58 protein-coding genes and 1 tRNA gene (2 of these 59 running past the window's edge) are annotated in these 57,290 nt (G+C 48.6%); 44 read left to right on the forward strand and 15 right to left on the reverse strand.

Translation table 11 applies throughout. The features are described 5' to 3' along the window. Positions 1–1,193, reverse strand: partial view of a putative bifunctional diguanylate cyclase/phosphodiesterase gene (locus tag HXZ99_RS10300; protein ID WP_194757218.1) — the 5' portion only. 1,075 nt of this gene lie to the left of the window's left edge; the window shows 1,193 of its 2,268 coding nt (coding positions 1–1,193); its start codon is at positions 1,191–1,193; its stop codon lies beyond the left edge, outside the window. Positions 1,194–1,292: 99 nt separating this feature from the next. On the opposite strand from HXZ99_RS10300, the gene HXZ99_RS10305 reads away from it, so the two are divergent. Next, positions 1,293–1,745: a YaiI/YqxD family protein gene (locus HXZ99_RS10305; protein WP_194757219.1), complete on the forward strand. Its 453-nt coding sequence runs from the start codon at positions 1,293–1,295 to the stop codon at positions 1,743–1,745. On the opposite strand, the gene rlmD is transcribed toward HXZ99_RS10305, so the two are convergent. Then, complete coding sequence (rlmD, locus tag HXZ99_RS10310; RefSeq protein WP_194757220.1) at positions 1,705–3,147, reverse strand: 23S rRNA (uracil(1939)-C(5))-methyltransferase RlmD; 1,443 nt, start codon at positions 3,145–3,147, stop codon at positions 1,705–1,707. The two genes, HXZ99_RS10305 and rlmD, sit on opposite strands and share 41 nt — an antisense overlap. Before the next feature lie 196 nt (positions 3,148–3,343). Here rlmD and HXZ99_RS10315 point away from each other — a divergent pair, with 196 nt between their 5' ends. Beyond that, a complete protein-coding gene (locus tag HXZ99_RS10315; protein WP_194757221.1) occupies positions 3,344–3,511 on the forward strand; it encodes a PLDc N-terminal domain-containing protein in 168 nt (55 codons plus the stop codon). Between the two features lie 65 nt (positions 3,512–3,576). Here HXZ99_RS10315 and putA read toward each other — a convergent pair whose 3' ends face one another. Then, positions 3,577–6,741 carry a bifunctional proline dehydrogenase/L-glutamate gamma-semialdehyde dehydrogenase PutA gene (gene putA, locus HXZ99_RS10320; RefSeq protein ID WP_194757222.1) on the reverse strand — a complete coding sequence of 1,055 codons (3,165 nt, stop codon included), beginning with the start codon at positions 6,739–6,741 and terminating at the stop codon, positions 3,577–3,579. Positions 6,742–6,977: 236 nt separating this feature from the next. Here putA and HXZ99_RS10325 point away from each other — a divergent pair, with 236 nt between their 5' ends. Then, entirely contained in the window at positions 6,978–7,607 is a 630-nt protein-coding gene (locus HXZ99_RS10325) for a CYTH domain-containing protein (RefSeq protein WP_194757223.1), read from the forward strand. Then, positions 7,601–10,483 (forward strand): bifunctional [glutamate--ammonia ligase]-adenylyl-L-tyrosine phosphorylase/[glutamate--ammonia-ligase] adenylyltransferase, encoded by a 2,883-nt coding sequence (glnE, locus tag HXZ99_RS10330; RefSeq protein ID WP_194757224.1) that lies wholly within the window; start codon positions 7,601–7,603, stop codon positions 10,481–10,483. Before HXZ99_RS10325 ends, glnE begins: the two co-directional genes overlap by 7 nt. Here the strand turns inward: glnE and lpxL are convergent. Together lpxL and tolC are read right to left on the reverse strand one after the other, a co-directional pair. Beyond that, complete coding sequence (gene lpxL, locus HXZ99_RS10335; protein WP_331458493.1) at positions 10,480–11,454, reverse strand: LpxL/LpxP family Kdo(2)-lipid IV(A) lauroyl/palmitoleoyl acyltransferase; 975 nt, start codon at positions 11,452–11,454, stop codon at positions 10,480–10,482. The two genes, glnE and lpxL, sit on opposite strands and share 4 nt — an antisense overlap. Positions 11,455–11,560: 106 nt before the next feature. Next, positions 11,561–12,913 carry an outer membrane channel protein TolC gene (tolC, locus tag HXZ99_RS10340; protein ID WP_194757225.1) on the reverse strand — a complete coding sequence of 451 codons (1,353 nt, stop codon included), beginning with the start codon at positions 12,911–12,913 and terminating at the stop codon, positions 11,561–11,563. A gap of 287 nt (positions 12,914–13,200) precedes the next feature. On the opposite strand from tolC, the gene nudF reads away from it, so the two are divergent. The 6 genes from nudF (at position 13,201) to rraB (ending at position 19,827) form a co-directional block, all read left to right on the forward strand. Further along, a complete protein-coding gene (nudF, locus tag HXZ99_RS10345) occupies positions 13,201–13,827 on the forward strand; it encodes an ADP-ribose diphosphatase (protein WP_194757226.1) in 627 nt (208 codons plus the stop codon). Continuing rightward, positions 13,820–14,257, forward strand: a complete 438-nt coding sequence (locus HXZ99_RS10350) for a DUF1249 domain-containing protein (RefSeq protein ID WP_194757227.1) — start codon at positions 13,820–13,822, stop codon at positions 14,255–14,257. Before nudF ends, HXZ99_RS10350 begins: the two co-directional genes overlap by 8 nt. A 113-nt stretch (positions 14,258–14,370) precedes the next feature. Then, complete coding sequence (parE, locus tag HXZ99_RS10355) at positions 14,371–16,269, forward strand: DNA topoisomerase IV subunit B (RefSeq protein ID WP_194757228.1); 1,899 nt, start codon at positions 14,371–14,373, stop codon at positions 16,267–16,269. A gap of 39 nt (positions 16,270–16,308) precedes the next feature. After that, positions 16,309–18,594, forward strand: coding sequence for a DNA topoisomerase IV subunit A (gene parC / locus HXZ99_RS10360; protein ID WP_194757229.1), 2,286 nt, complete (start codon positions 16,309–16,311; stop codon positions 18,592–18,594). Positions 18,595–18,715: 121 nt separating this feature from the next. Further along, positions 18,716–19,474, forward strand: a complete 759-nt coding sequence (locus HXZ99_RS10365) for a 1-acylglycerol-3-phosphate O-acyltransferase (RefSeq protein ID WP_194757230.1) — start codon at positions 18,716–18,718, stop codon at positions 19,472–19,474. Continuing rightward, on the forward strand, positions 19,468–19,827 hold the full coding sequence (gene rraB, locus HXZ99_RS10370; protein WP_194757278.1) for a ribonuclease E inhibitor RraB: 360 nt from the start codon (positions 19,468–19,470) through the stop codon (positions 19,825–19,827). Before HXZ99_RS10365 ends, rraB begins: the two co-directional genes overlap by 7 nt. Positions 19,828–19,895: 68 nt before the next feature. On the opposite strand, the gene HXZ99_RS10375 is transcribed toward rraB, so the two are convergent. From HXZ99_RS10375 to pepA, 3 genes are read right to left on the reverse strand one after another with little or no spacing between them, the layout of a single operon-like run. Continuing rightward, a complete protein-coding gene (locus HXZ99_RS10375; protein ID WP_194757231.1) occupies positions 19,896–22,739 on the reverse strand; it encodes a valine--tRNA ligase in 2,844 nt (947 codons plus the stop codon). Between the two features lie 27 nt (positions 22,740–22,766). Continuing rightward, the gene (locus tag HXZ99_RS10380; RefSeq protein ID WP_194757232.1) at positions 22,767–23,207 is read right to left on the reverse strand and encodes a DNA polymerase III subunit chi; all 441 of its coding nucleotides are present in this window, start codon (positions 23,205–23,207) and stop codon (positions 22,767–22,769) included. Positions 23,208–23,209: 2 nt separating this feature from the next. Then, on the reverse strand, positions 23,210–24,715 hold the full coding sequence (pepA, locus tag HXZ99_RS10385; RefSeq protein ID WP_194757233.1) for a leucyl aminopeptidase: 1,506 nt from the start codon (positions 24,713–24,715) through the stop codon (positions 23,210–23,212). A gap of 284 nt (positions 24,716–24,999) precedes the next feature. Between pepA and lptF the strand changes: the two genes are divergently transcribed. Both lptF and lptG read left to right on the forward strand, forming a co-directional pair. Next, positions 25,000–26,112 (forward strand): LPS export ABC transporter permease LptF, encoded by a 1,113-nt coding sequence (lptF, locus tag HXZ99_RS10390; protein WP_194757234.1) that lies wholly within the window; start codon positions 25,000–25,002, stop codon positions 26,110–26,112. Continuing rightward, positions 26,109–27,176, forward strand: coding sequence for an LPS export ABC transporter permease LptG (gene lptG, locus HXZ99_RS10395; protein WP_194757235.1), 1,068 nt, complete (start codon positions 26,109–26,111; stop codon positions 27,174–27,176). The genes lptF and lptG overlap by 4 nt, the downstream gene beginning before the upstream one ends. 11 nt (positions 27,177–27,187) lie before the next feature. Here the strand turns inward: lptG and HXZ99_RS10400 are convergent, their stop codons facing one another. Next, a complete protein-coding gene (locus tag HXZ99_RS10400) occupies positions 27,188–27,709 on the reverse strand; it encodes an RDD family protein (RefSeq protein ID WP_194757236.1) in 522 nt (173 codons plus the stop codon). Positions 27,710–27,845: 136 nt separating this feature from the next. On the opposite strand from HXZ99_RS10400, the gene HXZ99_RS10405 reads away from it, so the two are divergent. From HXZ99_RS10405 to HXZ99_RS10425, 5 genes are all read left to right on the forward strand, one after another. After that, positions 27,846–27,932 (forward strand) — tRNA-Leu (locus HXZ99_RS10405). Between the two features lie 366 nt (positions 27,933–28,298). Then, entirely contained in the window at positions 28,299–28,781 is a 483-nt protein-coding gene (locus tag HXZ99_RS10410) for a pyridoxamine 5'-phosphate oxidase family protein (RefSeq protein ID WP_194757237.1), read from the forward strand. 68 nt (positions 28,782–28,849) lie between these two features. Then, positions 28,850–29,242, forward strand: coding sequence for a hypothetical protein (locus HXZ99_RS10415; protein WP_194757238.1), 393 nt, complete (start codon positions 28,850–28,852; stop codon positions 29,240–29,242). Between the two features lie 69 nt (positions 29,243–29,311). After that, positions 29,312–29,428: a carboxymuconolactone decarboxylase family protein gene (locus HXZ99_RS10420; protein WP_228517924.1), complete on the forward strand. Its 117-nt coding sequence runs from the start codon at positions 29,312–29,314 to the stop codon at positions 29,426–29,428. 565 nt (positions 29,429–29,993) lie between these two features. Next, positions 29,994–32,069 (forward strand): hypothetical protein, encoded by a 2,076-nt coding sequence (locus HXZ99_RS10425; protein WP_194757239.1) that lies wholly within the window; start codon positions 29,994–29,996, stop codon positions 32,067–32,069. Between the two features lie 58 nt (positions 32,070–32,127). On the opposite strand, the gene HXZ99_RS10430 is transcribed toward HXZ99_RS10425, so the two are convergent. The 4 genes from HXZ99_RS10430 to HXZ99_RS10450 form a co-directional block, all read right to left on the reverse strand. Next, positions 32,128–32,322, reverse strand: coding sequence for a hypothetical protein (locus tag HXZ99_RS10430; protein WP_228517926.1), 195 nt, complete (start codon positions 32,320–32,322; stop codon positions 32,128–32,130). Between the two features lie 498 nt (positions 32,323–32,820). Beyond that, the gene (locus HXZ99_RS10440; RefSeq protein WP_194757241.1) at positions 32,821–33,774 is read right to left on the reverse strand and encodes a PRC-barrel domain-containing protein; all 954 of its coding nucleotides are present in this window, start codon (positions 33,772–33,774) and stop codon (positions 32,821–32,823) included. Positions 33,775–33,983: 209 nt separating this feature from the next. Further along, positions 33,984–34,742: a Crp/Fnr family transcriptional regulator gene (locus HXZ99_RS12380; RefSeq protein ID WP_194757242.1), complete on the reverse strand. Its 759-nt coding sequence runs from the start codon at positions 34,740–34,742 to the stop codon at positions 33,984–33,986. Between the two features lie 142 nt (positions 34,743–34,884). Further along, positions 34,885–35,637: a Crp/Fnr family transcriptional regulator gene (locus tag HXZ99_RS10450; protein ID WP_194757243.1), complete on the reverse strand. Its 753-nt coding sequence runs from the start codon at positions 35,635–35,637 to the stop codon at positions 34,885–34,887. 317 nt (positions 35,638–35,954) lie between these two features. On the opposite strand from HXZ99_RS10450, the gene HXZ99_RS10455 reads away from it, so the two are divergent. Further along, positions 35,955–36,374: a PRC-barrel domain-containing protein gene (locus HXZ99_RS10455; RefSeq protein WP_194757244.1), complete on the forward strand. Its 420-nt coding sequence runs from the start codon at positions 35,955–35,957 to the stop codon at positions 36,372–36,374. Positions 36,375–36,505: 131 nt separating this feature from the next. Continuing rightward, on the forward strand, positions 36,506–36,652 hold the full coding sequence (locus HXZ99_RS10460; RefSeq protein WP_194757245.1) for a lmo0937 family membrane protein: 147 nt from the start codon (positions 36,506–36,508) through the stop codon (positions 36,650–36,652). A gap of 339 nt (positions 36,653–36,991) precedes the next feature. On the opposite strand, the gene HXZ99_RS10465 is transcribed toward HXZ99_RS10460, so the two are convergent. Then, entirely contained in the window at positions 36,992–38,863 is a 1,872-nt protein-coding gene (locus tag HXZ99_RS10465) for a DUF885 domain-containing protein (protein ID WP_194757246.1), read from the reverse strand. 233 nt (positions 38,864–39,096) lie between these two features. Here HXZ99_RS10465 and rnr point away from each other — a divergent pair, with 233 nt between their 5' ends. The 9 genes from rnr to alr all read left to right on the forward strand — a co-directional run bounded on the left by rnr (position 39,097) and on the right by alr (position 46,925). Beyond that, a complete protein-coding gene (rnr, locus tag HXZ99_RS10470) occupies positions 39,097–41,487 on the forward strand; it encodes a ribonuclease R (RefSeq protein ID WP_194757247.1) in 2,391 nt (796 codons plus the stop codon). Further along, positions 41,487–42,236, forward strand: a complete 750-nt coding sequence (gene rlmB, locus HXZ99_RS10475) for a 23S rRNA (guanosine(2251)-2'-O)-methyltransferase RlmB (protein WP_194757248.1) — start codon at positions 41,487–41,489, stop codon at positions 42,234–42,236. The genes rnr and rlmB overlap by 1 nt, the downstream gene beginning before the upstream one ends. A 2-nt stretch (positions 42,237–42,238) precedes the next feature. Continuing rightward, positions 42,239–42,688, forward strand: a complete 450-nt coding sequence (locus HXZ99_RS10480; RefSeq protein WP_194757249.1) for a hypothetical protein — start codon at positions 42,239–42,241, stop codon at positions 42,686–42,688. A gap of 161 nt (positions 42,689–42,849) precedes the next feature. Then, complete coding sequence (gene rpsF / locus HXZ99_RS10485; RefSeq protein WP_194757250.1) at positions 42,850–43,218, forward strand: 30S ribosomal protein S6; 369 nt, start codon at positions 42,850–42,852, stop codon at positions 43,216–43,218. Positions 43,219–43,244: 26 nt separating this feature from the next. Next, on the forward strand, positions 43,245–43,544 hold the full coding sequence (priB, locus tag HXZ99_RS10490; protein WP_228517928.1) for a primosomal replication protein N: 300 nt from the start codon (positions 43,245–43,247) through the stop codon (positions 43,542–43,544). A gap of 12 nt (positions 43,545–43,556) precedes the next feature. Beyond that, positions 43,557–43,784: a 30S ribosomal protein S18 gene (rpsR, locus tag HXZ99_RS10495; protein WP_007419241.1), complete on the forward strand. Its 228-nt coding sequence runs from the start codon at positions 43,557–43,559 to the stop codon at positions 43,782–43,784. Between the two features lie 14 nt (positions 43,785–43,798). Next, positions 43,799–44,251 carry a 50S ribosomal protein L9 gene (gene rplI / locus HXZ99_RS10500; protein ID WP_194757252.1) on the forward strand — a complete coding sequence of 151 codons (453 nt, stop codon included), beginning with the start codon at positions 43,799–43,801 and terminating at the stop codon, positions 44,249–44,251. Between the two features lie 160 nt (positions 44,252–44,411). After that, positions 44,412–45,806, forward strand: coding sequence for a replicative DNA helicase (gene dnaB / locus HXZ99_RS10505; RefSeq protein WP_194757253.1), 1,395 nt, complete (start codon positions 44,412–44,414; stop codon positions 45,804–45,806). 3 nt (positions 45,807–45,809) lie between these two features. After that, positions 45,810–46,925 (forward strand): alanine racemase, encoded by a 1,116-nt coding sequence (gene alr, locus HXZ99_RS10510; RefSeq protein WP_331458494.1) that lies wholly within the window; start codon positions 45,810–45,812, stop codon positions 46,923–46,925. 42 nt (positions 46,926–46,967) lie between these two features. Here alr and zur read toward each other — a convergent pair whose 3' ends face one another. Continuing rightward, complete coding sequence (zur, locus tag HXZ99_RS10515) at positions 46,968–47,489, reverse strand: zinc uptake transcriptional repressor Zur (RefSeq protein ID WP_228517929.1); 522 nt, start codon at positions 47,487–47,489, stop codon at positions 46,968–46,970. Positions 47,490–47,590: 101 nt separating this feature from the next. On the opposite strand from zur, the gene dusA reads away from it, so the two are divergent. The 16 genes from dusA to HXZ99_RS10595 all read left to right on the forward strand — a co-directional run. Then, positions 47,591–48,577, forward strand: coding sequence for a tRNA dihydrouridine(20/20a) synthase DusA (gene dusA / locus HXZ99_RS10520; protein ID WP_194757254.1), 987 nt, complete (start codon positions 47,591–47,593; stop codon positions 48,575–48,577). 215 nt (positions 48,578–48,792) lie between these two features. After that, entirely contained in the window at positions 48,793–49,098 is a 306-nt protein-coding gene (locus tag HXZ99_RS10525; RefSeq protein ID WP_194757255.1) for a hypothetical protein, read from the forward strand. A gap of 59 nt (positions 49,099–49,157) precedes the next feature. Continuing rightward, positions 49,158–50,360 carry a dipeptidase gene (locus tag HXZ99_RS10530; RefSeq protein ID WP_194757256.1) on the forward strand — a complete coding sequence of 401 codons (1,203 nt, stop codon included), beginning with the start codon at positions 49,158–49,160 and terminating at the stop codon, positions 50,358–50,360. Positions 50,361–50,451: 91 nt separating this feature from the next. Further along, positions 50,452–51,063 (forward strand): DUF6445 family protein, encoded by a 612-nt coding sequence (locus tag HXZ99_RS10535; protein ID WP_194757257.1) that lies wholly within the window; start codon positions 50,452–50,454, stop codon positions 51,061–51,063. A gap of 366 nt (positions 51,064–51,429) precedes the next feature. Next, positions 51,430–51,741 carry a 30S ribosomal protein S10 gene (gene rpsJ, locus HXZ99_RS10540; protein WP_007419233.1) on the forward strand — a complete coding sequence of 104 codons (312 nt, stop codon included), beginning with the start codon at positions 51,430–51,432 and terminating at the stop codon, positions 51,739–51,741. A gap of 35 nt (positions 51,742–51,776) precedes the next feature. After that, positions 51,777–52,415 carry a 50S ribosomal protein L3 gene (gene rplC, locus HXZ99_RS10545; protein WP_194757258.1) on the forward strand — a complete coding sequence of 213 codons (639 nt, stop codon included), beginning with the start codon at positions 51,777–51,779 and terminating at the stop codon, positions 52,413–52,415. 18 nt (positions 52,416–52,433) lie between these two features. Beyond that, entirely contained in the window at positions 52,434–53,039 is a 606-nt protein-coding gene (gene rplD / locus HXZ99_RS10550; protein WP_143236541.1) for a 50S ribosomal protein L4, read from the forward strand. After that, positions 53,036–53,338 carry a 50S ribosomal protein L23 gene (gene rplW / locus HXZ99_RS10555; protein WP_126777746.1) on the forward strand — a complete coding sequence of 101 codons (303 nt, stop codon included), beginning with the start codon at positions 53,036–53,038 and terminating at the stop codon, positions 53,336–53,338. The genes rplD and rplW overlap by 4 nt, the downstream gene beginning before the upstream one ends. A 17-nt stretch (positions 53,339–53,355) precedes the next feature. Then, the gene (rplB, locus tag HXZ99_RS10560) at positions 53,356–54,180 is read left to right on the forward strand and encodes a 50S ribosomal protein L2 (protein WP_194757259.1); all 825 of its coding nucleotides are present in this window, start codon (positions 53,356–53,358) and stop codon (positions 54,178–54,180) included. Positions 54,181–54,197: 17 nt separating this feature from the next. Beyond that, on the forward strand, positions 54,198–54,476 hold the full coding sequence (gene rpsS, locus HXZ99_RS10565; protein WP_143236539.1) for a 30S ribosomal protein S19: 279 nt from the start codon (positions 54,198–54,200) through the stop codon (positions 54,474–54,476). A gap of 12 nt (positions 54,477–54,488) precedes the next feature. Then, positions 54,489–54,821: a 50S ribosomal protein L22 gene (gene rplV / locus HXZ99_RS10570; RefSeq protein ID WP_194757260.1), complete on the forward strand. Its 333-nt coding sequence runs from the start codon at positions 54,489–54,491 to the stop codon at positions 54,819–54,821. Between the two features lie 10 nt (positions 54,822–54,831). After that, positions 54,832–55,518: a 30S ribosomal protein S3 gene (gene rpsC, locus HXZ99_RS10575; RefSeq protein ID WP_194757261.1), complete on the forward strand. Its 687-nt coding sequence runs from the start codon at positions 54,832–54,834 to the stop codon at positions 55,516–55,518. 11 nt (positions 55,519–55,529) lie between these two features. Beyond that, a complete protein-coding gene (gene rplP, locus HXZ99_RS10580; RefSeq protein WP_143236537.1) occupies positions 55,530–55,943 on the forward strand; it encodes a 50S ribosomal protein L16 in 414 nt (137 codons plus the stop codon). Further along, positions 55,943–56,134 (forward strand): 50S ribosomal protein L29, encoded by a 192-nt coding sequence (gene rpmC / locus HXZ99_RS10585; RefSeq protein WP_194757262.1) that lies wholly within the window; start codon positions 55,943–55,945, stop codon positions 56,132–56,134. The genes rplP and rpmC overlap by 1 nt, the downstream gene beginning before the upstream one ends. Further along, positions 56,134–56,397, forward strand: coding sequence for a 30S ribosomal protein S17 (gene rpsQ / locus HXZ99_RS10590; RefSeq protein WP_194757263.1), 264 nt, complete (start codon positions 56,134–56,136; stop codon positions 56,395–56,397). Before rpmC ends, rpsQ begins: the two co-directional genes overlap by 1 nt. A 124-nt stretch (positions 56,398–56,521) precedes the next feature. Beyond that, a protein-coding gene (locus HXZ99_RS10595) for a carbohydrate porin (RefSeq protein ID WP_194757264.1) crosses the window boundary here: on the forward strand, positions 56,522–57,290 show its 5' portion. Its footprint extends 551 nt past the window's final position; only the first 769 of its 1,320 coding nucleotides appear in the window; its start codon is at positions 56,522–56,524; the stop codon falls past the right edge of the window.

The raw sequence follows: 57,290 nt of genomic DNA on the forward strand, positions 1-57,290 counted from the left end.
GTATCCTCCTCGCTAACGGCAGCCAGCAATCGACCGGTCACTTGTTGCAATAGTTCGTCGCCCGCTTCACGGCCTCGGCTATCGTTTATTCGTTTAAAGTTATCAAGATCAACAAAAAGTAGGGCGCACGCGTGAGTGTATCCGCGGTGAATACTTAGGGAATGCTCCAAACGATTGGTGATCAGACGTCGATTCGGTAAAGCCGTTAATTCATCATAATAGGCAAGGTATTCGACCTTTTGCTCTGTAGCTTTACGGGCGAGTGTTCCGGCGACCAAATCAGCAATGAGTTGCAGAGACTCGACCGTTTCTGAATGCTCAAGAACGCGGCGCGAGGTTTGAGTGGCAATGAGGGTGCCTAATTCATTCTCGCCATGGCGCAATAGAACGCCAAGCGCGGGCAGTTCATGCGGCAAATCTAAGCCTAACTCGGAAGAGTCGGTAAGCACTGGCTGCTTCTGTAATTTCTTCAGCAAGGCCCGTTTTGTTGAATGAAATTCAGGTGCCAATGGTTTTTCAATGTGAATATTACTGAGGTCGAGAAAACTTTGAATACGTGCCAACGCCTTTGTCACGGTTATGTCGACTTTTTTGGTCGGCAAATTAATAAATTCAACGGCAATGCGAGAGATGAGCTGGCGCAGACGAAATGACTGGTCGGCCCGTTTTCGTTGCAGAGCGCTCGACATAATTTCGCCAACGATTTGGAGTAGGGTGATTTGTTCTTCCTGCCAATCGTAAGGCTCGTGCATTAAATCGATACCAAAGATACCTTGTATCCCATCATCACTTGGCAATGGCACCATAAGTAAGGCGCGCATACCCTGAGGCTCCAAAAGAAGCCGTTCTGGACTATTAGGATCAAGGCTTTGAATATCAGCGATGGGAATGGAGCGGCCCGCTTGCCAATCACCAATCCAATCCTGATACATATCCATGGGTAAATCTTTGAGGTTGTCTATTTCCGCAGGAACACCATCGGCGCACCACTCGTAGGTGTTATCAGCGAACTCCAAATAATCGCTAAACTCAAAGATGTAACTGCGATCAGCTCGAAAAAATGAGCCAATATCGGCGAGGGCTTGCTGAATGGAACTGTCAATGTCATCAACTTTGGCTGCAACAAAACGAGCCGAGACCTTTGCGACCATCTGATAGAACGCTAAGCGTGTATGCTCGTTAATAGCTTGCAAGTAATCTCCAAAGACAGGATCATAGTGTACCTGTTAGTTTAGTTTAAGTGTTCAAGATATCTACTTATTTTTCAAGCGATTTCATAAGGTAATTTGACTGTGCCACAAATATGGATTGATGCTGACGCTTGCCCGGTGGTGATACGTGATATTTTGTATCGGGCGGCCAATAGAACTCAGACAAAACTGACGCTGGTGGCCAATCAGCGTCTGAAGGTGCCGCCATCGCGATTTATTGAAGTAGTACAAGTTGCGGCAGGTTTTGATGTGGCTGACGATGCCATTGCGGCACGCTGTGGTGCCGAGGATCTGGTGATTACTAGCGATATTCCACTGGCCGCGGACGTGATTAAAAAAGGCGCTTACGCATTAAGCCCACGAGGCGAGTTGTATACCACAGAGTCCATTGGTGAGCGGCTAAATATGCGCGATTTTATGGATACGATGCGTGCCAGTGGCGTACAAACCGGTGGACCACCGCCATTAACTCAAGCTGATCGGCAAAAATTTGCTAACCATTTAGATCACTGGCTGGTACGAAAAGCGCCATAGTTTCCATGTGGGCGGTTTGCGGAAACATATCTAACATTCCCCATCGTTGCAGCCGATAGCCGTGACTGAGCAAAATCTCTGAGTCGCGAGCCAGTGTCGCAGGATCGCAAGACACATACAGTATCCGCTTCGGTTTCAGCTTGGATACGTGCTGACAAACGTACTCAGCGCCTGCTCTGGGTGGATCTAATACAACCACATCAAATGAATTCGCCGCCCAGCTAAATTTATGCAGGGGTTGATTCAGATCTGCGGAAGTAAAGCGCACGTTAGCAACCGAGTTTAACGCCAGATTGCGATTAGCTTGCTCTACTTGGCTTCTGCTTCCTTCGACGCCGAGAACGCTATGGCAGCGCGCCGCCATAGGCAAGGTGAAATTGCCAAAGCCGCAGAATAAATCCAATACGTTCTCATCTTGCTTGAGCCCGAGCCACGCCAAGGCTTGCGCGACCATGGCCTGATTGACCTGCGCATTTACCTGTAAAAAATCGCCGGGCTGAAATTGCAGTAAGGTGTCTTTCTTATTTACAGCAAGGGTGTAGCTCATCGGTAAGATATCGCCTTGCTGTAATGGTTCGTACAGCAATCCGGCGTCACTGTCTTTACCGGAGATAGCAAACATAATTTGGACGTGATGTTGCTGCGCAAATTGACGCCAAAGTTCTCTATCATGGGTGGATAATGGCTTCATGATCCGAATGATCACCTGCGCGGTGGTCTCCGTATCGATGAACTCGATGTGTCCGAGATCAGCACTGCCGTCTAATTGCGGTACAAAACCTTGTAGCGCCGGCACGAGAGGCTGAAGGCGCTCCGTGAGAATTGGACATTCTTGAATGGAAATAATCTGTTTCGAGCCCCGCGCGCGAAAGCCAACAACTAAGCCTTGCGACTTGGTTTTAGTGACGCTTAACCGAGCCTTTCGACGATAGGAAAATGGCGTGGCAACTAAGGCAGGTGCCTGCAGTGAGTCCATATCCAGTGCGTGCTTTGTACTCAGTGGATAAAAATGCTCTTTAATGACCTGCTGCTTGTGGGCGATTTGTGCCGAATGGCTGGCATGCTGCATTGAACAGCCACCGCACTCGTGCGCATGTTGGCAGCGAGGTTCGACGCGCTCAGTTGCAGGTTTAAGTACTTGTATGACATGGGCTTCGTTGTAGCGGCTGCGACTTTGGGTGATTTGCGCGGTCACAGTTTCCCCGGGGAGAGCACCTTCAACAAATATCGTTTTACCTTGTTGGTCGTGAGCGATACCCCGACCCTCATGACTCATTCGTTCAATCACTAAGCCGTTGCCAGCGTTACTTTTAGTCGGAGCACTTACACGTGGACTGGGGTGTTTATTGCTCGCTTTCTTTTGACGTTTTTCTTTCTGATAACGGTCGAATAATGATGCCATGGAAGAGCCTGAATTTGTAAGGACGTTACAAGTACGATGAAATCGTGATTGTAAAGGTTGTTCAATGATGCGGTTATTTTAGCATGGGAGCGGTGCGTTTCTGCCAATTTCTGCTAGCTTTAAAGTGAAATGTTCACACGCTTGCCTTTAATGATTCCGTGAAAAGGCCTTTTGAACATAAAAAAGGAGTTAGGAAATGGGTACAGGTTTACTCGGTATTATCCATCTCATTTTGATTATTTGGGCATTGGTGAAAATCATGCAAAGCGGGGTAAGTTCAGGCAATAAAGCGCTGTGGATTGTACTCGTTGTATTGTTACCAATTATTGGCTTTATCATTTGGTTGATCGCGGGACCAAAATGACCGCGAAGGTTAGATGCAAAAACGGCCATCTCTGATGGCCGTTTTGCTATTCAACAACGCTCGGTTTAATCACCAAGGGAGAGCAAGGTTGCATTCCCGCCCACTGCAGTGATGTTGTCGCTGAAGGTTTTTTCAGTCATAAACGCATACAAGTAGTGAGGACCACCGGCTTTTGGACCAGTACCGGACAACCCACGCCCACCGAATGGCTGTACACCAACAACGGCACCAACCTGATTGCGGTTAATATATACATTGCCCACATTAATGCGCTTGGCAACATCGTAGGCAAAGGTTTCGTTACGGCTATGAATACCAAAGGTTAAGCCGAAGCCAGTATTGTTAATATCGTCGATGACTTGATCCAATTGATCGCGTTTAAAGCGAATCACATGCAAGATCGGACCAAAGTTTTCCCGATGCAACTGGCTAATACTATCGATTTCAATCGCCGTTGGCGTCACGAAGGTACCGCCTTGGGTGTAATCCGGCATAGGCGCTTCAGCGATGAGCTTTGCGACATGTTGAATATCGATAATATGTTGTTCCAAGTTGGTTTTCGCAATGCCGTCAATGACAGGGCCAACATCTGTTTTGTGTTCAATAGGATCCCCTACCAAGAGTTCCTGCATTGCGCCTTTGAGAAGGTCGATAATGCGGTCGGCAACGTCGTCTTGAACGTAAAGTACACGCAGTGCAGAACACCGCTGGCCGGCACTTTTGAAGGCACTGCCAACAATGTCGGTAACCGCCTGTTCTGGCAATGCTGTTGAATCAATCAACATTGCATTTTGTCCACCGGTTTCCGCAATCAAGGGAACCAGAGCGCCGGTACGTGCGGCTAATGCACGATTAATTGCTTGTGCGGTATTGGTGGAGCCGGTAAAGCAGACGCCTGCAATATTTTCTTGGCTCACTAAGAACGCACCCACTTCGGCACCTTTGCCCGGTAGGAATTGCAGTACATCGCCAGGAATTCCAGCCTCAAGCGCCAATTGAACGGCACGATAAGCGACTAACCCGGTTTGCTCAGCCGGTTTGGCGATTACGCAGTTACCCGTGGCTAATGCCGCGCTTACTTGACCTAAGAAGATGGCGAGTGGAAAGTTCCACGGGCTAATGCAAATAAAGGTGCCGCGGCCTTGCACGAAGAGTTCGTTGGTTTCTCCGGTTGGGCCAGGCAACTTGTCACCTTTGCCCATAAGCGTGCGCGCTTGGCTTGCATAATAGCGACAAAAATCGACCGCTTCACGGACTTCATCGATGCCATCTTGCAGGGTCTTGCCCGCTTCAAGGGTACATAAAGCGATAAGTTCATGCAGATGCTCTTCGAGCAAATCGGCGAGCTTTTCGAGGGCTTCTGCGCGTACATTAACGTCGGTATTGGTCCAACGCGGATACGCTTTATTGGCTAACTCAAGCGCCTTTTCTGCCAGTTCGGCATCGGCCCAGCCAATGGTTCCAATTTGAAGCGTGCTTTGTTGTGGTGACGTGACCCCGACGCGCTGGCCAGTTTCTACGAGTTTGCCATTAACGACCGGGCCACCTTGCCACTGATTGTTTTGGAAGCTGCGAACCTTCTCAAAGAAAGGCGCGCCTTGAGATTCGATATTCATATTTAACCCCAGTGAATTCTTGCGTTGCCCGAAAATCTGTGACGGGAGTGGAATTTTGTCATTGGCCAAAGAAGGCTTTTTCCGCAAATTAACAAGCGGATGCTCGACTAAGTCTTCAATAGGTACTTTCGGGTCGAGTAATTTATGCACAAACGAGCTGTTTGCCCCATTTTCCAGCAAACGCCGCACCAAATAGGGCAGTAACTCTTTGTGGGCCCCCACAGGGGCATAAATACGTACTGTTTTGCCCGGGTTTTTAGCCAAGAACGCATCGTAGAGATCTTTACCCATGCCGTGCAGGCGTTGGAACTCATATTTACGGTCACCGGCTAGATGCTGAACGGTGACAATGGTCTGGGCATTGTGTGTGGCAAATTGTGGATAAATATTCCCACGAGTGGCATCCGTCAATAGATAACGAGCACACGCCATGTACGACACGTCAGTACTTGCTTTGCGGGTAAATACTGGATATCCAGGCAGGCCAAGTTGCTGGCAGTGCTTAATTTCCGTATCCCAATACGCGCCTTTTACTAAGCGCACAGGAATCTCGTCGCCGCACTCTTGCGCAAGGGTATTAATCCACATCAGCACCGGAAGCGCGCGCTTGGAGTAGGCCTGAACGACCAAGCCAAAATAAGGCCAGTCTTTACATACGCCGCTGCGATACACTTTCTCAAATAAATCGAGCGACAGTTCTAAGCGGTCCATTTCTTCGGCATCAATACTCACCCCAACGTTGGCGTCTTTTGCCAGCTTAATTAAATCGGTAAGGGTGGATGCTAGCTCAGTGAGCACGCGCTCTTTGTTGGCAAGCTCGTAACGCGGATGTAGAGCCGAAAGCTTTATCGAAATCGTGGGCCGAGGTACGTCGGGATTATTAAACTCTTCTGCCGCGACACGTTGGATGGAATTCACGTACGCTTGTTTATAGCGTGCAGCGTCCTTACTAGTAAGCGCGGCTTCGCCCAGCATATCGTAACTATGGGTATACCCAATTTCACGATTCTTGCGGCTATTTTTTAAGGCTTCTTCAATTGTACGGCCTAAAACAAACTGTTTTCCCATCAGCTTCATTGCTTGATAGGTTGCAGTGCGCACAACCGGCTCACCTAAGCGTTTTATTAAACGACGAAAACGATTCACTGGTTCGTCTTTCTTCCGCCCGTGAGGATTAACCACCTTAGTGGCAAGGTTCAGCCCCCAGGTTCCGGTATTGACCAGAATGGACTCGCTCTTCTTCATGTAGTCATTCCAGGCACCTTTGCCTAGCTTGTCTTGAATCAGGGCGTCTGCGGTAAAACTATCTGGAATACGCAACAACGCTTCCGCCAGACACATAAGAATAATGCCTTCTTCGGTGTCTAAGCTATATTGCTGTAAAAATGCATCGACGCCGTCACCGCCTTGGGTTTCTTCGCGTACATCATGCACCAGATCGTGTGCTGCCTGAGTGAGCGATTGCACGGTCTGATCATCGTCCTGGACCAGCGCGATTAGCTCTTCCAAGTATGCATTTTCATCCACCGAGTAATTGTCGGTGATCGCCTGTCTCAGCGCTTTTAGCTGCTGAGGTTGGTTGTGTTGAGACAACACTTGACTGGCTTTAAACATTACGTCTCCTGTAAGCAAAAACCGATAGAAATCGGTACCACAGATCCGCACGGGAACATGGTCGCCATTGTATGGTTATTTTGCGCTGGGTAAAGCTTTGTCGATAGGATTTTTTGACTTGCCCGATGAGTTCCGTGAATCTTGCGATAACGAACGGTTTATCCGAGGTTGACCCTGATTGGGTTACAGCCGCAGAATAGGGCACAATGGAATCAATTAAGCAAAGGGGCGCTATCGTGACTAGAGACCAAGAAGTTGAACTTAAGTTTTTGATTGATAGTAAAGAAATACAAGCCCTCCAAGAGTATTTAGACGTGCGAGCGAAACGTCTGGAGCCTCTTCATCTGCAAAATATTTATTTTGATACACCCGATGAAATACTCAGTGAAGAGCGAATTGGATTACGCATTCGACGCTGGAATGACCAGTGTGAACAAACCATTAAATTGGCGGGTATCCAACAAGGCGCCATGAGTCAACGACCAGAGTATAACCAACCATGCGATTCTGATCGACCCGACCTAACCAAGTTCCCCGCAGAGATCTTTGATGAACATCTGGATCCAAAGGCGCTCACTGAACGCCTTGAGCCGATGTTTCACGTTAACTTTTTGCGTCACCGCTGGCTGTGTGAGTCAGAAGGAACCGCGATCGAGGTGGCTCTTGATAAAGGCCATATTCTCTCCGGTGACTTGCAGGAAGAAATATTAGAATTAGAACTTGAGTTAGTTTCCGGCGATGTGAGTGAAATCGAGCGTATGGTGTCTGATTTAGAACAGTCGGTGGTACTTTCGCCAGGAACTCACAGCAAAGCCCAGCGCGGGTTTGCATTGCGAGCTAAAGCGCAGCGTGGTCGCGGATGTTAAGCTTACCCCAGCTAAACCTAGAGCCCATAGATTTTGCGCTACCTAAGGCGTTGGCGAAAGAGCAAAGCGCAACATGGGATCGCATGGAAGATATTGTTGCGGGTGCCAGCTTGGACGCTTCTAAGGTAGAGCAGATACACTGGTTAAGCGTGGTCAGTCCGTTTTTCGTGCGGACAGTGGAGCGTTACTCTGAAGCCGTATTCACTCGCCTATTTAGTCCTTTACCTGCATCTGTAGAGCAGTTGCAAGAGACCCTTGCCAAAGGTACGGGTGAGCGTGACTTGCTGGCAGCGATTCGACGTTTTCGCCATATCGAAATGGCCCGGATCGCAGGCCGCGATCTTTTGGGTTGGATGCCCCTAGAGCGCGTGTTACAAGAAACTAGCGCCATTGCCGATATGCTGATTGAACAGGCTTTAGATCTGTCCAAGGAGCTGTTGGCAGATCGGTATGGGCGTGCCTTAAAAGACGAGGCTGAAGTTCCCTTGATTGCACTGGCTATGGGCAAGCTTGGCGGTGAAGAACTTAACTTTTCTTCCGACATTGATTTGATTTTTTGCTTTCCAGAACGAGGTGAAACCACCGGAGGCAGACAAAACGTAGATTTTGAGCTCTATTTTGGCAAGCTGGCGCAGCAGTTTATGCGCTTATTAGGCGAGAACACTGCCGAGGGTCAGCCATTTCGAATTGATTTGCGGTTACGCCCATTTGGCCAATCAGGACCGATTGTATCGAGTCTCGCTGCCCTGATGGACTATTATCACGAACAAGGCCGAATGTGGGAACGCTATGCCATGGTAAAGGCGCGGGTATTAGGCGCTGATGAGGCATTGCAGGCAGAAGTGCAGGACGTGTTGCGGCCTTTTGTTTATCGTCGCTATCTTGATTACAGCGCCATTGATGCCTTGCGCAAAATGAAATTGATGATCAATCAAGAGGCGCGCCGTAAAGGCGTATCTCAGAATATTAAATTGGGTTTGGGGGGCATTCGCGAAGTTGAGTTTATTGCCCAAGTATTCCAACTCATCCGCGGCGGACGCGAACCGGAATTACAAACGCGCTCGTTAGTATCGGCACTCAGCATTTGTGAGCAGCATCGGTTACTCGACGCTCATGCAGTAGATGAATTGCTTCATGGTTATGCGTACTTGCGCAAGGTTGAACACGTTCTGCAAGAAATTGATGATCAGCAAACCCAAACCTTACCTGAAGATAAACTAAATCGAGCGCGTGTCCTACTGGCCACAGGCTTTGCGGCAACCGATGCCGGTTGGCAAGAATTTCATGACCAATTGCATGGCGTCATGCAAAGCATTCATCGGCATTTCCTTGATGCAATTGGTGGTGAAGCCGATATGTTGAGCGCGGAAGATAGCGAATACTCGGTGTTATGGCAGGACCTACTTGAAGATGACACGGCCCTTGATGTACTCACAGAAGGCGGCGCAAAAGATGCCGAGGCTTGTTGGCAGCACATCCAGGAATTTCGTCAGTTAACCAAGAAGCGCCCCTCAGGGCCCCGTGGCCGTGAACTTCTCGCTCAACTGGTTCCAGTGACCATAGAAAACGCCTTGGCGCAGAAAGATCCGGCCCTCGTGCTTAAACGGGTTTTTGAAGTTCTAGCGCAAATTATGTCGCGCTCCACCTATTTAGAACTTTTGGCGGAGAATGAAGAAGCCAGAACTCAGTTAATCTTTTTATGTGGCTCCAGCCCTTGGATTGCCCATCTACTGGCCAAGTTTCCTTGGCTGCTTGATGAGCTCATTGATCCTGTGCAGCTCTATCATTTGCCGAACGTGTCGAGTTATCGCAATCAAGTATCCGAATATATGATGCGACTTCCGCAAAATGATGTAGAAGCGCAAATGGATACGCTGCGACACGTAAAGCAAATATTTCAATTAAAGGTGGCGGCTGCCGATTTGAACGATGGCGTTCATCTTATGCGGGTAAGTGATCATCTCACGTATTTGGCCGAGGCCATTATTGAGCAAGTTGTATTGATGGCTTGGCGGCAACTTGCCGAGAAACATGGAACGCCTCCGGGTCGCGATGAGAGCGATACGGGCTTTGCTGTTATCGCTTATGGCAAACTTGGCGGATATGAACTCGGTTACGGCTCAGATCTGGATTTAGTATTTGTTTGTGACGATGACATTAGCGGACAAACGGATGGAGAGCGCCCGATTGATGTGCAGCAGTTCTATTTAAGGCTCGCCCAGCGAATCCTGCATTTATGCACCACACGCACTATGGGTGGTGTGTTATATGAGGTGGACTTGAGGCTGCGTCCCTCTGGGCAATCAGGACTTTTAGTGGTGCGCATGGGCACCTATAAAGAGTATCTTCTCACGGACGCATGGACCTGGGAACTGCAAGCGCTGGTGCGGGCTCGATATGTGTTTGGTGCGGTGACCTTGCTGGAAAAATTCAATGCAATTCGACGGAATGTGTTGCGGCTTAAACGAGATAGTGAAAGTTTGCAGGAAGATGTGTTGAATATGCGTTGGAAGATGCGTGAGCATTTATGGCAGCGTAAAACCGATTTAAGTGATGTAAAGCAAATGCCCGGAGGCATGGCTGACATCGAATTTATCACACAATATTTGGTGTTGCGCTGGAGTAATGAATTTCCTGATTTGTGCGTGTGGACCGACAATATACGCATACTTGAGAATGCGAGCGCTCATAAACTATTACCCGCGAAGCAAGCGAATCAGCTAATTTCTGCCTATCAAGCCTTTCGTTTTGAAGCTCATCGTTTAGCCCTTGCCGAGCAGGGCAGTTTGAGTGAGCGCACCTTTACTGAGCATACGCAACATGTCAGTGAAGCCTGGCATGACTTGTTCAATGAATGGCCGCAAACAGAAGATTAACTATTTTTGCGCCGTTGGTGCTTCGGGTAATAACTATCTAAATCGTCGCTTGGACGGGTTTTAAAGCGACGATGTACCCACATATACATGGCGGGCATGGCGCGAATCGCACGCTCCACTTCCAGATTCACGTGCTCCGCATCCTTGGTTTCATTGCCACTAGGTATCGGATGTTTCGGTGGATACACTTTCAATCGGTAGCCTTGATTGCCCGGAAGGCGTTCACATGTACTGATTAAGGTTTCGCAGTTTGCGCCTGCGGCAAATATGGTGGTACCGGTTGTTGTGCAAGCGTCTGGCACATGGAACAAAGGCACATAGACGGCGCGATTGCGGCCGTAATCCTGATCTGGCAGATAGCCCGCCACTTCGCCTTGATCTAAAGACGCAAGCATACTGCGCACGTCTTTGCGTTGAATCATAAATTTATTGCTGCGACTGCGACCGCGTGTTTGTAGATACTCCATGAGATCATTATTGTGCGGCCGATATAAGCCCACGGAAGGCTTCATTAGACCAAAGACACGGGCATGAACTTCAAGGCACAAGAAATGAAAAAGTAATAAGAAGACACCTTTTCCAGCAGCTTCAGCATGCTCTATGTGCTCCCAGCCCTCAACTTGCAACTTGCGGCGCATCCGCCAATCCGGCCACCACCACGCCATTCCCGTTTCGAACAGGGCCACCCCATTGTTGGCAAAGTTTTCTCTTAACAGTGCCTCACGTTCGGATTCAGACATTTCAGGGAAGCATAATTCAAGGTTACGACGGGCCACGGCCACACGCTTTGGCATGATTTTATAGAGCAGCCAACCTAATCCTTTACCTAAGGCAATTTGTAACCGAAAGGGTAACCAAGAAAGGAGATAGAGGAAGCCAACCATAACCCAAGTTGGCCAAAACTTCGGATGCAAAAAATAAATGCGAAAGCGCGGTAACTCTACGGATTTAATAGATGACTGGTTGGCCACGTGAGCAGATCCTTCATATTATTCTTTGCGCATTGTAACGAAGTCATGACAAAAGAAAAACAAAGCCGACCTGAGGTCGGCTTTGTTAGCGAGTAGCGCGTAGAGGTTACTCTGGGGCAGTTAAACCATCGTTAATCGATAGCATGTCTGCTTCCGAAATAATACCAGCCGCTTGATAGAGAGCTAGAATCCGGTTGACGTACGTATATCTGGCCTCCGATAAGTTGCGGCGCGCATTAAACAGATTACGTGTACTGTCGAGTACATCAACAATGGTGCGAGTTCCTACTTCAAAACCTACCTGCGTTGCATTCAGTGCACTCTCAGCAGAAACAACCGCTTGTTCAAACGCTCGAATACTTGAAATGCTAGCAACTACATCGAAGTAGGCACTGCGAACTGCGCGTTCGACTGTTCGACGATTCTCTTCAAGAGTTTGGCTCACAGCGACGTAATCATTGCGTGCTTGTTCAGTGCTGGCGATAGTACGACCACCTGAATAGAGTGGTAATGACATTTCTAAGCCAATATTGCGTGTGTTCAAGCCGCTTAAACTACGCGAGTTGCCCATCGTCGACGTGTCTTGATCGCGATTTTGATAGCTCGCCGTTAAGTTGACGCGTGGGTAATGCCCGGCGCGTGCTAACTCAATGCGTTGCTCGGCAATTTCTAGACCCGTACGGCTGACCAGCAACTGCAGGTTACGCTCGTGGGCCAAGCGAATCCAACGGTCGACGCCTTGTGGATCTGGACGCACCGGTTCAAAGCGCTCGGTATTTAAGCGATGAATATCGTAATGCTGACGACCCGTGATCTCACGCAAGCCCTCAAGTGAAATTTCGACGGCGTTTTCTGCCTGAATTTCTCGAGCGACGACATTATCGAATTGCGCTTGCGCTTCATGCACGTCGGTAATCGCGGTGAGGCCTACCGAAAAACGGTGTTTGGTTTGCTCTAGCTGACGCTCAATCGCGCGCTTTTCTGCTTGAACAAATTCCAAGTTATCTTGCGCTTGCAGAACTGCGAAATAGGCATCAGTAACCCGCAACAACAACTGCTGGCGCGTTAATAGATAATTAACTTCCGCCTGATACGCTTGCTTTTCAACAATACCGGTACCGCGCCAGGTTGCGAGGTTAAACACAGACTGGCTTAAGCGCACGGTTTGGCTAAATGTTTGCGTACTTGTAGTCGCGGTGAAAAAGCCATCTTCTTGTGGCTGAATGGTATCTGACCGAGTATCTGAGTAGCCGACATCAAGGCTGATTTGCGGGTACCAGTCGGCACGCGATACATCAACACCTGATTTGGCCGCATCCCGCTCAGCGGCAGCGCGCAACAAGCGAGGATCGTTTTCTAGTGCCAAACGATAAACGTCAGCAAGGTTTGTCGCATTTGCCTGGAACGCAGCAAGTCCCAGCCCCATTGTCAGCGCGACAGACAAGATTTTGATCTTCATGGGTACTTATTTCCTTTTTGCAAAAAGGTACAGCGAAAATTTTGCAGCAAAAAACTGGAGCTATTCTAGCCGTTGTTGTGCGCCAAAGTAAGCCCGTAGGTCAAGTAATTACGGCAAAAAGTGTAACAGATTATTGAAAATAGCCTACGTAAAGGCGCTCACCTGCGTAAATCTTGCGACCTAAACTGTTCGTATACAGCCCAACAGTTGCGTTTTACTTGATTAGAGGCTTATGGTGCATGAACATTGTGCAGAATGTATGAAATTTACAATGAAAAGGAGTACAGGTGCCAACTTTTACCAAAACGGATGTCGAAATAGAAACGGAAGAGCCTATTTACAAGGGGTTTTTCAAAATCAGCCGATACCACTTACGTCACCGTCTATTCAATGGTGGCTGGAGCGACCTGATGCAACGGGAGGTAATGGATAGAGGTCATGCTGTCGTGGTGATCCCCTATGATCCAATCCGTGATCGCATCGTTATGTTGGAGCAGTTTCGGGTGGGGGCCATCGCAACGAGTGAGAGTCCTTGGCTGATGGAGTTGGTCGCGGGCATGGTGGATGAAGGCGAAACCAAAGAGCAGGTGGCGCAGCGGGAATTAGAAGAAGAAGCAGGTTTAACTGCAGATTCATTGCATTACGCGTTGAGTTACCTGTCAAGCCCAGGCGGAATGACAGAACGTATCTATATCTACTTGGCACGGGTAGATAGCGAACGTGCCGCAGACTACGGTGGTCTTGCGGAGGAACACGAGGATATTCGGGTGCAGCCTATGGCAAGAGCTGAAGTGATGTCGATGCTTGAAAATGGTAAAGTGGATAACGCTGCAACTGTGATAGGGCTACAATGGCTGAGTCTACATGTGAATAAATACCGTCGTGAATGGGGGTTTTCAGAACTCGATGAATAAACGTTATGTGCCGAACTTAAAAGACTTACACAGTCTCGCTGAGCGCAATTATTCTGCGTTAGCGCGTTTGCTGCCGCGTGGGGATTCGGAGCGGACCATTCATGTGGGTGATCTATTACAGTTCGAGCTGCGCTGCACCTCGGAATCACGATACACCACGGATTTGCAAGTGACACAAGTGGCACCTGACGTAGCCGATTATCTACAAGCCCGATTTTTGGTGCGTTTATATCATGATGCGCGAATGGCGGAGATCATTGATTGCCAAGGTCAAGATCGGCTCACAGCGTTACAGGGCAAGAAGTTACACGCAGTTGCCCATCAAAAAGATGAAAAGCTGCAGTTGAGTCAGCATCTCTCGGAATGGCTAAAATTGTGTTTCCGCCAAGGACGCGCCGCAAGCGCTTGGCAGTTCGCCCCTGTCGGATAAACAAGTGCGGTTACATCAACAAACTGGACGCGAAGCCTATTTTCGGGCTTGCGTTTTTGCTCTGAACATTTCAGGATAGCTCGAATACAAGAATAATCAGGTACGTTGCTTCCATGACAACTCAAAACAAAGATTATCGCGCGGACTCGATTGAAGTCCTCAACGGCCTCGAACCTGTCAAACGTCGTCCCGGTATGTATACCGACACCACCCGTCCGAATCATTTGGGCCAAGAGGTGATCGATAACTCTGTGGATGAAGCGCTGGCAGGGCACGCCCGAACCATCGAAGTTATTTTGCACGCTGATCAATCCCTCGAAGTGATTGATGATGGTCGAGGGATGCCGGTAGATATTCATCCGGAGGAAGGTATTCCCGGCGTTGAGCTGATTATGACCAAGCTTCACGCGGGCGGTAAATTCTCTAATAAAAACTATCAATTTTCAGGGGGCTTACACGGCGTAGGTATCAGTGTGGTTAATGCGCTGTCTACCCGTGTAAATGTCACCGTACGTCGCGATGGGCAAGTGTTTGAAATGGCATTTGAGCATGGCGATAAAGTATCTGATCTCACGGTAACCGGCACTGTAGGTAAACGAAACAGTGGAACCCGAGTTCGCTTCTGGCCAGATCCTCAATATTTCGACTCTGCAAAATTCTCAGTGACTCGGCTACGTTATCAACTGCGCGCCAAGGCCGTTTTGTGTCCGGGCTTAACGATCACGTTCAAAGACCATGTGAATAGTGAAAGTATTACCTGGTGTTACCAAGATGGTTTGCGTGATTACCTCACAGAAGCGCTAGGCGATTTGCCGCGTATGCCGGAAGAACCTTTTGTCGGTGTGTTTCATGCCACAGAAGAAGGGGCAGAGTGGGCCGTTACATGGTTACCAGAAGGGGGAGAAGGCCTAGGTGAATCCTACGTTAACCTAATTCCTACGCCCCAAGGCGGAACGCATGTTAATGGGCTACGGCAAGGTATGCTCGAGGCGCTTCGGGAATTCTGTGAGTTTAGAAACTTGTTGCCCCGTGGTGTGCGGCTCACGCCCGAAGATATATGGGATCGCTGCAGTTATATTCTCTCGGTGAAAATGCAAGATCCACAGTTCTCAGGGCAAACCAAAGAGCGCTTAAGTTCACGACAAATGTCTGCATTTGTATCCGGTGTGGTGAAGGACGCGTTCAGCCTGTGGTTGAATGAGCATACCGATCTAGCAGAACAGATTGCTGAACTATGTATTTCCAGTGCGCAGCGGCGCATGAAAGCGGCTAAGAAAGTCGTGCGCAAACGTGTCACGCAAGGCCCTGCCTTGCCCGGCAAGTTGGCCGACTGTGCTTCCCAAGATCCCGACCGCAGCGAATTATTCTTGGTTGAGGGTGACTCTGCGGGTGGCTCAGCCAAGCAAGCACGGGATCGTCAATTTCAGGCGGTTATGCCTTTGCGTGGAAAAATTCTCAATACCTGGGAAGTTGATCCGGACCAAATTCTAGCCTCTCAGGAAATTCATGATATTTCAGTTGCTCTCGGCGTTGATCCTGGGGCCCTTGATTTAACGCAACTGCGTTATGGAAAAATTTGTATTCTTGCCGACGCCGACTCGGATGGTTTGCACATCGCCACATTACTGTGTGCGCTGTTTGTAAAGCATTTCCGTCCTTTGGTTGCGGCGGGGCACGTATTTGTCGCCATGCCTCCGCTCTACCGAGTTGATGTGGGTAAAGAAGTGTTTTACGCCCTCGACGAGAGCGAAAAACAGGGTATTCTCGACCGCATTGAAGCTGAAAAGCGCCGCGGAAAAGTGAATGTCCAACGCTTTAAAGGGTTGGGGGAAATGAATCCACTGCAATTGCGGGAAACAACCATGGATCCGAACACCCGGCGTTTGGTTCAGCTCACGGTGGATGAAACGACCCAGACCGACATGCTTATGGACATGTTGCTTGCCAAAAAACGTTCTTCCGACCGCAAAGAATGGCTGGAAACTAAAGGAAATCTGGTCGAGCTTATTTAAAAAGCTTGATAAGCAGAACAACAACGATTGGGAATCTGCATGAGTACAGCGTTAGAAAACATCGAACAATTACCGCTGCATAAGTTTACCGAAGATGCGTACTTGAATTACTCCATGTACGTCATTATGGATCGCGCACTACCACATATTGGTGATGGTCTTAAGCCAGTGCAGCGACGCATCATCTATGCCATGTCGGAGTTGGGTCTTTCGGCTTTGGCAAAATACAAAAAGTCCGCACGTACCGTGGGTGACGTATTAGGTAAATTCCACCCGCACGGCGATTCTGCATGTTATGAAGCCATGGTGCTCATGGCACAGCCATTTTCCTATCGCTATCCGTTAGTGGATGGTCAAGGAAACTGGGGTTCGGCCGACGATCCAAAGTCATTTGCAGCCATGCGTTATACCGAGGCACGTTTATCGCGCTTCTCTGAGCTCCTACTTAGTGAATTGGGTCAAGGGACATCCGATTGGGTACCGAATTTTGACGGCACTATGGACGAGCCGAAGATTCTGCCTGCACGCTTGCCCCATATTTTATTAAACGGTGTTACCGGTATTGCGGTGGGGATGGCGACTGATATTCCTCCCCATAATGTGCGCGAGGTTACTGCAGCATGTACGTTGTTGCTCGACACCCCGAGCGCATCGTTGCAGGATGTGATGGCGCACATCAAAGGTCCTGATTACCCAACTGACGCTGAGATTATTACCCCATCAGAAGATATCGAAAAGATTTATGAGTCGGGTAAAGGCAGCATCAAAATGCGGGCACGTTACACGCTTGATGACGGTGAGATTGTTATTGATGCTATTCCGCATCACGCCTCAGGCGCGCGTATCCTCGAGCAAATTGCCGCGCAAATGCAGGCGAAGAAATTGCCGATGGTCTCGGATTTGCGAGATGAGTCAGACCATGAAAACCCAACTCGTTTAGTGGTTGTGCCACGCTCGAATCGCGTGGATACAGAGCAGCTTATGGCGCATCTGTTTGCCACCACCGACCTTGAGAAGAGCTATCGGGTTAACTTGAATATGCTTGGCCTAGATGGGCGCCCAAAAGTAAAACCATTGGTCACTATCTTAAAAGAGTGGATTCAGTATCGGTTGCAAACGGTGACGCGCCGGCTGCAATTCCGCTTGGACAAAGTTGAGCGACGCCTACATATCCTTGATGGATTGTTAATTGCGTTCTTAAACATTGACGAAGTTATTGAAATCATTCGTCGCGAGGATGCCCCTAAGCCGGTACTGATGGAAAGGTTTGGGCTAACGGATACGCAAGCTGAATCGATTCTTGAACTAAAATTACGGCACTTAGCGAAGTTAGAAGAAATAAAGCTTCGCACAGAACAAGATGAGCTGAGTAAGGAGCGAGATGCGCTGCAACTGCTGCTCAGTTCAGAGCGTCGTTTACGCACGTTAGTGAAGAAAGAGCTTCAGGCAGATGCCGAAAAATACGGCGACGATCGTCGCTCGCCCCTTATCGAACGAAAAGAAGCGCGCGCCCTAAGTGAGCGCGAACTAACCCCGTCCGAGCCAGTCACTGTGGTGTTATCGCAAAAAGGCTGGGTTCGTTGTGCAAAAGGCGCTGATGTTGATGGTGCCAGCTTGAGCTACAAAGCAGGGGATAGCTTCCTTGGGCAGGCATCGGGCCGTTCCAATCAGCCTGTGGTCTTTATCGATACCTCCGGACGCAGTTTTAGCTGTGAGGCGCATAGTTTGCCATCGGCGCGGACGCAAGGCGAGCCACTTACTGGCCGCTTCAGTTTGGTGGCCGGAGAAAGTATTGCCAAGGTTCTCATGGGTAAAGATGAGAGTTTATGGTTGATGGGCTCGGATGCGGGCTATGGCTTTGTCACCAAATTTGCAGAGATGCAGAGTCGGGTGAAAAACGGGAAGGCCTTGCTGAGCTTGCCGAGTTCAGCACGGGTACTGCCACCACAACCTATTGATGATCTCGAACGTGATCTTATCGCCACGGTTTCAAATGAAGGCCGCTTGCTTGTTTTCCCGGTAAAAGATTTGCCCCAGTTAGCAAAAGGCAAGGGGAACAAAATGATGAGTATTCCTTCGAGTCGGGCAAAACTGCGCGAGGAGTATGTACAGGCGGTTGCCGTATTTGCGCCAGAGGCCACATTAACAATCGTCGCTGGCCGCCGTAAATTGTCGTTAAAACCTTCTGATTTAGAACACTATCGAGGCGAGCGCGGACGTCGTGGTAATAAGCTTCCGCGTGGTCTGCAACGAGTAGACGCGTTGCAAGTTGAGCTTGCCGCAGCCCCCTCGACAGATGTGGATACGTCCGTAGAAGAATCGTAATTAAGTACAAGTGTACGCAATAGGAGGCCCTCTGGTTTGACCAAGAGGGCCTTTCTTTTTGGAAGCAATTTCTACTGTAAACGGGTATACTGAGGGTTCGTTTTTAAATTTAAGTGAACACATGTTAGCTGTAATTCGATTGCTGATTATCGGCATTTTTATTGTTTTAGCAGGCGTGCTTGGCTCGCTGTTCTGCTTGTTGCGCCCATTTCACCGTAACAATACGGCGCTTTTCGCGCACTTATTTGGGCGTATGCATAGAATTTTAGGTATCAAGTTAGAAATCCGTGTGCCCGAGGAAGTTAAGCGTGGTGGCCCTTTTGTTTATGTGGCGAATCACCAGAATAGTTACGACATTTTCACCATGAGTCGAAGCTTATTGCCCGGTACGGTCACTATTGGCAAGAAAAGCCTGAAGTGGATTCCGTTTTTTGGTCAATTGTATTGGCTATCGGGAAATATTTTGATTGATCGTAAGAACAGTTCTAGAGCACATGGAACCATTGCAAGCGCGGTGTCTGCCATTAAAGGCAAGGATCTTTCCATTTGGATGTTCCCCGAAGGAACGCGCAGCTATGGTAAAGGTTTATTGCCCTTCAAAACGGGTGCCTTTCATACGGCGGTGCAAGCGAAAGTTCCTATGGTGCCAGTGTGCATGTCAACGACCACGAAAAAAGTTAAACTCAACCGTTGGAACAATGGTAAAGTGATTATCGAAATGTTGCCGCCGGTAGCCGTCGAAGGTTATTCGCGCGACAATGTTCGCACGCTCATGGCTGATGTGTATCAGCAGATGTTACACAAAATCACCGAGCTTGATCGTGAAGTCAGTGCTTATGCACAACAGCAGACAGAGGGTGAAGGAGCCCGGTCATCATGAACGATTTAGAAGCCTTGTTAGCACAAAGCGATGAAACCGTTGAAGCCATTCTTGAAGCGGGTTTTGACGCGGATTTAGAGCTGGAAATTGAACACCATTTGGTGAGTACCGATTTCAGCAAACTGGAGAAAGCTGCGGTTGAGTTGGTGAAACTTGGCTATCACGTAGAAGACGCTGAGGAATTCCAGCTCGACGACGGCAAGCCATGTTTTTACTTTGCTGCCATCACCGAGTGTTTACCGGACCAGCAGACGCTTGCTGAGCAAACACGCGAGATCTGTAAAGTGGCCGATGCCTGCCAAGTTGAATACGACGGCTGGGGCACCTTCCTCGGAGACGAAGAAGAAGAGTAATCGCGAGAATTAAATAAAAAACCCGGTAAGTTGCAGTAGCACTTACCGGGTTTTTTTATGAGGTTTGATTAGAGTTCGAGAATCCTTGCGTGTTGCTCTTGCAGCTGTGCTAATGTTTCTTCCGCGTCGCGCAACTTCTCTCGCTCCTTCTCAATAACATCGGCGGGCGCCTTACTGACAAAGTTCTCATTGTTCAGCTTGCCTGCCATCCGTTGTAGTTCTTTTTGCGCTTTTTCAATCGCTTTTCCTAAGCGCGCCAATTCAGCATCTTTGTCGATAAGCCCTGCCATGGGGATATGAATCTCCATACGGCCTACCAAGGCAGTCGCACTGGCCGGTATCTCATCTGCGTCGCTGAGGAATGAAACGTTCTCCAGCTTCGCTAGCGCCGCCAAGAACGAACCGTTGTCAGTGAGTCGACGTTTTGCAGTCTCGTCCGCTTTGGCTATAAGCACCGGTAAAGGTTTATTGGGTGATAAATCCATTTCGCCACGGATGTTGCGAATACCGACAATCACCTGTTTCAGCCATTCCATATCGTCTTGGGCTTGCGCAAACCGAATGCTCTGAACTTGCGGATAAGGCTGATTCATAATGGTATCTGCGTGGGTGCCCGCAAGTTTGGATACACGCTGCCAAATTTCTTCCGTAATAAAGGGCAGCAATGGATGCAACAGACGCAATAGCTGCTCAAGGATATGTACCAAGGTGTGGCGCGTACCACGCTGCTGTGCAGCATTACCTTGCGTCATAACCGGCTTGGTTAATTCAAGATACCAATCACAGAACTGATTCCAAGTGAATTCATACGCAATGGCAGCGGCTTGATCAAAGCGATATTGATCAAGTGCACTACGGAATTGTTTCACGGTTCCGTTAAAGCGTTCGATGATCCATTGGTCAGCGAGCGATAACTCAAGTTCGCCGCCTGCAAGGCCACAATCTTGATCCTCAGTATTCATTAATACATAACGACTCGCATTCCATAGCTTATTACAGAAGTTACGATAGCCCTCCAGACGTTTCATATCCCAGTTGATATCGCGTCCGGTTGAAGCTAAAGCAGCCAAGGTAAAGCGCAATGCGTCAGTTCCGTGGGCTGAGATCCCTTCAGGAAACTCGGCTTTGGTTCGTTTGCTAATCTGCTGCGCTAGCTTGTCTTGCATAAGATTACTGGTACGTTTCTCGAGTAAGGTGTCGAGGCTAATACCATCAATCATATCGAGAGGGTCGATAACATTCCCTTTCGATTTTGACATTTTATTGCCTTGTTCATCACGGATAAGGCCGGTGACATACACGGTTTTAAAAGGCACCTGCGGTTTACCCTGCTCATCTTTTAAGAAGTGCATCGTCATCATGATCATGCGTGCAACCCAAAAGAAGATGATATCAAAACCAGTTACCAGTACGTCGGTTGGATGAAAGGTCTTTAATGCCTCGGTGTCGTCAGGCCAACCGAGCGTAGAGAACGTCCACAAAGCCGAAGAAAACCAGGTGTCTAATACGTCGTTATCTTGATGCAGGGCTACATCCGCCGCAAGCGAATGTTTCTCACGCACTTCTTGTTCACTTCGTCCGACATATACTTTACCGGAGTCATCGTACCAAGCGGGAATGCGGTGGCCCCACCAAAGCTGGCGCGAAATACACCAGTCTTGAATGTCACGCATCCAACTGAAATACATATTCTCGTACTGTTTGGGCACGAACTGAATATCGCCATTTTCAACCGCTTGGGTGGCGGTCTCTGCCAATGGAGCGACGCGCACATACCATTGGTCGGTTAGGAATGGTTCAATGACGACGCCCGAACGGTCACCGTAGGGTACTTTATTGGTATGGGCTTCAATTTTATCGAGCAGATCCTCTGCTTCTAACGCCGCGACAATGGCTTTGCGTGCAGCAAAGCGCTCAAGCCCGGCAAACGCTTCAGGCAGGGCAGTTGCCACATCGGTGCGTGGCAAACCCTTAACATCGAATACCTCAGCAGCGGACAAGATATGGGCATCATCGCTAAGGATATTAATGAGGGGTAGGTCATGGCGCTTGCCAATATCATAGTCGTTAAAATCATGTGCAGGGGTGATTTTAACGCAGCCGGAACCAAATTCTTGGTCGACGTAATCGTCGACGATAATTGGAATACGACGGCCCGTAAGCGGAAGCTCAATGTACGCGCCGTGCAACGAGCTATAACGCGCATCGTCGGGGTGCACAGCCACTGCCGCATCGCCTAACATTGTTTCTGGTCGGGTGGTTGCCACAATGAGATAACGTTTACCGTCGGCAGTCGTAGCGCCATCCGCAAGGGGATATCGCAAATGCCACAAACTACCCTGACTTTCTTTGTTTTCGACCTCAAGATCTGAAATGGCCGTTTTTAACTTGGGATCCCAGTTAACTAAACGTTTTCCTCGGTAAATGAGGTTGTCTTCATAAAGACGAACAAACACTTCTTGCACTGCTTTGGAAAGGCCATCGTCCATGGTAAAACGCTCGCGTTCCCAATCGACGGAATCGCCTAAGCGACGCATTTGCTGGGTAATGGTGCCACCAGATTCTGCCTTCCAGTCCCAGATTTTCTCAATAAACTTCTCGCGTCCGAGGCTATGACGATTGACCCCCTGAGCGGCTAGTTTTCTTTCTACGACCATTTGTGTGGCGATACCCGCGTGGTCCGTTCCTACTTGCCAGAGGGTGTTGAATCCATCCATGCGCTTGTAGCGGATCAATGTATCCATCAGGGTATGCTGAAATGCATGGCCCATGTGTAATGATCCAGTCACATTCGGTGGTGGAATCATAATGCAGTAAGAATCGCCCTGATTGGAGGGACGGAAATAACCTGCTTTTTCCCAGCGTTCGTACAACGGTTGCTCGATATTCTGGGGCGAGTACGTCTTATCCATAGTGTCCTTCAATACAATATCTGGTGTTTATTCGGTTTTTGTAAATTCTTGGGTGCTCAGTTCAAAGCCTAAACGTCGATACTGGCGATAACGCTCACGCGCGCGTGTTTTACCGTCTTCATCGGTGGGCACAAAATCGACGATTTGCCGAAATTTATGCGCATCTTCTGAAACCTTGTCGCTTAAGTTAAGCAAGCAATGCTTGCTGTAACCATAGGCGCTGATTGGCTGATCCCAACCAATCACCACTGGAGCACCGCCCGCAGGACCTTCCCCTAAAAGATTATGGGGGATGAAACGCTCTGCGGGTCGCTGCCACAAAAGCTCGTCAAACGCTTCAGCTGCTTCTCGGTTCCCGGTTACCACAGCAATGCGTTGCCGTTGCTGTAGACGAGCAAGAAGCAGCTCACAGGCTGCTTCGGGTGGCTGTTGCTCGCCGTTTAACACATAAAAAGTGACATGAGCCACAATTATTCGCTCTGAGCGGCATTTGCGCGAGTAAGCAGAAACTGTGTCAGCATGGGGACAGGTCGGCCTGTGCTGCCTTTATCCTTACCCCCTTTCCAAGCCGTGCCAGCAATATCCATATGCGCCCAATGATACTTTTTGGTAAAGCGCGACAGGAAACATGCTGCCGTAATTGTGCCTGCAGGACGTCCGCCGAGGTTGGTCATGTCGGCAAATGGACTATCAAGCATTTCCTGATACTCATCCCACAAAGGTAATTGCCATGCGCGATCACCGCTTAACTTACCCACATTTAATAACTCGTGTGCGAGCGGATTGTGATTACTCAATAACCCAGTGGCGTGGGCGCCCAAGGCAATTACGCAAGCGCCGGTGAGGGTGGCTATATCAATTACCGATTCTGGGTTATAGCGCTCTACATAGGTAAGGGCATCACACAGTACCAGACGACCTTCCGCATCGGTATTAAGCACTTCAACGGTTTGACCCGACATTGTTTTAATGACATCGCCAGGGCGGTAGGCGCGACCATCAGGCATATTTTCGCAGCCGGCTAAAACGCCGATCACATTAATAGGTAATTGAAGCTCAGCAAGCGCCTGCATTGTACCAAGGACGCCTGCGGCTCCGCCCATGTCGTACTTCATTTCATCCATCGCCTCAGAAGGCTTAATGGAAATACCGCCGGAATCGAAGGTCAGCCCTTTACCGACTAACACGATAGGCGCACGATCATCGTTGGCGCCGCGATAATGCATGAGTGTCATGACCGCGGGATTGGCAGAGCCTTGGCTTACGGCAAGGTATGCGTTCATCCCTAATTCAGCCATATCAGACTCATTAATCCGTTCAACCGTAAGTGGTTCATACTGCTCTGCAACGAGCTCTGCCTGCTCAGCTAACCACACCGGCGTGCAAATATTAGGAGGCATGTTGGCAGCGTCGCGACACAACTTAACACCTTTAGCGACGGCTAAACCATGCGTGACCGCACGCTCACCAATCGGCAATTCGCGGCGGGTTGGGACATTAAATACCAACTTGCGAAGTGGCCGGCGTGGCTCTTCCTTATGTGTTTTTAGTTGGTCAAACACATATAAACTCGCTTGCGCTGCTTCAACGGCATGGCGAACTTTCCAATAGGTATCACGCCCTTTCACATGCAATTCACTTAGAAAGCATACAGCTTCCATGGCACCGGTATCATTCAAAGTGGCGATGGTCTTGCTAATAATTTGCCGATACTGGCGCTCATCTAACTCACGCTCTTTACCGCAGCCGACGAGCAGAATACGCTCGCTCAATACGTTTGGAACATTATGTAGCAGCAGAACTTGACCAGCTTTGCCTTCAATGTCGCCGCGGCGGAGCAGGTTACTTAAGTATCCGTCGCTAATTTTATCCAGTTGCTCAGCCGCGGGTGACAATCTACGCGGTTCGAACACACCGACAACGATACAGGCTGAGCGTTGCTTTTCTGGGCTACCGCTCTTTACATTGAATTCCATAATGACTCCCATTTCTGGTTTATTGATGCCAAGCATGGCATCATTGTGGCGCGCCTGAAGTATTCTTGTACGGTACAGTTGCTAAGTGCACTGTCGGCTTATTTATCCTTGGGAAAATAAGCCAAGTAGGCAATATCAAGGCCGTAACACAGAGGTTAATGTTAAAAATCTCTGTAAGAAGAACCCGTAAATACTCAGTTTTCGCACATTAAACTTGCCAAAATACAGAGTTTACTGAAAAATTCAGTGAATTCCAGTGAAAAACGAAGTTAAGGACTGGGCACGTGCTCATATTTCGTTACGTTTTACGAGAAACATTCAAAGCACAAATCGCGGTTTTTCTGGTGCTGCTGACTATATTTGTTAGCCAACAGTTCGTGCAAATACTGACGCAAGCCTCAGATGGACAGCTTCCCGCGCAATTGATTCTCATGGTGCTTGGCCTGCAATTGCCTGGGTTAGCTTCGCTGATCCTACCGATCAGTCTATTTCTCGGTATTTTAATGGCGCATGGCCGCATGTACACCGATCATGAAATGTCGGTGCTACATGCTTGCGGCGTCAGTGAATGGTACATCGCGCGAGTGACTTTGGTGTTTGCGGTTATTGTTGCCCTGATAACATCGGTGCTGACCTTGTGGCTGAGTCCTTGGGCGTTAGCACAAGAACACACCATTGCCGAGCGTGCGCGTGCTGAGGCAGGGGTATCCGTGATCCAACCCGGCCGCTTTCAGCAAGCAGTGCAGCAACGTGCTGTTATTTTTGTTGAGCGGCAAGGGCGTGATGGCGAACTTGAAGAAATCTTTGTTGCGCAGTTGCCTCCTCGTGGCGAATATGCCGACGATCAACGCGCCAGTGTGGCCATGTCAGCACGTGGTCGAGTAGAGACTCTCGCCAATGGCGCGCAGCTTCTGGTCCTCGATGATGGGCGTCGCTATTCCCAATCCTTGGTGAACCTTGATCATCATGTTATGCGTTTTGATGAGTATCAGCTACAGATTCGCGAACAAGAATATGGTGAAGAGCGACGCCGTTTGGAGGCTGTTACTACCGCTGAACTCATGAACACGCCGGGCAGTGAGGCCCATGCGGAAATGCAGTGGCGTATAGCGATTCCGCTCGCCATCCCGTTACTTGCGTTGATAGCAGTACCCTTAAGTCGGGTGAACCCAAGGCAGGGAAAATTCGCCAAAATGGGGCCGGCGATTCTCATTTATATGGCGTATTTTATGGTACTAATGGCGGCCAAACGAGCCTTAGCTGACGGCTCGTTGCCGGAAGGGTTGGGACTGTGGTGGATCCACGCGGGGCTATTCATTGTGGGTATCTCACTTCTGATCCGAGAACGTCCAACGGGATACCGTTTCCGAGCCGTGGTGCGAGGACTTCGCTCATGATAAGTATTCTTGATCGCTATATTGGTAAAACGGTTCTGGTGACATCGTTGTTAAGCCTCGTGGTGCTCACCGGACTAAGTGCGTTAATCCGATTTGTCGAGCAAATTCGAGCCATTGGTCGTGGCACCTACGACATGACCGATGTATTAGCCTTTGTTGTATTGAGTTTCCCCCGCGACGTTGAAATGTTTTTCCCTATTGCCGCGCTTCTCGGTGGCCTCATTGGTATGGGTTTGCTCGCAAGCAATAGTGAACTTACGGTGATGATGGCAGCAGGCCGTTCTCGCTTAAACTTAATAGCATCGGTGATGAAAGCCGCTGTGGTTATGATGCTGGCCGTGTTAGTCATTGGTGAGTGGGTGGCGCCTCAACTGGAGGCGCAAGCGCGTCAGTTGAGAGCACAAGCGGTTTCGGGCGGCAGCTTGATTAGCGGTGATCATGGTATTTGGGCGAAAGACGGTGAGCACTTTATTCATATTGGCGAAGTAGAAGATACGGGCCGATTGAGAAACGTAACCATTTATCAATTTACCGGGCGCGAGCTAGATAAAGTGGTGCATGGCGGCCGGGCAACTTATATCGGCCCTGATTGGCGCGTACACGACGCCCAGTATACAGAAGTATCTGATACCGAAGTACGCAACTATCGTTTGGCCAGTTGGAGCTGGCGTTCAACGCTTACGCCTGAAAAGCTGGGTATTTTTACCGTTCGTCCGGAGTCACTGTCAATTTCTGGTTTGAATAGTTACGTTAATTATCTCAAAGCGAATCGGCAGGATGCGAGTCGGTATGAGTTGGCGTTTTGGCGAAAAGTAATGGTGCCCTTTACGGTAGCCGTGATGTTACTGGTGGCATTATCGTTTATTTTTGGACCGCTGCGATCCGTGACTATGGGCGCCCGAGTGCTGCTCGGGGTAGTGACAGGCTTTGTTTTCCATGTGTTCAATGAAGTGTTTGGGCCCATCTCACAGGTGTATCAAATCCCGCCGCTGCTGGGAGCGGTATTACCAGGCCTCATATTTGCCTCAATCGCAATCTATATCTTGAGCCGAGATCGAATTTAGAGGCAGCGCAGTTATTTGCGCTTCCAGTTCTTATATTGATTTGCTTCAGCGGACAGCACAACCACTTCACATTGTGCGAGCCTGTCTTGCAGCGCAAGCTTGTCGCGGCTAAATAACACCCAAAGGTTACCCAAGCCGAAAAGTGCGCTGAGCGCTCGGATAAAACCTTGCTTCCAGCTAATTCGCGACCCATCGGCATTTTGCACGCGCATTCGCCATGCCCGCATGCCTAAAGTTTGCCCCCCACGCCGCCAAAAACCCGCGTAGAACAAAAGAATGACCGCAATGATATATAGCGTAAATAGTGGGTTACCTTGTACCACACTGGCATGGTCTTGGTGCTCTGCAAGCGTGATAATATCCAACGCAATAAGGCCTGACACCAGAGCGAGCACTGCGCCCGCAGCAAACATAATGACGGCAGCAACAACTAGCAAGTCATAAATAATGGCACCTATTCGGCGCCAAAAACCGGCCCGTGGAAACGCGCTAATTTCTGGCGAAAAATCTTCAGAAGAATGACTATCAGACATGATGTGATGAATTCCTGAACACGAAAGAATCAGGATGATACATGAAGCGCTCTTTTTTTTCAGCAACGCTTGCACCGGCCGTGATCATGGGTATAATGCGCAGCGTTCTCCTCGCGAGAACGCCACCTCAAAAAATGCCCGGGTGGCGAAATTGGTAGACGCAGTGGATTCAAAATCCACCGGAGTAAAATCCGTGCCGGTTCGAGTCCGGCCCCGGGCACCATCTATACTTACATCATAAAGACTACATTATTTTTACAGCGCGTTGACGATCTGTCTGGCGAATCATCGAGACGCGAATCAACGCTTACGTAGCATTATTCAAACAGTGGAAACCGAAGCAAAACCAGACGAAGCGCTGGTGGCTAGCTTGCGCCAGGTTCGCGATATGGAAGTAATCAACGTGGTTGGCCAGGATCGGAGCATCATCTTAGCAAAAAATCGAAAGTTTTCTGCCGACGCTTGGATAAATCGGTTTAACCTTTACCTCTTGACTTGACCGCTCCCAAGCTATTGCTAGGCTAAAAGCTGTACGTGCAAATTTATTGAAGTAAAAGTCACGCAAACACTTTCGAGGAGGGCGGCAACTATGTCGAGTCCCGAGCATAAGCAAAAAATATGGAAACTGATTAAAGATATCAAAGTAGGCATGTTAGTCACGCTGGACGGCGAGATGCCCAGGGCGCGACCCATGCACCTGGTTCAGGATGAATACGATGGCACGTTGTGGTTCTTCACTCCACGTAGTGCGGAGAAAACGTCGGAAACGAAGCAGGACAATGATGTTTCGCTCACCTTTGCGGATCCAAAAAATGGCGTGTATGTGTCTATGTCTGGTACGGCCCGGCTGACTCAGGATCGCGAACTTATCGACAAATACTGGAATTCATTTGTTGGTGCCTGGTTTCCCAATGGTAAAGAGGACCCAGAAGTTGCAATGCTGGAGGTAGATATCCAGTTCGGTGAGCATTGGTTGGCTGATGAGAATAAGCTGTTCCAGCTTTTCGAAATAGCCAGAGCCAACATCAAAGATGAGACGCCGAACCTGGGCGAAAATGAAAAATTTGGCTAGTTAGTATGTGAGTCCCTAACCGAGCATTGGCATACCTATCTTTTCTTTTTACTGAGCTGGAGGCGATGATGAGTGCAGAACAATATTTGCAAAGCTACCTGAAAGATCGGATCCCAAGTGGCAAGACTTTAAGTGACTTTTATGAAGCTTCAGGCAACGACAAAAAAGAGCTTCGCCAATTAGCAGATGACATTGTTGAGCTACAGACCAATGAGGCGTTGTCTGCAAGTAGCACGCAAACCAAGTCTTATGATGAACTTGCAAGTGAGCGCGCAAAAATCGTTGCCAATATGGATCTGCCGGATAGCCAGACAGATCGGGTAGAGCGGGAACGCCGACTTGATGATATCCAACAGGAAATGGAACCCGGTACTCAAGCGGGGCGCGCCAGAGACGGCAAAATAGCTGACAAAATGGATAAACTTGAGCGTCTGACTAATTCTATTTTGGAACGTATGTAATGACATTCTCAGCAAGTATCTTTGTCAGGGAAACCGGATACTCCTCGTGGATAGCGTCCGGAAAGCGCCTTGAGTATCGGTGAGCGAGAAATGATCGCCGCTTATGTGTCTGCACTGAATGATTGTCAGTTTTGTTTTAACAGTCATTGGGTGTACTCGGCTGCGTTTGGCGTTGATCCAGAGTAATGAGCAAGCCGGCATTCGCAGTGGCTGCCGGCGATGCTTTTCGAATCCCTTTGAAGGTGGCGGCGGCAGCAATGAAAGTGCGGTGACTATATGCAACTTTATTGAAGAGTCGTCTTTAGCCCGTTGATACAACGCGTCTACAAAGTGAATCGGCTTGCCTAAGCCGAGAGGAAGCCCGAGAGCGATATTTTTACCTACACGTTGAATAACTATATCAATGCATTCACTACTTTCGGGCATTCTCTGTCCACGTTCATTGGGCATCGCGAAACTCCTTGTGTAGAGGGCTTCAGTTTCTCTTGTGTAAAGGAAGCATAGACATTGACTGACTGGCTGTATATCTGGTCCGGGCTGTGATCAGGCTTTGGCGTGTATTGTAAAAGCTATATGTTTTCAATGGTTTTGCGCGTTTTCCCAGATATGCTGCCCCTCGCTCACCTTGGCAGCGGGTTGATTTGATCAAGGTCAATGCGTTGTTTTGCGCTGACTTGAATTAACAGCCTTTCGGCTTACTCTTATTATTCAATGATAATATTGGGGGTAGGTAGTTCGTATGAGTCTATATTTGATTTTAACCATCATTCACGTGATAGGGGCAGCGATTGGCTTGGGCTCGGCGACGGCCAGTGACAGTACTTTCATGCGCGCAATTCGCAACCGGGTTGTCAGTCATGATCAGTTAGTACTTATCCGCTCGGTTTCTCATGTGGTCATGGTGGGGCTGGCATTGGTTGTGTTGACCGGCGCAGGCCTGTTACTTCACAACCCGTCTATTCTGCAGCACGACTTTTTCCAGGCGAAGATGACTGCGGTGCTGATCCTGATTTTAAATGCCTTAGTCTTTCATACCTTTATTCACAGATTTTTGGAAAATCACTGTGAACGCGAATTATCGCCTGAAGTTATTGGTCGGAAAATGCCCATATTTGCGGTCTCGGGAGCGATATCAGTCGTATCCTGGTATTTACCGTTAATTTTTATTGTCGCAGGTCGTACCGAGTTTAGTTTACCAGTGTATCTCACTGTTTACTTTGTGCTTGTGGCAGGTGGTGCCGTGCTGGCTTACCTGCTGATGTCGCATATTCTTTTTTACCCAAAGAATATGCCGGAGGACAACAATTCTGATAAACCAAGATCTAAGGAACACGTTCAGGATTGCGGTCAATCTCACGCAAGCTCGTGGTGGGTTATGGCGGTTCTGATTGTTTTATTTCTGGTATTTATTGCCTCTATTGCCGTCTCGCTCGGGCGCGTAGGTAACGTGCACGTCGTTAAAATTATTGAGAATCCGCCTTTCCTCTCTACACCAGTGCTTAGAGTTGAGCCCGGCGATCAGGTAATCTGGAGCCACGCACCTGAATACCCGGTTTCTTCAACACATCCCATTCATTTTATTGATGGTCCTGCGCGTCCATCGAGCAATATGCGCCCAGTGGGGCGGGAAGAAGATGGATGGGGTTTTAGCTTTGCGTTTAGTGAGCCTGGCGTTTACACCTATGTCTGTCCGACCCACCCGTATATGCTCGGTATTATTGAAGTAGGTGTCGACTCTGGGGAGACCATCGAATGGCCTCCTCAGGAAAAAATCCCTGACGAGTACGCAGGGCCGCCGCAAATTGCTGGTGTCGGTGAAATCTGGGTAAATACCCAGTTTGAGCCGGTAGAGGGCAGGGGGCCTGGCACTATCACCATTATTAATGCTGAAAACTGGGAAGTGACAGATGTTATTTCCCATCCAACCTTCAATAATCCTCATAATTTCCGGCCTGATTACGATGGCCGCTATATCTTTCAGACGCAGTGGCATTCTGACTATCTGAATAAAATCGATATTGAGACCCGTGAGGTGGTGCAAAGTAAGGTCACTTCGGGAGCTCCTGCGGTCTCCAGAATGATTGAGATGTTACCTAACCGTGTGGGGGCCGCTCCAGCCCATGTATTCGTCGACCCCAAGCGTGAATTGTTTTATCTGACTTTAAATAATGACGGACGTGTTTACGCGCTCGACTTTGATCTCAACATCCAGCACATGATTAGCACCTCATTGGGCCCTCACGGTATATGGGTAGATCCTGAGGGGCGTTGGATGGCTGTTGCTGCAACATTGGACCAAAAGCTGGATATTATCGACTTAGATAAAATGGAGGTAGCAAAGACCTTTGACGCCCCCGGCTTGCCCCTTGCCGCTGAAATTACCCTGGACAGTCGCTATGCGATGATCAGTATGATGCTGGAGAATAAAGTTCGCATAATCGATTTGCAGACTATGAACCATGTCAAAGATGTGGAAGTAGGTGAAATGCCAGTATGGCCACGCTCAGGGCCTTATAACGAGTATGTTTTTGTGCCCAATACGGGCAGTGCGGACATTAGCGTTATTGAACTCGACACGCTTGAGGTTGTTGCAACGCTGCCAGCTGCAAACGGTGCACACGGAGTAACCTTCTGTCCAAATGCTGAGGGTGACTACTACGGGTATGTGTCGAACAAGTATGCAAGAACAGTTACCGTGATTGACCCGAAAAATCTTGCCACTGTGGGTAATATTGCACTACCAGAGTCTGCGTGGGGAGGGCAGGGAATCCACTGTTTCCCTGATAATATTTATGACACCCGAGTCAGAGAGCTCCATAGAACGTAAACGCGGACAATCAGACATTGCGCGCGGCACAGTGTAACTGCCGCGCGCCCGTTAAGTATTATTTTGAATCCTGACTGCGCTGTTCTGGCGCAATTTGTTTATCTGACTGATTATGAGTGCCATGGCTTTGGTGCGGCCGCCGATGATTTTCGCGGCTCTGATTTTGCTTATCTTGCACCGATTGCTGCTGGCGACGCTCTTCTTCGCTTGTCGGTTTCTCAGTCTTGGGTGTGGACTTATTGTCATTGCTCATCATAACCTCCGCTAGTTCACTTCGTAACTACTGGTAAGCCTAGCGTAAATAAAATGGGTTTCCAGTTATAGTCAAGGGCTCATTTACACCTTGGGTTCTACTTTGTTACGGTCTGTGCGCTTTGCTGAGTAAAGTACTTTATCAGCAAGGGCAAGAAGCTGGTCAAGCGACTGATCATTTTTGCGCTCGGAGACACCAAAACTAGAGGTCAGCTGAAAAGCTTCCGTCTCAGTTTAGGAGGAGTGGACACCATCACGGTACGATTCATCTGGCTATTACAGTAGCTCGTTACCCTCACGAAGCATGAGCAAAGCCTTAGCGAAGATGTTCATTGTGAATCAGCTACACCTAGTTGTTTTGTGCTAGGTTGTTCAGGTCATGTGCGCTTTCCAGCGAGCATCGCGGCCATCAGTGTTCGTCCACAATGCATAGAAAAACGGCAGAGGCTTCCGCCTCTGCCGTTTATTGATGCATACATCCTAGTACACCAACACCTAATTAATGACTTGCAAACTTAGGTGCCGATTTGAGATTTTCCCGAGTTACGTTTGCGTTTAATTTTTGTTCATTCTTAACACCTGAACGAGTGACATGATCCCAACTGATAGCAACGTCTTTCTGGCCAATGCCTAGAAATCCGCCAACACTCACGATAATGGCGACAATCTTGCCACTCTCGTCAATGATAAGGTCATCGACTGAGCCGATACTTTCGTTATCACTGGTATAGACATCCATGCCCATTAAGCTGTCGGTATGAAAGCCAAGTGACGGCACGGCTACGAGGTGTCCACGATTTTTCTCGCCGTGGTTATCGCTTACGTGTTGTCGATTACTTTCAGGTTGTTGCCGACGCTTCTGAGTGTCGAGTTGAGTGTCTTGCTGCACGCTTGCTTGTGCACGTTTCGGTGGGCTGTTTTGCTCACGTGGCGTGGTTTGCGCAGTACGGTATTTTTCAGGTTTTACAAAGGCTGGAGCTGCTTTAAGATCTGCGCGAGTCACATCGACCCGGAGCTCTTGCTTATCAGCGATACCTGAGCGAGTTAGATTATCCCAACCAAGGGCTACATCTTTCTCACCCATGCCAAGAAAACCACCCACACTCACTACAACAGCAACAACTTGGCCATCCTGGCCGATAATTAGGTCTTTCACAGAACCGATGTCTTCGTTGTCGCTAGTATGTACGTTCGTACCAATGAGATTGCTAGCGTGCATGCCATTGTATGGCACAGAATCAAGGTAGCTTCGCGATGGCGAACTAGACTGATCGCGCGGGCTTGTCAGGCGATCACTATTGGCATTGGAATTTGTGCTTTGGCTAATTTGCGGGCTTTGCGCGAAACGACCATCTTCGAGGTCGGTTGCGTTATGTGCAAGCGCAGAGCTAGCACTGAGCGTAAGCAGTGGAGTAACCAATGCGTAAAAAGCAAATGTATGTAACTTTTTCATATGTATCTCCTTTGAGACAGATTTGTTATTCGAACGACTTGCTCGAAATAACAGCTTCATCACTGCGTTCCTTTTCCAATATCATTACTGGCAAGGGGTTGAATCGCCATTTAGGTAAGTGATTCTCGATGAACCACTAGGGTACGCTGTGAAAAGGAGGGGAGTCGGTTCGCTGTCGCACGTAGGAAACAATAAAAACGTGTGCTGTATTATGGGGTTCCTTGCTCGGTGAGAAGTCGGCGCTCTGAATCGCGACTGGGCTGGCCTAATAAGCGTTTATAGTCATCGAGGCTTTTTTGGTAACAAGTGCAGCTCACTTTTTCCAAAGCATTTCGGTTGGTAATATTTATTTTGCCACGGCTGTATTGGATGAGATTGTTTTGCTGCATGACGCCTGCCGCAACAGTAACCCCGCTTCGTCGCACCCCTAACATATCTGCGAGAAACTGGTGAGTGAGGTGAAACTCATTACTATGAGCGCGATCCTGACTCATGAGTAGCCAACGGGCTAAGCGTTGATCGAGCTCATGAAAATGGGCACAGGCGGCACTTATAGAGAGCTGTTGCATTAGAATAAATAAGTACTGCATGAGAGTTGATCGTAGCTGAGGACATTGTTGTAGCACCTGCTGTAACTCGCCGACACCAATACGCCAAGCTGTGCCTTTACCTTGTACCACCGCTTGCATGGGCACGGTAGGTAAACCAAGAACCATGGTGACACCTAACATGCCTTCATTACCGATGACACCCATTTCCAACGGTTTATGGGGCGGTAGCTTGGTGACCAGAGAGATAAATCCGCTCATTGGGAAGTAAAGATAGCTGTATCCTTCATTATGCTCGCAGAGCACAGTACCGAATTGAAGAACTACTAACTCGCAGTGGCTTAACAACAGTAAGCGTTCCTGCTCGGGGAGATGCTCGATGAGGTGGTTTGTAATGTTTGACTCTACACATGTAGACACGGGAGTTACCTTTTAACACAGGCTATACCAACATGGCGCAAGGCTAGTGCTATGTAGCCTTGAATCACAAGCATACGCAAATAGTAAACTCAGGTATGTGCGCTATAACACGTATAGCGCAGGAGGTATGGGTGGGGGCTTTTTATTTCTTGTTAGCCAAGAAAGGAAGCAAGCGGTTAGTTTCGGATTTAACCACGCGATAACACTCGCAACAGGTATCTTCCAGTTTCTCTCGATCGTTCACTAGAATATGGCCTCGGCTATAGTCAATAACGCCTTTCTTATGTAAACGACCCGCAGCTTCCGTTACCCCCTCCCGGCGTACCCCTAGCATATTGGCTATGAGTTCTTGGGTCATCACGAGGTGATTACCTTCTAACCGATCGAGCGATAACAATAACCAACGACAAAGTTGTTGTTCGATACTGTGGTGACGATTACAAACGGCGGTTTGCGCCATTTGTGTAATCAGTGCTTGAGCGTAGCGCAACGTTAAATATAGCAGTTCACCATGACGATTGAACTCGGTTTTCATGCGCGATCCAACAATGCGATAAGCATAACCGGCACTTTGGACTATTCCCCGACTCGTGGTGCTCTCTCCACCCATCAGCAGCGACATACCGACGAAACCATCGTTGCCAACAACTGATATTTCAGCTTGGGAGCCGTTTTCCATGACATAGAGCAAAGAAACAATGCAATCTGTTGGAAAATAAACATGGCGCATTACATCACCCGTTTCATACAGTACTGCGGCTAATGGCATCTCAACCAGCTCCATGTGAGGCAGTAGGCGTTCTTGAATCTCTACAGGCAACGCATTCAAAAAATAATTTCGCGTCGGCTTTTGGTTGTCTAGTTTAGAGTGATCCACTTTCGAAACAGTTGTCATTGCTCATTCCTTTTCAGCACTGGCAAGCGTTCAGTATAGTTCACCAATTGCCACTATCTGTGCGATACCGCACATATAGAATCCGCTGCATAACCGCACAACCGAATAGATTACGAAATAACCCAATATTATGAAGTAGATAGATCGAAGTTAAGGGCTAGTCGTCGGCTACTCTGTGTATGTTTTTCAAGAATCTTTACACACGTATATTTCGTTAGGTGTGATAACGAACGGAGCATGTGCTGAAGAGGGCTTATGCTTTCGAACTTGCCCGAACATCTTCGTTCGCAGGCAAGTCTCTTCGGAAGGAGCTTACTATGAACTATGAAACACGCGATACAATGGGTATCTACAAGGCAAATGGCGTAGGCCCTGGCCCTGGACCTCACCAAATGGGTGCAAACACCCTGGTGGGCAATGATGTTTGCAATCATAAAGAAGAAAGCCTCGGTGACATTAAGGAAATTATGTTGGATGTGACCAATGGCAAGGTTACTTATGCCGTTCTTTCATTCGGTTCGTTTCTTGGTATGGGCGAAAAATTGTTTGCAGTGCCGTGGTCTGCACTCACTCTTGATACTGAGAACAAACGCTTTATCTTAAATGTTGAAAAGGACAGCCTGAGTGATGCGCCAGGTTTCGACAAGAAAGATTGGCCAAACATGGCTGATGCGACTTGGAGCAACGATGTGGATGCTTACTATGCGTCGGAGCGTTTAGATAGTGCCCCGCGGTAACATTTTCTGATGCTCGGAGTAAACCCGCTCTTGTGAGCGGGTTTTTTGTGTGTTGTGTTGCCTAGTGCACATACAGAACAGGAAAAACACTGCATATTGGTAAATCAAATTGAAAGAATAGGTACAACGTTATGTTAGAAACAATCATCGTATTATTACTTATTTTCTGGGCTTTTGGTCTATTAACGTCTTATACCATGGGTGGGTTTATTCACATCTTACTGGTTGTTGCATTAGTGGTTATCGTCGTGCGCCTGTTGCGCGGTCGTAGCATTTAATTACCCTAAGATTTCCTATTGGTGCGAGCATAAAGCGCGGAATACTCTGAGGTTACGAGCATGTTTTCCTTGAGCAAAGAATTGAATAAAAAAAGCAGCACGGTGAGTGCTGCTTTTGAATGAAAAGAAAGCTAGTTTCTTATGCGTTACTTAAATTCTTCATCAATGGGTGTTTGTGCGAAGTAGTTCGTGTAATTACTGAGGGTTTTTTGCCCGACTAACAGAACGACTTCAAGCACATGCTTCTGTGACAATCAACTATTAGGCGTGTTGTGAAAGAAATCGCAGAACTTACCCAAGAACGAATAAGTTCTGCGAATTGAGACTGGTTTTGCCGGGTTAGTAGCCTTCCGCGCCCAGTTTCACGCGCTCTATCCAGTTATGAACACGTGCTTCAAGCAGCGGTAAGGGCAATGAGCCACCGCCAAGAACGGTATCGTGAAAAGCGCGAATATCAAATAACGCACCCAGCTCTTGTTCCGCTTCGGCACGCAAATCTTGAATACGCATCATACCAATTTTGTATGCGGTGGCTTGTCCGGGCCATACCAAGTAACGCTGCACTTCCGCTACAATGGAGCCTTCCGTTATCGGAGTATTCTCTTTAAAGTAGTCGATGGCATCTTGTTCGGTCCATCCCATTGCATGCATGCCTGTGTCGACAACTAATCGGGCGGCCCGCCAAATTTCAGCAATCAGGCGACCGAAATCTGAGTAATCATCCTCGTACCCGCCCATTTCTTTGGCAAGCAACTCTGAATACAACGCCCAACCTTCCGTATACACGGTATGCCGCTCTTGGGTTCGGAAACGGGGAATGCCTCTGAGTTCTTGGGCAATTGAAATTTGCATATGATGCCCCGGATTGCCTTCATGATAAGCCACCGCTTCCATATCTATCTTGGGCATCGAGCGCATATCGGAGAGGTGTGCATAGTAAATTCCAGGACGTGAACCATCCGGTGTTCCTGGATAGTAGTGTTGCGGTGCACCATCTTGCTCGCGGAATGGTTCAACCCGACGCACAACTAAATCAGCCTGAGGTAAAATGCCGAAAAACTCAGGTAATTTCTCGTTAATGGCATCAAGAAATGCCTTTGAGTCGTCGAGATAGGCCTGCCGGCCCTCATCGGTATTCGGATAGTAGAATTGATCATCCTCGAGTACAAACTCGAAAAACTCATCCAAAGTACCGGCAAATTCAACCCGATCCATAATCTCGCGCATCTCGTCTTGGATACGTGCCACTTCATTAATACCAATTCGGTGAATCTCTTCGGCGCTCAAATCGGTGGTGGTGTGGAACCACAGCATATGCTGGTAATAATCATCACCGCCTTCAAACCGACTAACACCGGTCGGGTTTGTGGGGGCATGTTCCATATCGGACTCTAACCAAGCAATCATGCCTTGGTAGGCGGGGCCAACATGGTTAAGCAGGGCGGACCGTGCTGCAGCCATGTAACGATTCATGTCATCGTAACTGATAGCATCAGCATCGTGTAGCTTGTTAATTTTGGAATAGGCATCTTGATACATCGGCGAGCGCGTCGAGGTTTCTTCGAAAGGTGCCCCTGTTACTAAGTTGCGCGCTTGTTGAATAGCGCCCTTATATGCAAAATCCGGCGGTCGAATGCCATTTTCTGCACGTGATTGCGCCATTTCTGTCATGGTATTCAGGCGATCCCCCATGACTTCTAAACGCGCAATGTAAGCTTGTAAATCTTCTTCGCTCTCAACATTATGAAAACCGATGATGAACTGGGCTAGGTTGGCATGTTGGCTCGACATTTGGTGGAGCACATAGCCGAAATCGCGATACTCTGCGCTACGTTGCGCTCTATCGACATTATACAACCATAAATCATAGGAAGTTTGGGCTTCTTCATTGAGTAGGGTGTAGTCGAAATTGGCTTGCATCTCTACGGCGGTGCGTTCCAGCCACGCCAACATTTCTTCTTGCGCTTCTTCGCTGATGTCATCAAGTTCGTCATAGCGATCTTTGCGCCCGAGCATTGTCATCTGAATAGGGCTGAGCTGGAGCCTTTCTTCATAACGTTCATCAAACCAACGGTTAAGTCGCTCCGATTCGGTAAGTGCTGCTTCAACCCGAGTCGACACATCAGGTGAGGCAACTTCTTGCCGCTGGGGGGCTTCTCCACAGCCAATAATCAATGCAGTTGTGCTTAAAATGAGTAACAGACGTTTCATGATGTCTCCTCGCATGCTGTGCGATTCTTTTAGATACGAACAGTTTCAGCCTTTATAAACTTACTATGTCACGAATTTTTTTGTGAACCTATTGAAGCCTAGCAGGTTTTTAGGAACTTGTGGGGTTTCAAGTTACGCATGGGCTCACGGGAGTGATATACTGGTTGAAAGATGGTCGAACTGAGACCTAAACATTTTCAATCCTGCAAACATGCAACGGATACCCAGATTTTATGAGTCAAGACACAAACACCCCGCAACCGCAATTTGATGTGGAAATCCCATCCCGTGAAGCGATGTTGGAAGTGATTCGTGATGCAGTTAAACCTGTTCCCTATCAAGATATACTGGCGCATTTTAAGCTGAAAGATGAGCGTCAGCATATTGGTGTGAAGCGACGTTTACGAGCCATGGAACGTGATGGTCAGCTCGTTTATACACGCAATGATTCCTATGGCCTACCTGAGCGTATGGATCTGAAAAAAGGCGTGGTGATAGGTCATCGCGATGGGTTTGGTTTTGTGCAGCTCGATGAAGGCGGGCAAGATCTTTATCTTCCTTATCATCAGATGCAATTAGTGATGCATGGTGATCGGGTACTGGTAAAGGCGGGCTCAACCGATTCTCGTGGGCGACGAGAGGGACGTATCGTTCGTAGCCTGAGTGAAGAAAAACGCGAAATCGTTGGTCGCTACTTTTTTGAGCAAGGCTTATCGTTAGTGGTGCCCGATGATACCCGTCAGGGGCAAGATTTAATTATTCCTCCCGAGCACGTGAATGGTGCCCGCCATGGACAAATGGTGGTAGCAGAGGTTTTAGCGCGACCAAGTCGACGCTCATCGCCACTGGCAAGAGTCAAAGAAATTCTTGGTGATCATTTAGCGCCAGGCATGGAAATAGAAGTGGCTATCCGCGAACATGGCATTCCCTATGAGTGGCCTGATGCACTAGCTAAAGAAGCTGAGAGCATTCCTGCCGAGGTGTCTGATAAAGACAAGCAAGGTCGCGTCGATTTACGTAAATTACCGTTAGTGACCATTGACGGTGAAGATGCCCGCGATTTTGATGATGCAGTGTTTTGCCAACCGGATGGCAAAGGCTTTCGCTTATGGGTCGCTATCGCTGATGTCAGCCATTATGTTCGTCCGGGTACCGCGTTAGATAAAGAAGCTCTCGCTCGCGGTAATTCCGTATATTTTCCTAATCATGTAGTGCCGATGCTGCCCGAAGCGCTATCGAACGGATTGTGTTCGCTTAATCCTCAGGTAGACCGTCTATGTATGGTTGCAGAAATGGTCATTGGGGCGCGCGGTAAGTTACTGGAATATAGTTTCTATCCTGCGGTGATGAACTCCCATGCGCGCCTAACCTATACCAAGGTGGCGGCAATTCTTGAAGGCGACCCGCAGTTACGCAAGGAATACGATAAGGTTGTTCCGCATATCGAGAACTTGCAGAAACTATATAAAGTATTGCGAAGTACCCGAGAAAAACGGGGCGCAATCGATTTTGATACGGTTGAAACCCGCTTTATCTTCAATGCTGAACGAAAAATTGATCGTATTGTGCCGGTGCATCGCAATCAAGCGCATATGCTGATTGAAGAATGCATGATTATGGCGAATGTCGCTGCTGCCCAATTCGTCGAGAAGCATAAAGGTGGCGCATTGTTCCGGGTGCATGATCTACCAGATGAAGATCGGTTAATGGCGTTTCGGATGGTACTCGGAGAGCTAGGGCTAACCATGCCGCTGCAAGGCGAACCCCACCCCCGCGACTTTGCCCAGGTATTAGAGCAGATCGCGGATCGGCCAGACCGAGAGCTCATTCAAACCATGTTGCTACGCTCGTTGCAGCAAGCGGTGTATAGCTCCGATAATCGAGGCCATTTCGGTTTGAGCTTGGCAGGTTATGCGCACTTTACATCGCCTATACGGCGTTATCCCGATCTAATATTGCATCGTGAGATTAAGCGTATTCTTAGCGAAACCCTGCCCGGGATGCCCGGTTTAGAAGGCGCGCACTACTATGATACGGCCGCGCTCGGTGAGCTTGGTCCCCATTGTTCACATACCGAACGACGGGCCGATGATGCCACCCGACAGGTGGATGAGTTCCTCAAGTGTGAATTCATGCAAGACCATGTGGGTGATGAGTTCGACGGGGTAATTTCCTCGGTGACTAACTTTGGCCTGTTTATTCGCCTGAACGATTTGATGATTGATGGGTTAGTGCATATTTCAAATATGACCCAAGAATATTATCACTATGACGCTGATCGCCATTTGTTAATTGGAGAAAGCAGCGGCAAAGTTTATCGAATAGGCGATAAAGCGAGAGTAAAAGTGGCTGCGTCCAACTTAGTGGAACGTAAAATTGACTTCGCGCTTATCTCCGTTGAGCACACATCGGCGGCGTTGCCTCCGCGCAAACGTGTTGATAATAAACGAGGCAAACGCAAAGAGTCGGGCAAAGGTTCCGGACGTGGTGCTAAGCCTGAACGCAGCGGGTCACAAAGCAAAGGCAAGCGTGGCTCGGGAAAACCTAAAGGTAAGGGTAGCCCGAAGAAAACCGGCGGTTCGCCTTCAGGTAAAAGTCCAAAACAGAAAAAACGGCGGTCTTGATGAGTAAGAATGATGTAGTTTTTGGTATCCACTCAGTATCTGCAGTGCTGCAGCACCATCCTGAGCGTGCCATTGAATTATTTGTGCAAAAAGATCGTGATGATTCCGCGGTGCAAGACATCGTAAAACTGGCGCGTCAGATTGGGGTACGCCCTCAATTTAGCCATCGTAAAACCTTGGATGAGCGTATTGGCGAAGGCAATCATCAAGGGGTGTTGCTATTTGTTACTCCTGCACGGCAATACCAAGAAGCAGATTTGCCTGAGTTGTGTCAGCAAGCGGGTCAAAAAGCATTGTTCTTGGTGCTCGACCAAGTAACGGATCCACATAACCTGGGCGCGTGCCTGCGAACCGCTGATGCTTCGGGTGTAACTGCGGTGATCGTACCGAAAGACAAATCGGCAAATCTTAATAGTACCGTGCGCAAAGTTGCTAGTGGCGCCGCTGAAGTGGTGCCTTTGGTTACTGCAACAAATTTAGCGCGGGCTTTACGTATTTTAAAAGATGAAGGTGTTTGGGTGACCGGCACTGCCGGCGAAGCCACGCAAACCTTATATCAGAATAAATTTGCTGGCCCTGTGGCGTTGGTGATGGGGGCCGAAGGCACGGGCATGCGCCGACTCACCCGCGAGCTTTGTGATGATTTAGTCGCTATTCCGCTAGCAGGTACGGTGGGTAGTTTAAATGTGTCAGTGGCGGCCGGAGTTTGTCTGTTTGAAGTGGTCCGCCAACGTGGGTTGCAAGGCTAGGCATGACAGACAACGCTTCCGAAACAAAAAGCGCTTGGTGGCAGAAGCTGGCGCCTGTTGTGGCTATTGTCGCGGTCGTTATTGCTTTATTGATCTTGGCCTGGGTAGGTACGCCCGATGATGCAGATCGTGTGTACCGGCCGCCGGTTGCGCTAACAGTTGAATTAACCGAGAATTCCCGACCGCTGACTATTTTGGCGGACGATTTACACTACCGCATGAACACGCACCATACCTACCGCATCACTGACGCGCCAGAGACTGCGCATTTTGTTGTAGAAGTGCGTGTGCGAACCATCGAACAGGGTATTCGCGCAGAGGCGGATATTTCCTCGTCGAGCAGTTCAGGTTTTACGCAAGTGGTCGAAGGGCCTGAAAATGCGAGTTTAATGCTGTCTGGCAAACTCTTTTCATTAATTAATCAAGAAATCACCCGACAAACCAATCAATAAAGTTCTAATGCCCGGCAATGCCGGCTTTTTGCTTGCGCTTATTGGCTAAGTTACGTACAATGCGCCGGCTTGAATCAGCCCAACACAATGTTTCAAGTTCCTTGCCTTCATGTCAGCCGGGCTGAGCTGCACCTAGGCTTTAATCCATAAGGAGCAATTTAATGCGTCATTATGAAATCGTATTTATGGTTCATCCGGACCAAAGCGAACAGGTTCCAGGCATGATCGAGCGGTACACAGAAACCGTGAAATCATCAGGCGGTTCAATTAACCGTTTAGAAGACTGGGGCCGTCGGCAACTAGCTTATCCAATCAACAAGCTGCACAAAGCTCACTATGTTCTAATGAACGTAGAAGCAACGGCAGAAGCTGTGGAAGAGTTAGAAACCAACTTCCGTTACAACGATGCGGTACTGCGCAGCCTGGTTATGCGTAAAGACGAAGCGATCAGCGAGCCTTCACCTTTTGGTAAGCCAAAAGAAAAAGAAGATCGCCGTGAAGCGAAAGCTGAGACTGCATCTGCTGAGTGATGTCGGCTACAGCTCAGGGCTCTGCAATGAACCATTTAGTTATTCGCGGCACCTTAGTTAAAACGCCTCGATTAACCCGCAGCCCCTCTGGAATTTCCCACTTACTACTAGCGATCGAACATCGTTCGATGCAAGAAGAAGCGGGCTTAACACGACAGTGTTATGCAAGAATTCAAGCAGTGGTAAGCGGTGTGGAAGCAGAATCTTGGTCTACGAAACTTTCTCTGGGTAGTGAAATTGAGGCAAGCGGATTTTTACAGCGTCATGAAAACGCTAACGGAGTCCCACGATTAGTCCTCCATGCCCAGACTATAAAACAGGTTTAACAGGAGAACACCATGGCTCGTTTTTTCCGTCGTCGTAAGTTCTGCCGCTTTAAGGCAGAAGGCGTAAAAGAAATCGATTACAAAGATATCGCTACGCTGAAAAATTATATCACTGAAACTGGTAAGATCGTCCCTAGCCGTATTACCGGTACTTCAGCTAAGTATCAGCGTCAGCTGGCGCGCGCTATTAAGCGTGCCCGTTACCTGAGCTTGCTGCCATACACTGATGGCCACAAGTAAAGGAGATTGTAACGATGAATATTATTCTTCTTGATAAAGTTGCAAACCTTGGCAGCCTGGGCGACCAGGTGAACGTGAAGTCTGGCTATGCTCGTAACTTCTTGTTCCCACAAGGTAAAGCTGTTCCAGCGACTAAAGCGAATGTTGAAATGTTTGAACAACGTCGCGCTGAGTTGGAAGAGAAAATTGCCGCAGATTTAGCAACAGCTGAAGCGCGTGCAGAGAAAATCAACGGTTTAGACACTATTGTTATCACTTCTAAAGCTGGTGACGAAGGCAAACTGTTCGGTTCTATCGGTACCCGTGATATCGCTGATGCAGTAAATGCTGCCGGTGTTGAAGTGCAGAAGAGCGAGATTCTTATGCCTCATGGAACTATCCGTGAAGTAGGGGAATACGAAATCGAACTGCAATTGCACGCCGACGTACTTGCCGCTATTACCCTGAAGGTAGAAGCAGGCGAGTAAGGATTACATATCCTTTCCATGAAAAGCAGCACCTCGGTGCTGCTTTTTTTTTGTGGCCTGTGTATTATCGACGGTCTATCGTGAATTTTATATCAATAATAGTTTTGTAATTCACTCAAGCAGCAATTTGGAAGCGAACTCTGTGGCCACTAAGAACCCCATGACAAAAACATCGAAGCCAACTGATGCAAAACTCGATGCGTTAAAAACGCCCCCCAATTCAATAGAAGCTGAGCAATCGGTGTTGGGCGGTCTGATGCTCGACAATCAGGCGTGGGATAATGTGGCGGAACGGGTCATTACAGAGGATTTTTATTTGCTTTCGCATCGCCTTATTTTCGCAGTGATGCAGCGCTTAAGTGAAGAAAATAAACCTATCGATTTGGTCACGCTTACCGAGCGTTTAGAGTTATCAAATGAGCTCGAACGCGTAGGTGGAACGGCTTACTTACTTGAGATCCAAAAGAATACCCCAAGCTCTGCCAATATTAATGCTTATGCGGATATTGTGCGCGAACGCGCTTTGCTCCGGGAAATGATTGGAGTGGCCAATGAAATCGCGGAAGCGGGTTTCACTCCAAAAGGGCGTGCAAGTAAGGAGTTGCTCGATTTTGCTGAGTCAAAAGTGTTTGCCATTGCTGAAAAGCGAAGCTCAAGTAATGAAGGCCCGCAAAATCTGAAAGGCATTTTGGATAAAACCCTCGATCGCATTGAGTATTTAAGCCAAAACGCCAACTTAAGTGGTGTAACAGGGGTCTCGACGGGGTTTGTCGATCTAGACAAAAAAACCGCAGGCTTGCAGCCGTCGGATCTGGTGATCGTTGCCGCGCGACCCTCTATGGGTAAAACCACGTTTGCCATGAACTTGGTAGAGCGGGCGGCGTTGAATGAAGACAAGCCGGTAGTGGTGTTTAGCCTTGAGATGCCCTCCGAGCAGATTATTATGCGGATGCTTGCATCTTTGAGCCGGGTGAATCAAACCAAAGTACGTACCGGGCAGCTTGATGACGATGACTGGGCTCGCATTGCTTCGGCCATGACTATGCTCAAAGAGAAAGGCAAGTTATACATCGACGATAGCTCCGGTTTAACACCGACTGAAGTGCGCTCGCGCGCGCGCAGAATTGCGCGGGAACATAACGGCGTAAGTATGGTGATGGTGGATTACTTGCAGTTGATGACAGTACCCGGAATTTCGGAAAATAGAACCTTGGAAATTGCAGAAATTTCCCGTTCATTAAAAGCACTCGCCAAAGAGTTAAAGTGCCCCGTGGTGGCACTGTCTCAGCTGAACCGCTCCCTTGAGCAACGCGCAGATAAGCGCCCCGTGAATTCTGATTTACGTGAATCTGGTTCTATTGAGCAAGATGCCGATGTGATCATGTTTATTTATCGGGATGAGGTATATCACCCAGAAACCGAAGATGAAGGCTTAGCTGAAATTATTATTGGAAAGCAACGGAACGGACCGATCGGGCGAATTAAATTGCGTTTTCATGGTCAATATTCGCGCTTTGATAATTATTCCGGCGCTCCTGTAGATGATGAGTACTAAATAGTGATAGACACACCGGCATCTTCGCTCACCATGCGTCCGGCGTGGGCAGACATAGATCTAAACGCGTTACGTCATAACCTTCAGGTCCTTCGAGAGCGAGCAGGCTCACGACGTGTGCTTGCGATTTTAAAAGCCAACGCCTATGGCCATGGCTTAACTCGCATTGCGCAGGCACTCGGTGATGTTGATGCTATCGGTGTGGCGCGAGTTGATGAAGCTTTGGAGCTTCGCAAAGCCGGGATTACGCGTCCGATTGTACTGCTCGAAGGTTTCTTTGATGCCAAGCAAATTCCTGTGTTAGCCGTGAGCCATATTCAACCGGTGTTACATACCAAACACCAAGTTGGCCAACTGCTGCGCACACCTGACCTTCCAGAGCCTATGCGAGTTTGGTTAAAAGTGGATACAGGCATGCATCGTTTGGGACTAAACGCAGAAGATGCAGAACGTATATATCATGCGCTTGATCAATCGCCTTTAGTTACGGGTCATCCGGTACTAATGAGCCACTTTGCCTGTGCTGACGAGCCGGATCATGAACTCAATGGCCGCCAAATAGCCTTGTTTGAGGATATTAAACAAGCGCTCCCTTACGCCACAACATCCTTTGCCAATAGCGCAGCACTATTTGCGGATTTAGCCGCTGATGATGATTGGGTGCGCCCAGGTGTAGCGCTTTACGGCATAAGCCCTTTTCCGCAACAAACCGGAACCGATTTAAACTTGCAGGCGGTGATGAAGCTGCAGGCCAGCATTATTTCAATTCGAAAAATTCGAGCAGGGGAATCGGTGGGCTATGGGGCGTCGTGGACGGCAAGTAACGATACGTGGATTGGCATCGTTGCTATTGGTTACGGAGATGGTTATCCGCGTCATGCACCTCATGGTACGCCAGTGTGGATTAATGGTCAGGAGTATCCACTGGTAGGCCGGGTTGCTATGGATATGATTACTGTTGAGTTAGGCCCAAATATGAGCGCTCAATTGGGTGACACCGCGCAACTTTGGGGGCCGGATCTCCCCGTGGAAAAGGTTGCAGAGAAAGTAGGTACAATTCCTTACGAATTACTGTGCAACGTGGCGCGGCGAGTAAATTTAGACTATTTAAACGAATAAAAGAGGCATAAATGCCTCTTTTATATTGCGAAAGTAACGCAGTTACATGACCTTGGGGGTTTCACTCTCAATCCCTTCTTTGGTACAGGTATTGCAGATACCTATGGCCTCTACAGTTTGTTGATGGACACTAAATCCTTGATTCTGCGCTTGCTGCAAAAACTCTTCATGTACACCGCGTGAATGAATTTCCTGCACGCCCCCGCAATGGGAACAAATGAGCATCTGAACGGGATGTTGCTTTTCAAAGTGCGAGCACAATACATAGCTATTCGACGATGAAACTTTATGCACAAAGCCCTGCGCTTGCAGAAATTCTAATGCCCGATAAATGGTCGGTGGCTTGGCATTAGGCATGCCCTGTTTTAACTGCTCAAGAAGATCGTAAGCGCCAATGGCTCCCGACTGCTTCGTCAGTAACTCAAATACTTCTCGCCGGGTTGGTGTTAGCCGAACACCTCGTCGTTGACACATGACTTCTGCACGTTGAACCAGTTGTTGGGTATTTTTACTCATATTCAAGGGCGCTTTTATCACTTTAAAACCAGAATAAAGAGTCTTCATCTTAGCATGGATTCTTTATGGGAATGCAAGGGCAGCAGCGCGTCTCTATTTTTTGCTGGGGATTTCCAGTAAAATAGCGCGCTGATAAAGAGGAGTAGTTGATGATCAGCGTAGCCCCGATGCTGGATTGGACCGATCGGCACTGTCGGTTTTTCCATCGGCAAATAAGCCAGCACGCACTGTTGTATACCGAGATGGTTACAACAGGTGCGATATTGCATGGGCGCATGGATTTTCTAGCCTATAACGAGCAGGAGCACCCTGTGGCGTTGCAACTTGGCGGTAGTGATCCAACGGATTTGGCACGTTGTGCAAAATTAGCAGAAGAGCGAGGCTATGACGAAATCAACCTAAACGTGGGTTGTCCCTCTGATCGCGTCCAAAATGGGCGTTTCGGTGCTTGTTTAATGGCAGAGCCCGCGCTGGTGGCAGAGTGTATCAAAGCCATGCAAGACGCTGCCCCAACGACCTTGGTAACAGTAAAAACGCGTTTGGGTATCGATGAACATGATAGCTATGCGTTTTTACAAGCATTCTTAGAGCCGCTGCGTGAGATACAGTGCCCACGGGTGATTTTGCATGCTCGCAAAGCTTGGCTCAATGGCTTGAGCCCCAAACAGAATCGCGAAATTCCGCCACTCGACTATGCCCGCGTATACCAAGCGAAACGAGATTATTCAGAGTTTGAAATACACCTCAACGGCGGTGTGGAATCTGTTGAGCAAGCCCGACAGCACTTGACCCTCGTCGATGGTGTGATGATAGGTCGCGCAGCCTATCAAAATCCTTGGTTGCTTGCTGAGGCTGACGAATTAATGGGGCATGGGCCATCAACCGTCAGTAAAGAGCAGGTCATTACCACTATGGCAGCCTATATTGAATCGCATATCGCCCAGGGCGGACGGTTTTGGCATGTAGCACGCCATATGTTGGGATTATTTCAAGCCTGTCCGGGCGCACGTCAGTGGCGCCGTCACCTTAGTCAACAAGGGCCGACAGCGGTAGACGCATCGCCGTTATGGGAGGCCTACGGAATTGTAAAACGGGAAACCGAGCGGGCTCAGGAACGCGCGCTTTCGCCTAGTTAGTCAGTTACACCAGTCGTATTCAATAATTAGTCAAAAAGACTAACGCAGTGGTTGAAGTCATTGTGTTGGTCTTTTTTGTTTTTAATAAATACCAATATATCAGTTAGTTGCAATGTTGGCATGGGAATTGAATATCTATCGTTATGCATCAAACATATTGGCAAATGACGCACACAAATCACGTCACTTGCCGTGGATAACGAAAGGAGAACACCATGACTTCAGTAAAAACATTGGCTAGTGCGATAGTTGTCGCCGTCCTAATGCAGGCGCCAGTACATGCCGCAGATACCACAAGTGCACACCAGGATATGAATATCCATGACGTACTTAAACAGGAATTGGGTGGACAGGTTATGCATTTTAACCAGCAGTTTACTCATTCCGTGAGCGCAGCTGCACGCTTTCAGTTAGAGGCAGACAAGGAAGAATTTAAAAATGCTCTCTTGGATGAACTTGCTGAAAACGATCATCTGCTCGCTAAGCGCGCTGAGAAGGGAGAAAAGCCTCTCGCTCCGTAACCGATTCTTTGCTAGTCTTGAGTGACACACCAACACAATAAGAACACTAGGACTTAGCTATGAAGAACGTACTTGCGATCACTATCGCCGGAGCCCTTTCAATGGCAACTTTCTCTGCTCAGAGTACAGAGATTGTAGCAGGCGAACAGGCTATGCGAATTGCTCAGGAATCGATGATTATCGATACTCACATCGATGTCCCCTGGCGTTTAATAAACGACTGGGAGGATGTGAGTAAAGCCACTGAACGTGGTGATTTCGATTACGAACGAGCGCTCGCTGGTGGTTTGAACGTTCCTTTCATGGCGATCTACATTCCCTCTAGTTATGAAGACAACGGCGCATACACGCTCGCCAATCATCTCATCGATTTTATGGAAGCACTGGTGTATCGGGCACCCGAAAAATTTGCTATCCCTCATTCGGTAGATGACCTTTTTGCCCATCAAGAAAAGGGCCTGATGAGTCTGGCCATGGGAATGGAGAATGGCGCACCTATCGAGGGTGACATGGAGAAGCTTTATCACTTCTTCGAACGGGGTGTGCGCTACATTACGTTAGCCCACTCTGAAGACAATCACATTGCTGATTCATCGTACGATATCCGTCAAACTTGGGGCGGGCTAAGCCCATTCGGTCGCGACCTCGTGCGAGAAATGAATCGCATCGGCATGATGGTGGATGTTTCCCATATTTCTGATAAAGCATTTTATGATGTGCTTGAAATTACTCAGGTACCTGTGGTGGCAACGCACTCGTCAGCTCGGCGCTTTACGCCAGGTTGGCAGCGCAATATGAATGACGACATGATCAAGGCCTTAGCTGAGAATGGTGGCGTGATTCAAGTTACTTTTGGCTCTACTTTTGTGACGCCAATGGCGAATCAACACCGGGCACGAATTCAAAGACTAACCCGTGAGATTAATGCACGGTTAGGCGAGGGAACCCCAGAGGCGATTGCAGCGATTGAGAAAATGCGTGAAGAAAACCCTTATCCGTTCGCTACCAAAGCCGATGTTCTGGATCATATCGATCACATTGTTAATTTAGTCGGTATTGAACATGTCGGTATAGGTTCTGATTATGATGGCGTAGGGGATACCTTACCGGTTGGTTTGAAAGATGCGAGAACCTTCCCTAACTTGATTCAGGGCTTGCTCGACCGTGGCTATTCAGAAGAAGATATTAATAAAATTCTGCACGGGAATACCTTGCGGGTGTGGCGTGCCGCAGAAGCATTCGCCGCAGCCGAAGCCGAGTAAAGCACAATCGCCGAGTGGACTGCAGGTTTATTCGTTAAAAAAATGTAGATATACTCGGCAACACATTCATTAGAATTAGAGTTAGTTAGCCATGCCGACATCGTTAATCGTCGTTGATGATTTTTTTAGTAATGCTCAAGGGCTGCGAGATGCAGCCCTCCGTCTTACCTATCCTGAAGTGCAAGGTCCGTATCCGGGTCGCAACTCAGTAGAGCGTATAAATTTGGAAGGCCTTACCAATGAAGTATCTCGTATTGTTGGCGAGCCTTTGGTTGCGATGGAGCAAGGACAAGCCCATGGTAAATGTAGGATTGCTTTAGGTACTGATGTAGGTGAGGCCAAAGTGCATGTTGATGGCTCTCACTGGTCGGGAATTCTGTACCTAAGCAAACCCGAAGATTGCCGCGGGGGAACTGAGTTTTTTAGACATATCCCCACCAATACTGAGCGTGCACCATATAGCGACCAAGAAGCATTACAGCGATTTGGAGCTACATCAGCAAAACAGTGGACAGCGGATATTCTAGACAATGACTCAACCGATGACTCGAAATGGGAAATGACGATGCGTGTACCCATGCGATTTAATCGATTGGTACTGTTGCGACCATGGTTATGGCACACGGCGGGTGAGTCGTTTGGCACGACCCCAGAAGATGGGCGTTTAATCTATTTAATGTTCTTCGGCTCCGCACGGGGCTAGTGTTAAAGACCCGAGTGATGCTCGGGTCTTTTCGTTTTCACAGACTTAGCCATAAGTGCACTTTCAATAGGGTTTCTACAGGATAGCGCCACAGGCGATTCATACTGCAGAAAGCCTTGACTTGCCCCTCCAAACCCGTATAATCTCGCCCACGTCTTTTTCGACGTAATTTAGATTTAGCATCGTAGATTCACGCATGTTACAGCTTTCGGGCTGATGTCTGATTGTGCGATTGCTTCAACAACGGCCCCGATTGGGGGTCGAATGGTGGTTAAAAATACTTCCTCTTCCTGCCGTAAAGGTAGCCGAAGCGGCGAGTTTTTTTATGCTCTTTTTTAAATGCTCTTTATATGAGGCTTTGATTATATGTCTGGTCAAAGAATTCGGATTCGCTTGAAAGCTTTCGATCACCGCTTGATCGACCAGTCTACAGCGGAAATCGTAGATACAGCGAAACGTACCGGTGCACAGGTTCGTGGTCCAATTCCACTGCCTACGCGCAAAGAACGTTTCACCGTGCTTATTTCTCCGCACGTAAACAAAGACGCCCGTGATCAGTACGAGATCCGCACCCACAAGCGTCTTATCGATATCATCGAGCCAACAGAAAAGACTGTTGACGCTCTGATGCGTTTGGACCTGGCTGCTGGTGTAGATGTACAGATCAGCCTGGGCTAAGTGAGCAACAAGATTCTGGATAAGAGGTTTTAACAATGGCTATTGGTCTAGTCGGTCGGAAAGTAGGAATGACGCGCATCTTCCAAGAAGATGGTGCATCAGTTCCTGTGACTGTGATCGAAGTGTTGGCGAACCGTGTGACTCAGGTTAAAAACCTAGACACCGACGGTTACCGTGCACTTCAGGTGACCACTGGTAGCAAGAAGACCAACCGTGTCAACAAACCTGCAGCAGGTCACTTCGCCAAAGCTGGCGTAGAAGCTGGCCGTGGTCTGTGGGAATTCCGCCTTAATGGCGAAGAAGGTACTGACATCGAAGTTGGATCTGAGCTGACCGTGGAAATCTTTGCGGACACCAAAATGGTAGACGTAACCGGTACCTCCAAAGGTAAAGGTTTCGCCGGTACTGTGAAACGCTGGAACTTCAGCATGCAAGACGCGACGCATGGTAACTCATTGTCGCATCGTGCGCCTGGTTCTATCGGTCAAAACCAGTCACCTGGTAAAGTTTTTAAAGGTAAGAAGATGGCCGGCCACATGGGTTCTGAGCGCGTAACTGTGCAGTCCCTTGAAGTCGTCCGTGTTGACGCTGAGCGCAACTTGCTTCTGGTTAAAGGCGCTGTCCCTGGAGCTTCTGGTGGCAACGTTATCGTTAAGCCAGCAGTGAAAGCGTAACGTCTGAGGAGATTAGTGATGGAATTAGCATTAAAAGACGCGAAAGGCGCTCTTGAAGTTTCCGAAGCTACCTTTGGACGTGAATTCAATGAAGCTTTGGTGCATCAGGTTGTAGTGGCCTATGCAGCGGGCGCACGTCAAGGTAGTCGGGCTCAAAAGACGCGTTCAGAAGTTTCTGGTGGTGGCAAAAAGCCATGGCGCCAGAAAGGTACTGGTCGCGCTCGTGCGGGTACTATCCGCAGCCCATTGTGGCGTTCAGGTGGTGTTAGCTTCGCAGCGAAACCACAGAATCACGCCCAAAAGGTTAACAAGAAGATGTATCGCGGTGCGCTCAAGAGCATTCTCTCTGAGCTAGTTCGCCAAGATCGTCTGATCGTTGTTGAGAACTTTGGTATCGATACGCCAAAGACGAAGCAACTGGTAAGCAAGTTGAAAGAGCTGGAATTGAACGACGTTCTAATCATCACCAAAGATGTTGATGAGAACTTGTTCCTGGCTTCTCGTAACCTGCATAAAGTCGACGTACGTGATGTACAGGGCATCGATCCGGTCAGCTTGATCGCATTCGATAAAGTTCTGTTCACTGCGGACGCAGTCAAGCAGCTTGAGGAGACATTGTCATGATGCGTGAAGAACGTTTGCTGAAAGTCATTCTGGCGCCTCACGTTTCTGAAAAAGCGACTGTTTCTGCTGAGAACAACAACACTGTTGTGTTCAAAGTAGCAAAAGACGCGACTAAGTCAGAAATCAAAGCTGCGGTAGAGAAACTGTTTGAAGTCGAAGTCACCGGCGTACGCACGCTAAACGTGAAAGGTAAAACTAAGCGTTTTGGTATGCGCGTAGGGAAGCGTAGCGATTGGAAAAAAGCTTACGTCACTCTAGGCGAAGGTGCTGACATCGATTTCGTCGGCGGCGCTGAGTAAACAGGAGGATATTGAAGATGGCTGTTGTAAAAATGAAGCCTACGTCTCCGGGTCGTCGCCACGTCGTTAAAGTCGTTGGTCAGGACCTGTACAAAGGCAAGCCATACGCTCCGTTGTTGGAAAAGAACGCCAAGAACGGTGGTCGTAACAATAATGGCCGGATTACCGTACGTCACATTGGTGGTGGTCACAAGCATCACTATCGTTTGATTGATTTCAAACGTAACAAAGACGGTATTCCAGCTACTGTAGAGCGCATTGAGTATGACCCTAACCGGTCAGCGAACATCGCTCTGGTGTTGTATGCAGACGGCGAGCGTCGCTACATTCTGGCCCCAAAAGGCCTGACTGCTGGTGATAAAGTCGTGTCTGGTTCAGACGCACCAATTAAAGCAGGTAATGCATTGCCTCTGCGCAACATTCCAGTAGGTGCTGTTGTGCACGCTATTGAGATGAAGCCTGGCAAAGGTGCTCAGTTGGCTCGCTCTGCGGGAACATCTGTGCAAGTACTGGCACGAGAAGGCTTATACGTCACTGTACGTCTGCGTTCTGGTGAAGTACGTAAGATTCTGGCCGAATGTCGTGCGACAATCGGTGAGGTTGGTAACGCTGAACACATGCTCAAGCAATTGGGTAAAGCTGGTGCTAAGCGCTGGCGTGGTGTTCGCCCAACGGTCCGTGGTGTTGCCATGAACCCGGTTGATCACCCACACGGTGGTGGTGAAGGCCGGACTTCAGGTGGACGTCATCCGGTGTCTCCATGGGGTGTTCCTACGAAGGGCTATAAGACTCGTAAGAACAAGCGTACTAGCAAGTACATCGTGCGTCGTCGCACTAAGTAAAGGCAAGGGGTTTTATAATGCCACGTTCTCTTAAAAAAGGTCCATTTATTGACCTTCACCTACTCAAGAAGGTGGAGAAGGCGATGGAAAGCGGGGACAAGAAGCCAATTAAGACTTGGTCCCGTCGTTCAATGATCATTCCAGATATGATTGGATTGACCATCGCTGTTCATAACGGTCGCCAGCACGTACCGGTTTTCGTTTCTGAGGAAATGATCGGTCACAAGCTTGGTGAATTCGCTCCGACTCGCACTTATCGCGGCCATGCTGCAGATAAGAAAGCTAAGAAACGGTAAGAGGTGAATACAATGCAAGCTATTGCTAAACATAAATTTGCCCGCCTTTCTCCGCAAAAGGGTCGTTTGGTTGCAGACCAAATTCGTGGTCAATCAGTAGCAAAAGCGCTGGAAACTCTGGCATACAGCCAGAAGAAAGCAGCGACTCTGATCAAGAAAGTTCTTGAATCAGCGATTGCGAATGCTGAACACAACGAAGGTGCGGACATCGATGAGCTGAAAGTTTCAGCGATCATGGTCGACGAAGGTCCTACCATGAAGCGGATTAAGCCTCGTGCGAAAGGTCGTGCGGATCGTATCTTAAAGCGGACCAGCCACATTACTGTGGTTGTTTCAGATAGCTAGGAGATAAGTTATGGGTCAGAAAGTACATCCTAATGGTATTCGCCTAGGTATCACCAAGCCATATAATGCTACCTGGTACGCGGAGTCCAAGGATTTTGCTGATAACCTTCACAGTGATCATCAGGTGCGTTTGCTCCTGAAAGAAAAACTGAAAGGTGCATCAGTATCACGCATCGTTATCGAGCGTCCTGCTAAGAGTGTTCGTGTGACTATTCACACTGCACGCCCTGGTGTGGTTATCGGTAAAAAAGGCGAAGATGTTGAAAAGCTGCGCCAAGAAGTATCGAAATTGACTGGTGTTCCAGCTCAAATCAATATTTCAGAAGTTCGCAAACCAGAGCTTGATGCTCAATTGGTTGCAGAGAACATCGCTGGTCAGCTGGAGCGTCGTGTTATGTTCCGTCGTGCTATGAAGCGCGCCGTACAGAACGCAATGCGCCTGGGTGCCAAAGGTATCAAAGTTGAAGTAAGTGGTCGTCTTGGTGGTGCTGAAATCGCACGTACTGAGTGGTACCGTGAAGGTCGCGTTCCGTTGCACACTTTACGTGCTGACATCGATTACGCAACTGCAGAAGCTGCAACAACTTACGGTATCATTGGCGTGAAGGTCTGGGTTTTCCGTGGCGAAGTATTGGGCGGAATGCCTGTCGCCGAAGAAAAACCAGCGGCGCAGAAGCGCGGCAAAGGTCGTAAGTAAGGAGAAGCAACATGTTACAACCTAAGCGTACGAAATTTCGTAAGGTTCACACAGGCCGTAACCGCGGTCTGGCGCAGTCGGGTAACAAAGTAAGCTTCGGTACTTATGGCCTTAAGGCTACTGAGCGCGGTCGTATGACTGCACGTCAGATCGAAGCTGCCCGTCGTGCGATGACTCGTCATGTTAAACGTCAAGGTAAAATCTGGATTCGCGTATTCCCAGACAAGCCAATTACCAAGAAGCCTCTTGAAGTGCGGATGGGTAAAGGTAAGGGTAACGTTGAATACTGGGTTGCTCAGATTCAGCCAGGTCGCGTCTTGTACGAGATGGACGGCGTATCTGAAGAGCTGGCACGTGAGGCATTCAAATTAGCGGCTGCCAAACTGCCATTCAAGACCACCTTTGTTTCTCGGACGGTGATGTAATGAAAGCAAGCGAACTGAACGCGAAAAGCGTTGAAGAACTGAATCAGGAGCTGCTTGGTTTGCTGCGTGAGCAATTTAATTTGCGCATGCAAGCTGCGACCGGCCAACTGAATCAGTCTCACCTGTTGAAGCTAGTGCGCAAAGATATCGCACGTGTGAAAACAGTGATTAATCAAAAGGCAGGTGCGTAATGAGTGAAGCAAAATCAATCCGTACTGTGCAAGGCCGTGTTGTAAGTAGCAAAATGGACAAGTCTATTGTTGTTGCTATCGAGCGTCAGGTTAAGCACCCGATTTACGGTAAGTACATCAAGCGGACTACTAAGCTCCACGCACACGACGAAAACAATACATGCCAAGAAGGTGATTTGGTGTCGATCCGGGAAACTCGCCCGGTATCTAAAACTAAGTCATGGACTTTGGTAGACGTTATTGAGCGTGCTGCAGGCGTTTAATCCGCCGGTAGAAATGCCAACGAATAAACGACTCTCTTCGGAGGGTCGTTTTTTTTTGCGTGTTATTAATGCCTTACTATACTAGACAAATATATTCTTTGAATTTCTGCGCGAGGAGAAGTGAATGGCAAGGTTTCAAGGACGTTTCTGTGTTGGGCTAGTTTGCCTTTCAAGCCTTTTGGCAATCCCCGCGTTTGCGCAATCAACCGAGTTAACCATTGAAGAGCGGATTAACCGGTTAGAACAAGAACTTCGTGAATTGCGCGAAGAGAATGAACGCTTGCAGCGACAAACCGAGCAAGAGCTGGAGCGGACCGAGCACGAAGAAATTGCTGAAGAAACGACCCAAGATAATTCGCAACAAGCGGACGAAAGTGCTGAGGATGGTATATCCATTGGCGGCGCTGTTCGCTTTCAATATGTGGTGGCAGACTATAATCGACCACAACGGGATCGGGGTGGCGATCTGGATTTCGACCTCATTCGAATCGACTTTAACGGTCGCATGGGCGACGTGATTCTCTCTGCACAGTATCGCTGGTTTCAATATATGGAAGCAGTACGCCATGCCTATGCAGGCTATGACTTTTCCGATGAGTGGCAGGGACAGGTAGGTTTGGTCATTCAGCCTTTTGGCGTCATGCCGTACAACTCCCACAATTACTTCTTTAGTACCAATTTCTATGTGGGTATGGAGGATAACCCAGGTGCTGGCTTGCGCGTTATGCGCCGAAGTGATGAATGGGACCTCGATTTTGCGTTTATCAAAAATGATGAACTTGGAGGCTCAACGGGTTTTACCCGGAGCTTGGCCGATCGCTATGCCTACGATGTAGTGGGTGTTCGCTTAGCGGGCGAAGACCCATTTGCAGACCCATCCCAGCTTGCTAGTG

The sequence above is a fragment of the Aliidiomarina indica genome (assembly GCF_015354615.1).
GTDB classification, from domain to species: Bacteria; Pseudomonadota; Gammaproteobacteria; order Enterobacterales; family Alteromonadaceae; genus Aliidiomarina; species Aliidiomarina indica.

Bases quoted from the DNA above. Each gene is read 5' to 3' on its own strand.
- HXZ99_RS10530 (WP_194757256.1), top strand. From the start codon at position 49,158: ATGAAGAACGTACTTGCGATCACTATCGCCGGAGCCCTTTCAATGGCA.
- rlmB (WP_194757248.1), top strand. From the start codon at position 41,487: ATGAGTAAGAATGATGTAGTTTTTGGTATCCACTCAGTATCTGCAGTG.
- pepA (WP_194757233.1), bottom strand. From the start codon at position 24,715: ATGGAATTCAATGTAAAGAGCGGTAGCCCAGAAAAGCAACGCTCAGCC.
- HXZ99_RS10450 (WP_194757243.1), bottom strand. From the start codon at position 35,637: ATGACAACTGTTTCGAAAGTGGATCACTCTAAACTAGACAACCAAAAG.
- zur (WP_228517929.1), bottom strand. From the start codon at position 47,489: ATGAAGACTCTTTATTCTGGTTTTAAAGTGATAAAAGCGCCCTTGAAT.
- HXZ99_RS10430 (WP_228517926.1), bottom strand. From the start codon at position 32,322: ATGAGCAATGACAATAAGTCCACACCCAAGACTGAGAAACCGACAAGC.
- putA (WP_194757222.1), bottom strand. From the start codon at position 6,741: ATGTTTAAAGCCAGTCAAGTGTTGTCTCAACACAACCAACCTCAGCAG.
- tolC (WP_194757225.1), bottom strand. From the start codon at position 12,913: ATGAAGATCAAAATCTTGTCTGTCGCGCTGACAATGGGGCTGGGACTT.
- HXZ99_RS10400 (WP_194757236.1), bottom strand. From the start codon at position 27,709: ATGTCTGATAGTCATTCTTCTGAAGATTTTTCGCCAGAAATTAGCGCG.
- HXZ99_RS10365 (WP_194757230.1), top strand. From the start codon at position 18,716: ATGTTAGCTGTAATTCGATTGCTGATTATCGGCATTTTTATTGTTTTA.
- rplI (WP_194757252.1), top strand. From the start codon at position 43,799: ATGAATATTATTCTTCTTGATAAAGTTGCAAACCTTGGCAGCCTGGGC.
- priB (WP_228517928.1), top strand. From the start codon at position 43,245: ATGAACCATTTAGTTATTCGCGGCACCTTAGTTAAAACGCCTCGATTA.
- HXZ99_RS10440 (WP_194757241.1), bottom strand. From the start codon at position 33,774: ATGAAAAAGTTACATACATTTGCTTTTTACGCATTGGTTACTCCACTG.
- lptG (WP_194757235.1), top strand. From the start codon at position 26,109: ATGATAAGTATTCTTGATCGCTATATTGGTAAAACGGTTCTGGTGACA.
- dusA (WP_194757254.1), top strand. From the start codon at position 47,591: ATGATCAGCGTAGCCCCGATGCTGGATTGGACCGATCGGCACTGTCGG.
- HXZ99_RS10535 (WP_194757257.1), top strand. From the start codon at position 50,452: ATGCCGACATCGTTAATCGTCGTTGATGATTTTTTTAGTAATGCTCAA.
- HXZ99_RS10350 (WP_194757227.1), top strand. From the start codon at position 13,820: ATGAATAAACGTTATGTGCCGAACTTAAAAGACTTACACAGTCTCGCT.
- rplW (WP_126777746.1), top strand. From the start codon at position 53,036: ATGATGCGTGAAGAACGTTTGCTGAAAGTCATTCTGGCGCCTCACGTT.
- HXZ99_RS10375 (WP_194757231.1), bottom strand. From the start codon at position 22,739: ATGGATAAGACGTACTCGCCCCAGAATATCGAGCAACCGTTGTACGAA.
- glnE (WP_194757224.1), top strand. From the start codon at position 7,601: ATGTTAAGCTTACCCCAGCTAAACCTAGAGCCCATAGATTTTGCGCTA.
- parE (WP_194757228.1), top strand. From the start codon at position 14,371: ATGACAACTCAAAACAAAGATTATCGCGCGGACTCGATTGAAGTCCTC.
- rpsJ (WP_007419233.1), top strand. From the start codon at position 51,430: ATGTCTGGTCAAAGAATTCGGATTCGCTTGAAAGCTTTCGATCACCGC.
- rplP (WP_143236537.1), top strand. From the start codon at position 55,530: ATGTTACAACCTAAGCGTACGAAATTTCGTAAGGTTCACACAGGCCGT.
- dnaB (WP_194757253.1), top strand. From the start codon at position 44,412: ATGACAAAAACATCGAAGCCAACTGATGCAAAACTCGATGCGTTAAAA.
- HXZ99_RS10455 (WP_194757244.1), top strand. From the start codon at position 35,955: ATGAACTATGAAACACGCGATACAATGGGTATCTACAAGGCAAATGGC.
- HXZ99_RS10525 (WP_194757255.1), top strand. From the start codon at position 48,793: ATGACTTCAGTAAAAACATTGGCTAGTGCGATAGTTGTCGCCGTCCTA.
- HXZ99_RS10460 (WP_194757245.1), top strand. From the start codon at position 36,506: ATGTTAGAAACAATCATCGTATTATTACTTATTTTCTGGGCTTTTGGT.
- HXZ99_RS10415 (WP_194757238.1), top strand. From the start codon at position 28,850: ATGAGTGCAGAACAATATTTGCAAAGCTACCTGAAAGATCGGATCCCA.
- HXZ99_RS10480 (WP_194757249.1), top strand. From the start codon at position 42,239: ATGACAGACAACGCTTCCGAAACAAAAAGCGCTTGGTGGCAGAAGCTG.
- rplV (WP_194757260.1), top strand. From the start codon at position 54,489: ATGCAAGCTATTGCTAAACATAAATTTGCCCGCCTTTCTCCGCAAAAG.
- rplB (WP_194757259.1), top strand. From the start codon at position 53,356: ATGGCTGTTGTAAAAATGAAGCCTACGTCTCCGGGTCGTCGCCACGTC.
- rplD (WP_143236541.1), top strand. From the start codon at position 52,434: ATGGAATTAGCATTAAAAGACGCGAAAGGCGCTCTTGAAGTTTCCGAA.
- rnr (WP_194757247.1), top strand. From the start codon at position 39,097: ATGAGTCAAGACACAAACACCCCGCAACCGCAATTTGATGTGGAAATC.
- HXZ99_RS10410 (WP_194757237.1), top strand. From the start codon at position 28,299: ATGTCGAGTCCCGAGCATAAGCAAAAAATATGGAAACTGATTAAAGAT.
- rpsC (WP_194757261.1), top strand. From the start codon at position 54,832: ATGGGTCAGAAAGTACATCCTAATGGTATTCGCCTAGGTATCACCAAG.
- HXZ99_RS10315 (WP_194757221.1), top strand. From the start codon at position 3,344: ATGGGTACAGGTTTACTCGGTATTATCCATCTCATTTTGATTATTTGG.
- rpmC (WP_194757262.1), top strand. From the start codon at position 55,943: ATGAAAGCAAGCGAACTGAACGCGAAAAGCGTTGAAGAACTGAATCAG.
- rpsF (WP_194757250.1), top strand. From the start codon at position 42,850: ATGCGTCATTATGAAATCGTATTTATGGTTCATCCGGACCAAAGCGAA.
- rplC (WP_194757258.1), top strand. From the start codon at position 51,777: ATGGCTATTGGTCTAGTCGGTCGGAAAGTAGGAATGACGCGCATCTTC.
- rlmD (WP_194757220.1), bottom strand. From the start codon at position 3,147: ATGGCATCATTATTCGACCGTTATCAGAAAGAAAAACGTCAAAAGAAA.
- HXZ99_RS10465 (WP_194757246.1), bottom strand. From the start codon at position 38,863: ATGAAACGTCTGTTACTCATTTTAAGCACAACTGCATTGATTATTGGC.
- parC (WP_194757229.1), top strand. From the start codon at position 16,309: ATGAGTACAGCGTTAGAAAACATCGAACAATTACCGCTGCATAAGTTT.
- rpsR (WP_007419241.1), top strand. From the start codon at position 43,557: ATGGCTCGTTTTTTCCGTCGTCGTAAGTTCTGCCGCTTTAAGGCAGAA.
- rpsS (WP_143236539.1), top strand. From the start codon at position 54,198: ATGCCACGTTCTCTTAAAAAAGGTCCATTTATTGACCTTCACCTACTC.
- rpsQ (WP_194757263.1), top strand. From the start codon at position 56,134: ATGAGTGAAGCAAAATCAATCCGTACTGTGCAAGGCCGTGTTGTAAGT.